56 protein-coding genes, 1 tRNA gene and 3 pseudogenes (2 of these 60 only partly in view) are annotated in these 55,509 nt (G+C 68.5%); 32 read left to right on the forward strand and 28 right to left on the reverse strand.

The window, feature by feature from the left end; genetic code table 11:
• On the reverse strand, positions 1-600 hold the 5' portion of the coding sequence (locus ABZ915_RS22525) for a pentapeptide repeat-containing protein (protein WP_361805797.1). 78 nt of this gene lie to the left of the window's left edge; the window shows 600 of its 678 coding nt (coding positions 1-600); the start codon lies at positions 598-600; the stop codon falls past the left edge of the window.
• 138 nt (positions 601-738) lie between these two features.
• On the opposite strand from ABZ915_RS22525, the gene ABZ915_RS22530 reads away from it, so the two are divergent.
• Genes ABZ915_RS22530 through ABZ915_RS22540 form a run of 3 tightly spaced genes read left to right on the forward strand, consistent with a single transcriptional unit; the run spans position 739 to position 4,451 of the window.
• Entirely contained in the window at positions 739-1,899 is a 1,161-nt protein-coding gene (locus tag ABZ915_RS22530; protein WP_361805800.1) for an FAD-dependent oxidoreductase, read from the forward strand.
• A gap of 18 nt (positions 1,900-1,917) precedes the next feature.
• On the forward strand, positions 1,918-2,898 hold the full coding sequence (locus tag ABZ915_RS22535; protein WP_361805803.1) for a zinc-binding dehydrogenase: 981 nt from the start codon (positions 1,918-1,920) through the stop codon (positions 2,896-2,898).
• Positions 2,899-2,954: 56 nt separating this feature from the next.
• A complete protein-coding gene (locus tag ABZ915_RS22540; protein ID WP_361805806.1) occupies positions 2,955-4,451 on the forward strand; it encodes an MFS transporter in 1,497 nt (498 codons plus the stop codon).
• Here the strand turns inward: ABZ915_RS22540 and ABZ915_RS22545 are convergent.
• Together ABZ915_RS22545 and ABZ915_RS22550 are read right to left on the reverse strand one after the other, a co-directional pair.
• A complete protein-coding gene (locus ABZ915_RS22545; protein WP_361805809.1) occupies positions 4,440-4,928 on the reverse strand; it encodes a GNAT family N-acetyltransferase in 489 nt (162 codons plus the stop codon). The genes ABZ915_RS22540 and ABZ915_RS22545 overlap by 12 nt on opposite strands.
• Positions 4,929-4,937: 9 nt before the next feature.
• Positions 4,938-5,864, reverse strand: coding sequence for an aminoglycoside phosphotransferase family protein (locus ABZ915_RS22550; RefSeq protein WP_361805812.1), 927 nt, complete (start codon positions 5,862-5,864; stop codon positions 4,938-4,940).
• Here ABZ915_RS22550 and ABZ915_RS22555 point away from each other — a divergent pair.
• Together ABZ915_RS22555 and ABZ915_RS22560 are read left to right on the forward strand one after the other, a co-directional pair.
• Entirely contained in the window at positions 5,863-6,516 is a 654-nt protein-coding gene (locus ABZ915_RS22555) for a rhomboid-like protein (RefSeq protein WP_361805815.1), read from the forward strand. The two genes, ABZ915_RS22550 and ABZ915_RS22555, sit on opposite strands and share 2 nt — an antisense overlap.
• Positions 6,517-6,525: 9 nt before the next feature.
• Positions 6,526-7,932, forward strand: a complete 1,407-nt coding sequence (locus ABZ915_RS22560) for an FAD-binding oxidoreductase (protein ID WP_361805818.1) — start codon at positions 6,526-6,528, stop codon at positions 7,930-7,932.
• 70 nt (positions 7,933-8,002) lie between these two features.
• Here the strand turns inward: ABZ915_RS22560 and ABZ915_RS22565 are convergent.
• Positions 8,003-8,076: transfer RNA gene (locus ABZ915_RS22565), tRNA-Thr, on the reverse strand.
• A gap of 219 nt (positions 8,077-8,295) precedes the next feature.
• Here ABZ915_RS22565 and ugpC point away from each other — a divergent pair.
• The 3 genes from ugpC to ABZ915_RS22580 all read left to right on the forward strand — a co-directional run bounded on the left by ugpC (position 8,296) and on the right by ABZ915_RS22580 (position 10,954).
• Positions 8,296-9,432 (forward strand): sn-glycerol-3-phosphate ABC transporter ATP-binding protein UgpC, encoded by a 1,137-nt coding sequence (ugpC, locus tag ABZ915_RS22570; protein ID WP_361805821.1) that lies wholly within the window; start codon positions 8,296-8,298, stop codon positions 9,430-9,432.
• Between the two features lie 221 nt (positions 9,433-9,653).
• The gene (locus tag ABZ915_RS22575) at positions 9,654-10,118 is read left to right on the forward strand and encodes a hypothetical protein (protein ID WP_361805824.1); all 465 of its coding nucleotides are present in this window, start codon (positions 9,654-9,656) and stop codon (positions 10,116-10,118) included.
• A 104-nt stretch (positions 10,119-10,222) separates the two neighbouring features.
• Positions 10,223-10,954: a nucleotidyltransferase family protein gene (locus ABZ915_RS22580; RefSeq protein WP_361805826.1), complete on the forward strand. Its 732-nt coding sequence runs from the start codon at positions 10,223-10,225 to the stop codon at positions 10,952-10,954.
• 86 nt (positions 10,955-11,040) lie between these two features.
• Here ABZ915_RS22580 and ABZ915_RS22585 read toward each other — a convergent pair whose 3' ends face one another.
• The 7 genes from ABZ915_RS22585 to ABZ915_RS22615 all read right to left on the reverse strand — a co-directional run bounded on the left by ABZ915_RS22585 (position 11,041) and on the right by ABZ915_RS22615 (position 17,994).
• Positions 11,041-12,705, reverse strand: a complete 1,665-nt coding sequence (locus ABZ915_RS22585; RefSeq protein WP_361805829.1) for a DoxX family membrane protein — start codon at positions 12,703-12,705, stop codon at positions 11,041-11,043.
• Between the two features lie 117 nt (positions 12,706-12,822).
• Positions 12,823-13,764, reverse strand: a complete 942-nt coding sequence (gene rlmB, locus ABZ915_RS22590) for a 23S rRNA (guanosine(2251)-2'-O)-methyltransferase RlmB (RefSeq protein ID WP_361805832.1) — start codon at positions 13,762-13,764, stop codon at positions 12,823-12,825.
• A 134-nt stretch (positions 13,765-13,898) separates the two neighbouring features.
• The gene (gene cysS / locus ABZ915_RS22595; RefSeq protein WP_361805835.1) at positions 13,899-15,302 is read right to left on the reverse strand and encodes a cysteine--tRNA ligase; all 1,404 of its coding nucleotides are present in this window, start codon (positions 15,300-15,302) and stop codon (positions 13,899-13,901) included.
• 92 nt (positions 15,303-15,394) lie between these two features.
• Positions 15,395-15,799 (reverse strand): PPOX class F420-dependent oxidoreductase, encoded by a 405-nt coding sequence (locus tag ABZ915_RS22600; RefSeq protein ID WP_361805838.1) that lies wholly within the window; start codon positions 15,797-15,799, stop codon positions 15,395-15,397.
• Between the two features lie 55 nt (positions 15,800-15,854).
• Positions 15,855-16,382 carry a 2-C-methyl-D-erythritol 2,4-cyclodiphosphate synthase gene (gene ispF, locus ABZ915_RS22605; RefSeq protein ID WP_361805841.1) on the reverse strand — a complete coding sequence of 176 codons (528 nt, stop codon included), beginning with the start codon at positions 16,380-16,382 and terminating at the stop codon, positions 15,855-15,857.
• Entirely contained in the window at positions 16,372-17,124 is a 753-nt protein-coding gene (gene ispD, locus ABZ915_RS22610; protein ID WP_361805844.1) for a 2-C-methyl-D-erythritol 4-phosphate cytidylyltransferase, read from the reverse strand. Before ispD ends, ispF begins: the two co-directional genes overlap by 11 nt.
• A 387-nt stretch (positions 17,125-17,511) precedes the next feature.
• Entirely contained in the window at positions 17,512-17,994 is a 483-nt protein-coding gene (locus ABZ915_RS22615; protein ID WP_003953493.1) for a CarD family transcriptional regulator, read from the reverse strand.
• Positions 17,995-18,620: 626 nt separating this feature from the next.
• Between ABZ915_RS22615 and ABZ915_RS22620 the strand changes: the two genes are divergently transcribed.
• Positions 18,621-19,310, forward strand: a complete 690-nt coding sequence (locus ABZ915_RS22620) for a DUF461 domain-containing protein (protein ID WP_361805847.1) — start codon at positions 18,621-18,623, stop codon at positions 19,308-19,310.
• A 94-nt stretch (positions 19,311-19,404) separates the two neighbouring features.
• Here the strand turns inward: ABZ915_RS22620 and ABZ915_RS22625 are convergent.
• The 4 genes and pseudogenes from ABZ915_RS22625 to ABZ915_RS22640 all read right to left on the reverse strand — a co-directional run.
• Positions 19,405-19,476: pseudogene (locus ABZ915_RS22625) on the reverse strand (DNA-binding response regulator); the annotation flags it as partial.
• A 114-nt stretch (positions 19,477-19,590) separates the two neighbouring features.
• A pseudogene (locus ABZ915_RS22630) lies at positions 19,591-19,662 on the reverse strand (DNA-binding response regulator); the annotation flags it as partial.
• Positions 19,663-19,776: 114 nt separating this feature from the next.
• Positions 19,777-20,457, reverse strand: a complete 681-nt coding sequence (locus ABZ915_RS22635) for a response regulator transcription factor (protein ID WP_010358452.1) — start codon at positions 20,455-20,457, stop codon at positions 19,777-19,779.
• Complete coding sequence (locus ABZ915_RS22640) at positions 20,454-21,770, reverse strand: ATP-binding protein (protein ID WP_361805850.1); 1,317 nt, start codon at positions 21,768-21,770, stop codon at positions 20,454-20,456. Before ABZ915_RS22640 ends, ABZ915_RS22635 begins: the two co-directional genes overlap by 4 nt.
• Positions 21,771-21,961: 191 nt before the next feature.
• Here ABZ915_RS22640 and phoU point away from each other — a divergent pair, with 191 nt between their 5' ends.
• Complete coding sequence (gene phoU / locus ABZ915_RS22645; RefSeq protein ID WP_361805853.1) at positions 21,962-22,651, forward strand: phosphate signaling complex protein PhoU; 690 nt, start codon at positions 21,962-21,964, stop codon at positions 22,649-22,651.
• A gap of 842 nt (positions 22,652-23,493) precedes the next feature.
• On the forward strand, positions 23,494-23,742 hold the full coding sequence (locus ABZ915_RS22650) for an SCO4226 family nickel-binding protein (RefSeq protein WP_361805856.1): 249 nt from the start codon (positions 23,494-23,496) through the stop codon (positions 23,740-23,742).
• Positions 23,743-23,865: 123 nt separating this feature from the next.
• Here ABZ915_RS22650 and ABZ915_RS22655 read toward each other — a convergent pair whose 3' ends face one another.
• Positions 23,866-24,222: a carboxymuconolactone decarboxylase family protein gene (locus ABZ915_RS22655; protein ID WP_361805859.1), complete on the reverse strand. Its 357-nt coding sequence runs from the start codon at positions 24,220-24,222 to the stop codon at positions 23,866-23,868.
• 502 nt (positions 24,223-24,724) lie between these two features.
• Positions 24,725-24,928 (reverse strand): hypothetical protein, encoded by a 204-nt coding sequence (locus ABZ915_RS22660; RefSeq protein ID WP_361805862.1) that lies wholly within the window; start codon positions 24,926-24,928, stop codon positions 24,725-24,727.
• Between the two features lie 403 nt (positions 24,929-25,331).
• Here ABZ915_RS22660 and ABZ915_RS22665 point away from each other — a divergent pair, with 403 nt between their 5' ends.
• The 10 genes from ABZ915_RS22665 to ABZ915_RS22710 all read left to right on the forward strand — a co-directional run bounded on the left by ABZ915_RS22665 (position 25,332) and on the right by ABZ915_RS22710 (position 35,584).
• On the forward strand, positions 25,332-26,624 hold the full coding sequence (locus ABZ915_RS22665) for a glycosyltransferase family 2 protein (RefSeq protein WP_361805865.1): 1,293 nt from the start codon (positions 25,332-25,334) through the stop codon (positions 26,622-26,624).
• Positions 26,621-28,531 (forward strand): right-handed parallel beta-helix repeat-containing protein, encoded by a 1,911-nt coding sequence (locus ABZ915_RS22670; protein WP_361805868.1) that lies wholly within the window; start codon positions 26,621-26,623, stop codon positions 28,529-28,531. The genes ABZ915_RS22665 and ABZ915_RS22670 overlap by 4 nt, the downstream gene beginning before the upstream one ends.
• Positions 28,528-29,676: a right-handed parallel beta-helix repeat-containing protein gene (locus ABZ915_RS22675; protein ID WP_361805871.1), complete on the forward strand. Its 1,149-nt coding sequence runs from the start codon at positions 28,528-28,530 to the stop codon at positions 29,674-29,676. The genes ABZ915_RS22670 and ABZ915_RS22675 overlap by 4 nt, the downstream gene beginning before the upstream one ends.
• Positions 29,677-29,837: 161 nt before the next feature.
• Complete coding sequence (locus ABZ915_RS22680) at positions 29,838-31,178, forward strand: UDP-glucose/GDP-mannose dehydrogenase family protein (RefSeq protein WP_361805874.1); 1,341 nt, start codon at positions 29,838-29,840, stop codon at positions 31,176-31,178.
• Between the two features lie 24 nt (positions 31,179-31,202).
• On the forward strand, positions 31,203-31,916 hold the full coding sequence (locus ABZ915_RS22685; protein ID WP_361805877.1) for a hypothetical protein: 714 nt from the start codon (positions 31,203-31,205) through the stop codon (positions 31,914-31,916).
• A gap of 100 nt (positions 31,917-32,016) precedes the next feature.
• Positions 32,017-32,430 carry a hypothetical protein gene (locus ABZ915_RS22690; protein ID WP_361805880.1) on the forward strand — a complete coding sequence of 138 codons (414 nt, stop codon included), beginning with the start codon at positions 32,017-32,019 and terminating at the stop codon, positions 32,428-32,430.
• A 109-nt stretch (positions 32,431-32,539) separates the two neighbouring features.
• Positions 32,540-33,019: a hypothetical protein gene (locus ABZ915_RS22695; protein ID WP_361805883.1), complete on the forward strand. Its 480-nt coding sequence runs from the start codon at positions 32,540-32,542 to the stop codon at positions 33,017-33,019.
• 65 nt (positions 33,020-33,084) lie between these two features.
• Positions 33,085-33,399, forward strand: coding sequence for a hypothetical protein (locus tag ABZ915_RS22700; RefSeq protein WP_361805886.1), 315 nt, complete (start codon positions 33,085-33,087; stop codon positions 33,397-33,399).
• A gap of 171 nt (positions 33,400-33,570) precedes the next feature.
• Positions 33,571-33,774, forward strand: a complete 204-nt coding sequence (locus tag ABZ915_RS22705; RefSeq protein ID WP_016578941.1) for a cold-shock protein — start codon at positions 33,571-33,573, stop codon at positions 33,772-33,774.
• A gap of 88 nt (positions 33,775-33,862) precedes the next feature.
• Positions 33,863-35,584, forward strand: a complete 1,722-nt coding sequence (locus tag ABZ915_RS22710; protein WP_361805889.1) for a DEAD/DEAH box helicase — start codon at positions 33,863-33,865, stop codon at positions 35,582-35,584.
• Positions 35,585-35,622: 38 nt separating this feature from the next.
• Here ABZ915_RS22710 and ABZ915_RS22715 read toward each other — a convergent pair whose 3' ends face one another.
• From ABZ915_RS22715 to ABZ915_RS22730, 4 genes are all read right to left on the reverse strand, one after another.
• Positions 35,623-36,429 (reverse strand): ribonuclease BN, encoded by an 807-nt coding sequence (locus ABZ915_RS22715; protein WP_361805892.1) that lies wholly within the window; start codon positions 36,427-36,429, stop codon positions 35,623-35,625.
• Positions 36,430-36,527: 98 nt separating this feature from the next.
• Positions 36,528-37,073 (reverse strand): GIY-YIG nuclease family protein, encoded by a 546-nt coding sequence (locus ABZ915_RS22720; protein WP_361805895.1) that lies wholly within the window; start codon positions 37,071-37,073, stop codon positions 36,528-36,530.
• Positions 37,074-37,173: 100 nt separating this feature from the next.
• Positions 37,174-37,581: an NUDIX domain-containing protein gene (locus tag ABZ915_RS22725; protein ID WP_361805898.1), complete on the reverse strand. Its 408-nt coding sequence runs from the start codon at positions 37,579-37,581 to the stop codon at positions 37,174-37,176.
• A 1,334-nt stretch (positions 37,582-38,915) separates the two neighbouring features.
• Positions 38,916-39,401 (reverse strand): restriction endonuclease, encoded by a 486-nt coding sequence (locus tag ABZ915_RS22730; protein WP_361805901.1) that lies wholly within the window; start codon positions 39,399-39,401, stop codon positions 38,916-38,918.
• On the opposite strand from ABZ915_RS22730, the gene ABZ915_RS22735 reads away from it, so the two are divergent.
• Positions 39,296-39,709, forward strand: a complete 414-nt coding sequence (locus tag ABZ915_RS22735) for a hypothetical protein (RefSeq protein WP_361806328.1) — start codon at positions 39,296-39,298, stop codon at positions 39,707-39,709. The genes ABZ915_RS22730 and ABZ915_RS22735 overlap by 106 nt on opposite strands.
• A 336-nt stretch (positions 39,710-40,045) precedes the next feature.
• On the opposite strand, the gene ABZ915_RS22740 is transcribed toward ABZ915_RS22735, so the two are convergent.
• Both ABZ915_RS22740 and ABZ915_RS22745 read right to left on the reverse strand, forming a co-directional pair.
• A complete protein-coding gene (locus tag ABZ915_RS22740; RefSeq protein ID WP_361806308.1) occupies positions 40,046-40,432 on the reverse strand; it encodes a hypothetical protein in 387 nt (128 codons plus the stop codon).
• Between the two features lie 138 nt (positions 40,433-40,570).
• Positions 40,571-41,038 (reverse strand): annotated as a pseudogene (locus ABZ915_RS22745) (ATP-binding protein); the annotation flags it as partial.
• Positions 41,039-41,110: 72 nt separating this feature from the next.
• Here ABZ915_RS22745 and ABZ915_RS22750 point away from each other — a divergent pair.
• From ABZ915_RS22750 to ABZ915_RS22765, 4 genes are all read left to right on the forward strand, one after another.
• Positions 41,111-42,385, forward strand: coding sequence for a helix-turn-helix transcriptional regulator (locus ABZ915_RS22750; RefSeq protein ID WP_361805904.1), 1,275 nt, complete (start codon positions 41,111-41,113; stop codon positions 42,383-42,385).
• Positions 42,382-42,939 carry a flavoprotein gene (locus tag ABZ915_RS22755; protein WP_361805907.1) on the forward strand — a complete coding sequence of 186 codons (558 nt, stop codon included), beginning with the start codon at positions 42,382-42,384 and terminating at the stop codon, positions 42,937-42,939. Before ABZ915_RS22750 ends, ABZ915_RS22755 begins: the two co-directional genes overlap by 4 nt.
• 38 nt (positions 42,940-42,977) lie before the next feature.
• Complete coding sequence (locus ABZ915_RS22760; RefSeq protein ID WP_361805909.1) at positions 42,978-44,063, forward strand: hypothetical protein; 1,086 nt, start codon at positions 42,978-42,980, stop codon at positions 44,061-44,063.
• Positions 44,064-44,632: 569 nt separating this feature from the next.
• Positions 44,633-45,190, forward strand: coding sequence for an EF-hand domain-containing protein (locus tag ABZ915_RS22765; RefSeq protein WP_361805912.1), 558 nt, complete (start codon positions 44,633-44,635; stop codon positions 45,188-45,190).
• A gap of 903 nt (positions 45,191-46,093) precedes the next feature.
• On the opposite strand, the gene ABZ915_RS22770 is transcribed toward ABZ915_RS22765, so the two are convergent.
• Positions 46,094-46,720 carry an SHOCT domain-containing protein gene (locus ABZ915_RS22770; RefSeq protein WP_361805915.1) on the reverse strand — a complete coding sequence of 209 codons (627 nt, stop codon included), beginning with the start codon at positions 46,718-46,720 and terminating at the stop codon, positions 46,094-46,096.
• A 1,028-nt stretch (positions 46,721-47,748) separates the two neighbouring features.
• On the opposite strand from ABZ915_RS22770, the gene ABZ915_RS22775 reads away from it, so the two are divergent.
• The 3 genes from ABZ915_RS22775 to ABZ915_RS22785 all read left to right on the forward strand — a co-directional run bounded on the left by ABZ915_RS22775 (position 47,749) and on the right by ABZ915_RS22785 (position 51,239).
• Positions 47,749-48,684 carry a hypothetical protein gene (locus ABZ915_RS22775; RefSeq protein ID WP_361805918.1) on the forward strand — a complete coding sequence of 312 codons (936 nt, stop codon included), beginning with the start codon at positions 47,749-47,751 and terminating at the stop codon, positions 48,682-48,684.
• A 217-nt stretch (positions 48,685-48,901) separates the two neighbouring features.
• Positions 48,902-49,168: a hypothetical protein gene (locus ABZ915_RS22780; RefSeq protein WP_361805921.1), complete on the forward strand. Its 267-nt coding sequence runs from the start codon at positions 48,902-48,904 to the stop codon at positions 49,166-49,168.
• Between the two features lie 97 nt (positions 49,169-49,265).
• Positions 49,266-51,239: a hypothetical protein gene (locus tag ABZ915_RS22785; RefSeq protein WP_361805924.1), complete on the forward strand. Its 1,974-nt coding sequence runs from the start codon at positions 49,266-49,268 to the stop codon at positions 51,237-51,239.
• Positions 51,240-51,580: 341 nt separating this feature from the next.
• Here the strand turns inward: ABZ915_RS22785 and ABZ915_RS22790 are convergent, their stop codons facing one another.
• The 3 genes from ABZ915_RS22790 to ABZ915_RS22800 are packed head-to-tail and all read right to left on the reverse strand — an operon-like array spanning position 51,581 to position 52,864.
• Positions 51,581-51,964, reverse strand: a complete 384-nt coding sequence (locus tag ABZ915_RS22790) for a hypothetical protein (RefSeq protein ID WP_361805927.1) — start codon at positions 51,962-51,964, stop codon at positions 51,581-51,583.
• The gene (locus ABZ915_RS22795) at positions 51,958-52,386 is read right to left on the reverse strand and encodes an ATP-binding protein (RefSeq protein ID WP_361805930.1); all 429 of its coding nucleotides are present in this window, start codon (positions 52,384-52,386) and stop codon (positions 51,958-51,960) included. The genes ABZ915_RS22790 and ABZ915_RS22795 overlap by 7 nt, the downstream gene beginning before the upstream one ends.
• 46 nt (positions 52,387-52,432) lie before the next feature.
• Entirely contained in the window at positions 52,433-52,864 is a 432-nt protein-coding gene (locus ABZ915_RS22800; protein ID WP_361805933.1) for an NUDIX hydrolase, read from the reverse strand.
• A gap of 83 nt (positions 52,865-52,947) precedes the next feature.
• Here ABZ915_RS22800 and ABZ915_RS22805 point away from each other — a divergent pair, with 83 nt between their 5' ends.
• Complete coding sequence (locus ABZ915_RS22805) at positions 52,948-53,736, forward strand: GntR family transcriptional regulator (protein ID WP_361805936.1); 789 nt, start codon at positions 52,948-52,950, stop codon at positions 53,734-53,736.
• Between the two features lie 25 nt (positions 53,737-53,761).
• Here the strand turns inward: ABZ915_RS22805 and ABZ915_RS22810 are convergent, their stop codons facing one another.
• The gene (locus ABZ915_RS22810; RefSeq protein WP_361805939.1) at positions 53,762-54,127 is read right to left on the reverse strand and encodes a hypothetical protein; all 366 of its coding nucleotides are present in this window, start codon (positions 54,125-54,127) and stop codon (positions 53,762-53,764) included.
• A gap of 181 nt (positions 54,128-54,308) precedes the next feature.
• Here ABZ915_RS22810 and ABZ915_RS22815 point away from each other — a divergent pair, with 181 nt between their 5' ends.
• Positions 54,309-54,665 (forward strand): hypothetical protein, encoded by a 357-nt coding sequence (locus ABZ915_RS22815; RefSeq protein WP_361805941.1) that lies wholly within the window; start codon positions 54,309-54,311, stop codon positions 54,663-54,665.
• Positions 54,665-55,509, forward strand: the 5' portion of a protein-coding gene (locus ABZ915_RS22820) for an FtsK/SpoIIIE domain-containing protein (RefSeq protein WP_361805944.1). It continues 532 nt past the right edge of the window; 845 of the gene's 1,377 nt are visible here — the first part of the coding sequence; its start codon is at positions 54,665-54,667; its stop codon lies off the right edge, out of view. The genes ABZ915_RS22815 and ABZ915_RS22820 overlap by 1 nt, the downstream gene beginning before the upstream one ends.

Consider the following 55,509-nt stretch of genomic DNA (forward strand, 5'->3'; position numbering starts at 1 on the left):
CGCCAGCCGCCCCACCCCGCGCGCGATCTCCAGCGAAGCGGCCCCGCGCAGGTCCACGTCCGTGAGGGTCGCCCCGCCCAGGTCGACGCCTCTGAGGACACAGTCGACGAACTCCACCCGCTCCAGGCGGGCTTCACCGAAGTCGGGCTCGACGAGGACGCACCCCTCGAAGACGACGTCTCTCAGCCTGGCCTTGCGGAGATTGAGATAGTCGATCTTGCCGCCACGGATCAGGACACGCTCCAGCACGGCACCGTGCAGCTGCGTACCGCCGAGACGGGCCTCGTGGAGTTCGACGTCACGCAGCGTGCACTCGGCCAGGTCGGTGCCGACACCCCGTATCCCGGACAGGACCGTGTCCAGGAACCGGGCGTGACGCAACCGCGTCTCGTCGACGGCGCATCCCGTCAGCGCGCAGTCCATGAAACGCGCGCCCGCGCCGTCCTGCCCCGCGAAGTCCGCCTCGCGGAACTCCAGCCCGTCGTAGTCCCCGTCCGGCTCCAGCCCGCCGCCGTCCCAGGGCTCCAGCGGCGGCAGCCGAAGCTCCGGACGCCGCGCCGCCTTCGTCCCACCGGCCCCGCCGGTCACCTTCCTCGCCATGCCCCCATGGTGCACCCCGCCACTGACAACCCGTCCGGCCTGCGAAAACGCCGCCCATGTCACATTCCGGCGCCCTGATCAGTCGTATCCGTGGAAGGCAGCGCACCAGCAGCACACCATGTACGGAGGACTCGGCCCATGCACCGCATCACCGTCATCGGCGGCGGCTTCGCCGGACTCACCGCCGCCATCACCGCCGCCGAGGCAGGCGCCAGGGTCACCGTGTACGAGGCGCACCACACCCTCGGTGGCAGGGCCCGCACCGCCGACGCCCCCTACCGGACCAACGAGGGCCCGCACGCCCTCTACAACGGCGGCCCCCACTGGACCTGGCTCAAGCAGCGCGACCTCATCGGCGCCCTCGCCCCCCTCCCACCCCTGGAAACCGCCCGGTTCAGGCTCCGCCACCACGGCGCCCTCCGCCGCACCCCGCCGTTCGCCATGCTCAAGCTGCTGCGCCGCACCTCCCGGCAGGCCCCCGTCGACACCGACTTCCTGAGCTGGGCGACGGACCTCGCGGGCGAGGAAGCCGCCCGCGCCGCCGCCAACTACTCCGCCGTCGCCCTCTTCCACCACGACCCCGGCGCCCTGTCCGCCGCCTTCGTGCAGGAACGCCTGCGCCGGGCCACCAAGTTGCCGCCCGAGGCGCACTACCCGCGCGGCGGCTGGGCGAGCCTCATCGACCGGATGGCCTGCCGGGCCTGGAACCTCGGCGTGCGGATCGAGACCCTCTCCCGCGTCGACACCCTCCCCGGCGACACACCCGTCATCGTCGCCACCTCCCTCCCCGCCGCCCGCCGCCTCCTCCAGGACGACTCGCTGACCTGGCCCAGCGGCCGCACCGTCCTCATCGACCTCGCCCTGCGCACCCGGCGCGGCGACGCCTTCGCCGTGTCCGACCTCGACGCACCCGGCTGGCTCGAACGGTTCACCGCCCAGGACCCCACCCTCGCCCCGGCCGGCGAACAGCTCCTCCAGGGGCAGATCCCCATCGGCCCCGGCCAGTCCCGGGCCGACGGCACCGCCCGCGCCGAACAACTCCTCGACCTCGCCTTCGACGGCTGGCGGGACCGGGTCACCTGGCGGCGGGAGGCCGTGGCGGACGGCCGTACCGGAGCCGTCGACCTGCCCGGCACCAGCTGGCGCGACCGGCCCGCCGTCGACCGCGGGAACGGCGTCTACCTCACGGGCGACCAGGTCGCCGCCCCCGGCGTCCTGTCCGAGGTGGCCTTCAACAGCGCCCTCACCGCCGTCTCACTCGCCCTCGGCCGGACCTCCCTTGACCTCAAGCACGCTTGAGGTTGAAGGGTGAAGCCCATGTTCGCCATACGTCTGCACGCCTTCGGACCGGCCGAGAACCTCACCCACGAAGAGATCGACGACCCCGTTCCGGGCCCCGGCCAGGTCCAGATCGCCGTCGCCGCCGCCGGGGTGCACCTGCTCGACACGGCCCTCCGCGAGGGCATCCAGGGCCCCCTGCCCGAACCGCCCGCCCTGCCCACCGTCCCCGGCCGCGAAGTGGCCGGAGTCGTCGACGCCCTCGGCACCGGAACCGGCCCGCACTGGCTCGGCAGGCGCGTGGTCGCCCACCTCGGCTTCGCCCCCGGAGGCTACGCCGAACTCGCCGTCACCGACGCCGGACGGCTCCACGACATCCCGGCCGGGCTGGACTTCGCCCAGGCCGTCGCCATGATCGGCACCGGGCGCACCGCGATGGGAATCCTCCAGTTCACCGAGCTCGGCCCGGACTCCGTCGTCGTGATCCCGGCCGCCGCCGGCGGCATCGGCACCCTCCTCACCCAGCACGCCGTACACAGCGGCGCCACCGTGATCGGACTCGCCGGCGGACCGGAGAAGACGGCACGGGTGAAGACGTACGGCGCCGGCCTCGCCCTCGACTACACCGACCCGGCCTGGCCCGCGAAGGTCCGCGCCCACCTGGGCGGACGCCACGCCACCGTCGTCCTCGACGGCGTCGGCGGCGACATCGCCCGCGAAGCCGTCGCCCTGCTGGGGCCTGGCGGCCGGCACCTCGTCTTCGGCTGGTCCGCCGAAGGCATCCGCGACGGACGCGCCTACCTCGTCGAAGGCGTCTCCGAGCAGGTCCTCGGCCCGGCGATGCTGCGCCGGGCCGGCGGCCCCGACCCCCTCCGCACCCTCGAACTGCGCGCCCTCACCGAAGCCGCCGAGGGCCGCCTCGAACCCGCCGTGACCCGCTTCCCCCTCGCCGAGGCGGCAGCGGCACACCGGGCCCTGCAAACCCGCAAAACAGTCGGAAAGGTGGTATTGGAGCCATGAACAAGCGCCCCACCTCCATGGATGCGACAGATCCCGATAAGTGGTCTCCTGGGCGGGTGAGTGCCACCCAAACGGAGCAAGCCACCCAGAACACCGACCCCCGCCGCTGGTGGGGCCTAGTGATCATCGCACTGGCGCAGCTGATGGTGGTCCTCGACGCCACCATCGTGAACATCGCCCTTCCCTCCGCACAGCACGACCTCGGCATGTCCGACGGCAACCGCCAATGGGTCATCACCGCCTACACGCTGGCCTTCGGCGGTCTCCTGCTGCTCGGCGGCCGGATCGCCGACCTCGTCGGCCGCAAACGCACCTTCGTCACCGGGCTCATCGGCTTCGCCGCCGCCTCCGCACTCGGCGGCGCCGCCACCAGCTCCGGCATGCTCTTCGGCGCCCGCGCCCTCCAGGGCGTCTTCGCCGCCGTACTCGCCCCCTCCGCGCTCAGCCTGCTCACCACCACCTTCACCGACCCCAAGGAACGCGGAAAGGCCTTCGGCATCTACGGCGCCCTCGCCGGCAGTGGCTCCGCGATCGGCTTCATCGTCGGCGGCCTGCTCACCGAGTACCTCAACTGGCGCTGGTGCCTGTACGTCAACGTCCCCATCGCCGTCGTCGCCGTCCTCGGCGCCCTCGCGCTCCTGCACGACCGGCCCGGCCACGCCGGCGCCCGCCTCGACGTACCCGGCGCCCTGCTCGGCTGCGGCGGACTCGTCGCCGTCGTCTACGGATTCAGCGAGGCCGAACCCCGCGGCTGGACCGACCCGCTCGTCCTCGCCCTGTTCGCCGGCGGCCTGCTCCTGCTCATCGCCTTCGTGTGGTGGCAGTCCCGGGCCCCGATGCCCCTGCTCCCCCTGCACATCGTCAAGGACCGCAACCGCGCCGGCTGCTTCCTCACCATGGCCCTCGCCACCATCGGCATGTTCGGCCTGTTCCTGTTCATGACCTACTACCTCCAGGTCATCCTCGGCTACTCGCCGGTCAAGACAGGCCTGGGTTTCCTCCCCCTGACCGCCGCCATCATCATCGGCTCGACCCAGATATCCGCCCGGCTCCTCCAGCGCGTGGCACCCCGCGCCCTCATGGTCCCCGGCATGATCCTCGCCTCCGGCGGCATGCTCGTCCTCACCCGCATGACCGTCCACTCCGACTACACCACCGAGATCCTCCCCGCCCTCCTCCTCATGGGCCTCGGCATGGGCCTGACCTTCATGCCCGTCTTCGCCACCGCGACCGCGGGCGTCGCCCCCCAGGACTCCGGCGTCACCTCCGCCACCGTCAACACCTCCCAGCAGGTCGGCGGCTCCATAGGCACGGCCCTGCTCAACACCGTCGCCACCACCAGCAGCACCGCCTACATCACCGCCCACCTGCACAGCCCCGCCCAGAAGGCCGCGGTGAACGCCGCCGGCATCGTCCACGGCTACACCGTCGCCATCGGCTGGGCCGCCGGCATCATGCTCCTCGCCGGCCTCGTCGCGGGCCTGATGGTGACCGCCAAGGCCCCCGGACACGGAGCCCGGACGGCCAGTCCCGTACCCGAGTCAGTGACCTGACGGCACCCCGCCCAGCGCCGCCAACGCCCCGTCCGTCAACCGGTACACGGTCCACTCGTCCTGCGGACGCGCACCCAGCGACTCGTAGAACCCGATCGCGGGCCGGTTCCAGTCCAGCACCGACCACTCCAGCCGCTCGTAACCCCGCTCCACACAGATACGGGCCAACTCCGTGAGCAGCGCCCTGCCGTGGCCGCCGCCCCGGGCCTCCGGACGGACGTACAGGTCCTCCAGGTAGATGCCGTGCACCCCCCGCCACGTCGAGAAGTTCAGGAACCACAACGCGAACCCGACCGGCTCACCGGTCGAGTCGTCCACGGCCACGTGCGCGTAGGCGGCGGGCCGCGCACCGAACAGCGCCTCCCGCAGCTGCTCGGGGCTCGCCTTCGCCTCGTGCGGGGCCTTCTCGTACTCGGCCAGCTCACGGACCAGGGCGTGGATGACGGGAACATCGGCGGGGGTCGCGGTACGAATCATGGGGCGAGGCTAACCCCCCGGTTCCAGCAGCCGGCGGCCGATCTCCAGCTGCCGCCCCTGAAGCTCCCGCCCGCTCTCCACGTCCCACAGACAGTTCTGAAGCAACCGGCCCAGCGTCCACGCCCGCGCCCGCGCCCGGTCCAGCCCCAGCACCTCCGTCAGCGCGTCGAACCGCCACCGCACCTCGCCCGCGTCGAACCGGTTGACCAGGGCCGGCCACAGCTCGAAACCCGGATCGCCGGACAGCGGCTTGGGATCGATGGCCAGCCAGGGAGCGCGTCCGGCGGCGAGGACGTTCTCGTAGTGCAGGTCCCAGTGGAGAAGACGGTCGCCGGGCTCACCGGCGACCTCACGTACGGCGGCCGCGCAATCGGCGACCAGACGGCGGGCCGCGGAGTCCCGGACGCGGTCCAGCACCGGCGGGGTCCGCTCCAGCATCGCCTGCGCGATGCCGCCGAGGCCGCGCAGGCCCTCCGGCGCCGGGAACGAGGACAGGTGGGCCAGCAGACGGGCGACGACCAGCACGGCCTCACGCGCGTCCGGAAGACGGGACAGCATCCGGGCCGGATCCAGACGCTCCAGCAGCATCGTGCCGGTCGCCGGGTCGTGGGAGAGGAGCCGTACGGCGCCGTCACCGTCCCAGACCCGCAGCGCCACCGGCTCCCCCACGCTCTCCTCATCCGTCAGCTGCAGTTTCAGCACGGCCGGAGTGCCGTCGGCGCGGACCACGACCGGCAGGACCAGGGCACTGACGCCGTACATCGACGGCCCGTCGAGACGAAGCCCCCAACGGTCGAGGAACGCCGCCGCCAGATCCGGCAGCCCCGCCACGAAGGCCCGACCGGCCGCCCCGTTGCACTTCTCCTGCGCCGCCGCCAGCCCGCCCGGAATGTCGATCACCCCTCGGACGTTACTCGTCTGCGTGAATCGGCTCATGCGAAAGAACCGGGGCCCGAGCAGGGTGTGGGCATACGTCCGCAGCGCTCCCGGCACCTATGTATGGCTGCTGATCCTGTTCTCCACGACGTTCGCGCTGCACCACATGTCACCGGAGTTCGAACAGCACTTCCTGCTCCAACGATCGACGAACATCCATGAGCTGTCACAGAACCCGGTACGGGTACTGATCTCCAGCGCGATGTGGATCGACGACGGACACTGGCTGCCGTACCTCATCCTCTTCACCGCCTTCCACGCCCCCGCCGAACGCTGGCTGGGCACCGTCCGCTGGCTCGTGGTGTGCGCGGCCGCACACGTGCTGGCCACACTGATCAGCGAAGGCGCGCTGCTGAAGGCGATCCAGGACGGAATGGCACCGCACTCCGCCGTCAACACCCTCGACGTGGGCGTGAGTTACGCGCTGGCCGGAGTGGCGGGCGTGCTCACGTACAGGATCGCGACACCCTGGCGGTACGCGTACCTGGCGACCGTCCTCGTCCTCTTCGCCATGCCCCTGACCACCGGACCGACGTTCACCGACCTCGGACATTTCGTCTCCGTACTGATCGGGCTGGCCTGCTATCCGCTGGTCAGAGGGCGCGGAAAAGCATGGAATCCGAAGGAGACACTGGCCACCCTCAGGGGTTAACGTCCGCGCATGAGCAGCTCGGCAAGCAATGTCGTGAACGGCGGCGTCTCCTTCTGGTACACGGACGACGGCCTCCCGGCGGTCCGCGAACCGCTGGCCGGCGACGCGACCGCGGACGTCGTGATCGTCGGCGGCGGATACACAGGGCTGTGGACCGCCTACTACCTGAAGAAGGCCGCCCCCTTCCTCCGCATCACCGTCCTCGAACAGAAGTTCTGCGGATACGGCGCCTCCGGACGCAACGGCGGCTGGCTCTACAACGGCATCGCCGGCCGCGACCGCTACGCGAAACTGCACGGCCACGAGGCAGCCGTACGCCTCCAGAAGGCCATGAACGACACCGTCGACGAAGTCATCACCGTCACCGAGACCGAAGACATCGACGCCGACATCCACAAGGGCGGGGTCCTCGAAGTCGCGACCACACCCGCCCAGCTCGCCCGGCTGAAGGCCTTCCACCAGCACGAACTGTCGTACGGCGAGAAGGACCGCGAACTGTACGGCGCCCGCCAGACCGCCGAACGCATCCGCGTCGCCGACGCCGTCGGCTCCACCTGGACACCCCACGGAGCACGACTGCACCCGGTGAAGCTGCTGAAAGGCCTGGCGGCGGCCGTGGAAACGCTCGGCGTGACCATCCACGAGTGCACACCCGTGACGGAGATCCGGCCCAAGCACGCGGTCACCCCGTACGGCACCGTCCGCGCCCCCTACATCCTCCGCTGCACCGAAGGCTTCACCGCCTCCCTCAGAGGCCAGCGGCGCACCTGGCTGCCCATGAACTCCTCGATGATCGCCACCGAACCGCTCACCGGCGAACAGTGGACGGCCATCGGCTGGGACGGCCGCGAAACCCTGGGCGACATGGCACACGCCTACATGTACGCCCAGCGCACCGCCGACGACCGGATCGCCCTCGGCGGACGCGGAGTTCCCTACCGCTTCGGCTCCCGCACCGACAACGACGGCCGCACCCAGGACACCACCATCGAAGCCCTGCGCGACATCCTGGTCCGCTTCTTCCCGGCACTGGCCGGGGTGCACATCGAGCACGCCTGGTCCGGCGTCCTCGGCGTACCACGCGACTGGTGCGCGACCGTCACCCTCGACCGCGCGACCGGGATCGGCTGGGCGGGCGGCTACGTCGGCTCAGGCGTCGCCACCACCAACCTCGCCGCCCGCACCCTCCGGGACCTCGTCCAACAGGACTCGGGCCAGAGCGGCCCGACAGAACTGACGGACCTGCCCTGGGTCAACCACAAGGTCCGCAAATGGGAACCGGAGCCGTTCCGGTGGCTCGGCGTCCAGGGCATGTACGCGACCTACCGCGCCGCGGACCGCCGGGAACAGCTGCGACCGGGGGCCGAGTCGTCGCGGCTGGCGCGGGTGGCTGATCGGGTGGCGGGGCGACACTGAGGCATTCGCGAAAGCGAACCCCATGAATGATGAAGCCCAGGTCGGATGTGCTCCGACCTGGGCTTTCTTGAGCCCCCTGTCGGATTCGAACCGACGACCTACGCATTACAAGTGCGTTGCTCTGGCCAACTGAGCTAAGGAGGCCTGCACGCGCGCCAAGAGCGTGCCCGTGCAGTGTACCCAGGTCCCGACGGCGCCCGGTCGAAAATTTCCGCGAAGTTCACGGGCCCCGAAGTACTGACAGACCAGGTGAACGCCAGGTACCGTCCTGACCCAGTTCACCCTGGTGGACTACACCAGCAACCACCTTCCTACAACGGATCGTCCGGCACGTTCCTGCCGGTAGAAGGGGGCCCATTCACCATGGCCACTGTCTCGTTCGACAAGGCGACCCGGATCTACCCGGGCACCGAGAAGCCCGCCGTCGACCAGCTCGACATCCACATCGAGGACGGTGAGTTCCTCGTTCTGGTCGGCCCGTCGGGTTGCGGGAAGTCCACCTCGCTCCGGATGCTCGCGGGGCTGGAGGACGTCAACGGCGGCGCCATCCGCATCGGTGACCGCGACGTCACGCACCTGCCGCCGAAGGACCGGGACATCGCCATGGTGTTCCAGAACTACGCGCTCTACCCGCACATGACGGTCGCCGACAACATGGGCTTCGCGCTCAAGATCGCGGGCGTCAACAAGGCGGAGATCCGGCAGAAGGTCGAGGAGGCCGCGAAGATCCTCGACCTCACGGACTACCTGGACCGCAAGCCGAAGGCCCTCTCCGGTGGTCAGCGGCAGCGTGTCGCGATGGGCCGCGCGATCGTGCGTGAGCCGCAGGTGTTCCTCATGGACGAGCCGCTGTCCAACCTGGACGCCAAGCTCCGTGTGTCGACGCGTACGCAGATCGCCTCGCTTCAGCGCCGGCTCGGCATCACCACCGTCTACGTCACCCACGACCAGGTCGAGGCCATGACGATGGGCGACCGGGTGGCCGTGCTCAAGGACGGTCTGCTCCAGCAGGTCGACTCGCCGCGCAACATGTACGACCGGCCCGCCAACCTCTTCGTCGCCGGCTTCATCGGCTCCCCGGCGATGAACCTGGTCGAGGTGCCGATCACCGACGGCGGCGTGAAGTTCGGCAACAGCGTCGTCCCCGTCAACCGGGACGCGCTGAAGGCCGCCTCCGACAAGGGGGACCGTACGGTGACGGTCGGTGTCCGTCCCGAGCACTTCGACGTGGTCGAGCACAACGGTGGTGCGGCCTCCGCCCTGTCGAAGGACAGCGACGACGCCCCGGCCGGTCTCGCGGTCTCCGTGAACGTCGTGGAGGAGCTGGGCGCCGACGGTTACGTCTACGGCTCCGCCAAGGTCGGCGACGACCTCAAGGACCTGGTCGTCCGCGTCAGCGGCCGCTCGGTCCCGGAGAAGGGCGCCACGCTGCACGTCGTGCCGCGGCCGGGCGAGATCCACGTGTTCTCGACCTCGACGGGTGAGCGTCTCTCCGACTGAGCAGTCCCCGTCCCGGGTGAACTTCGCCCGGGTTGAGCATGAGGGCCCCGCAGCCTGCTGCGGGGCCCTTTTCGCTGTCGACAGTTGTCGACAAATACCCCGGCAAGAGGGTCATTTCGAGCAGTGTGCGTCAACGCACTACCCGGAAAAGGGGGTTTTACCGTCCCCCGTACCGGTGACTGAATGTCTCCAAAACATTACGGCGCGCTACCCTCACACGCGTGAAGCACTCCACCAACCAACAGATGCGACGCGGCCACCGGGGCGGCCCTGCCCGCCGGATCGGCCGCACCCTCGCCCTCGTCCTGCCCGTCGTCCTGGTGCTCTCCGGGACCCTCGCGGTCACCCGGGTCAACTGGTCGGGGAACCCCTCGAACTCGGTGCTGACCGCCTCGGACGTCTCCGGGACCGGCCGGGCCTCCCGGAATGTCACGCGCGCTCCGCAGGACGTGCTGCGCGACCAGTTGATGGACGAGTTGCAGGAGAGGAACCCGGGCGTCGTCCTGACCCATCTCCAGCAGGCCGTCAACGGGCATCCGTCGCTGGCGAAGCACTGCACCTCGATCGCCCGCGCCCTGGGCCGGGCCGCGGTGCGTGTCTACGGCGCCTCGCGCGCGCAGTCGTACGCCCGTCCGGTGTGCGATACGTCCTTCGCCTCCGGTGTGCTGGCCGCGTCCCGCGGCTGACCCTTCCCGAAGACGCCGCCTGAAAGGTGAGCGGCAGGTAACGGCTGATTGAGGAGCCGGTTGCGTCCGTAAGCCGCGAGTGGGGCGCCGCGTACAGTTCGGGCATGACCGATCCGAACGCCGCGTCGCGCCCCACTCAAGCCGTTGTCCTGGCCGGTGGCCAGGGTTCCCGGCTGCGTCCGTACACCGACGACCGGCCCAAGCCGATGGTCGAGATTCCCGGCACGGGTACTCCGATCATCGGCCATCAGCTGTCCTGGCTCGCCGAGGAGGGCGTGACGGACGTGGTGGTCTCCTGTGGCCACCTCGCCGAGGTTCTGGAGAAGTGGCTGGAGACGGCCGATCTGCCCGTCAACGTCACGACCGTGGTGGAGTCGGAGCCCCTCGGCCGCGGTGGCGGCCTGAAGTACGCGGCCGCCCGTCTCCCGCACCCGGACCGTCCCTGGTACGCCACCAACGGCGACATCTGGACCCGTTTCTCGCTCCGCGACATGGCGGACTTCCACACCGAGCGCGACGCGGTCGCGACCCTCGCGCTGGCCCGGCCGCGCATTCCGTGGGGTGCGGTGAAGACGGACGGCTTTGGACACATCACGGACTTCATCGAGGCTCCGCCGTCGACCTTCGAGATCAACGCGGGTGTCTATGTGTTCTCGCCGGAGTTCGCCGGTCTGCTTCCCGCGCGCGGTGACCATGAGCGCACCACGTTCCCGCATCTGGCGCGTGAGCGCCGGCTGGCGGGTTTCCCGATTCCGCAGGGTGCCTATTGGCGTGCCATCGACACGGCGAAGGACCTGACGGAGGCGGCGAAGGAGCTGGCCGCGCTGGGGCGCTGACCCCGGACCGAGTACGTGCGTGAGTGCGTGACAGGGCCCCGCACCCGGGAGGGTGCGGGGCCCTGTCACTCGTACGCGGCGTGCCGCTAGCCGAGGAGGCCGCCCACCAGGCCCGGCTGGCCCGAGGAGGAGCCGCCGCTGCCGGTGCCGCCCGTGGAGCCGCCGCCGGTCGCGGTGCCGCCGGAGGTCGGTCCCGAGGTGGTGCTGGGGGCCTGCTGGGCCGGGGAGGTGCGCTGCGGTGGTGCCTGGCCCGCGGTGCCCTGGGTCTGGCTGGGGGTGCCGCCGGTGGCGGTGCCGGTGGAGCGGGTGGCGCCGGGGGTGGTGGCGGCGCCGGAGGGGCTGGCGTCGGTGCCGCCGGTGGACGGGGTGGAGGCCGGGGCCTTCCGGTGGGTCCTGCCGGGCTGTTCGGGGAGCGGGGAGCCGGGGAGGTTGTTGCGGGGGGCCTCGCCGGGGCCGGGGACGACCACGCGGTCGGCGTCGCGTACGGCGCCGCCGAGGAGTGAGCCGACGAGGAGGGTGACGCCGACGGTGAGGGCGGTGACGAGGGCGCCGCGGCGCAGGACGTAGCGGCGCAGTTCCCAGATGTCGGAGCGGGGTCCGAGGGTGCGCCAGGCGTTGCCGGCGAGGCGGCCGTCGACGGAGTAGACGGGGGCGCCGGCGATGATCAGGGGTGACCAGGCGGCGAGGTAGATGATGTCGGGGGCGTCGTAGGCGGGGACGGTCTTCCAGGTGACGGTGACGATCAGGGCGGCGGAGAGCATCGCGCCGAGGACGGCGGCCACGCGCTGCCAGCAGCCGAGGATGGTCAGGACACCGACGACGACCTGGAGGAAGGCGATGACGAGGCCGGCGCCGACAGGGTGCTGGAGGGCGAACTGGCGTAGGGGTTCGGCGGCTTCCCAGGGGTGGAGGGTGTTGAGCCACTTGACCATGGAGCCGCGTTTGCCGCCGTCGAAGTAGAGCGGGTCGCAGAGCTTGCCCATGCCGGCGTAGATGGAGATGAAGCCGAGGAAGAGGCGCAGGGGGAGCAGGACGACGCCGAGGTTCATGCGGCGGCCGGGGTAGTAGGCGTGCCGGGCCGGGTCGTCGCTGTGGCGTTTGGCGTGGGGGTCGGCCGGGTCGTCGTCGTAATCGCCGTCGTATTCGGCGTCGTACGCGGCGTCGTCCCGGTCCGTGTAGAGGTCGTAGGGGTGGGCGGGCGGGTCGTAGGCGCTGCCGGCGGTGCGCATGGGGGGCAGGAGGCGGGTCTCTCCTGCGGCGGGGGCGCGCTGGTGGCCGACGACGGGGGTTTCGACGGTCTGCTCGAGCCCGTCGTACACGTCGTCGTATCCGGCGGGGTAGCCGGCGGGATAGCCGTCGTGGTCGCCGACCCGGGGGATGACCTGGGTGGCTCCGGCGTCGGCGACGGCTTCGTCGGCGTGGCGGACGCTGCCGCCCCGCACGGCCTGGAGCAGCCGGTGGGCGCCGGTGTCGTCGGGGGCGGAGCGGCCGCTCCAGACGACGGGGCGGCGGCGGGCGGCACCCGCGGCGGGGATGCGGGCGCTGTCCGCGGTGGCGCTCGGGTACCGGGCGATCCGTTGGGATTGGGTTCGCCGGGTCGAGGCGCCCAGCTGCACGCGGAAGCTCGCGTGATTGACGATGACCTGCGCCGGATCGCTCGGCACCTTCACCATGCTCAGCGCGGGAGCGTCGTCGTATCCCGACGAGCGGTCCCCCGTGGGTGTGCGGGGTGTTCTGGTGTCCACACTCATCTAACCGAGTGACGTGGTGTTAGGACACTGCTTTGACCGCCCGGATGTGTCCGGACCCCGTCAATCTCGTGCGTGTCGCCGGGTTTGACCCGCACGAGTGACCCCGGGTACGTCTGTTCAGCCGCGTCGGCGTGCCGCCTCGTACAGCACGATGCCCGCCGCGACGCCCGCGTTGAGCGATTCGGCGCCGCCCGGCATCGGGATGCGGACGCGGAAGTCGCAGGTTTCGCCGACCAGCCGGGACAGGCCCTTGCCCTCGCTGCCGACGACGATGGCGACCGGTCCGCCGAGGGCTTCGAGCTCACCGAGTTCGACGTCGCCGTCGGCGGCGAGGCCGACGACCACGATGCCGGCCTTCTTGTAGGCCTCCAGGGCGCGGGTGAGGTTGGTGGCGCGGGCCACGGGCGTACGGGCCGCGGTGCCGGCGGAGGTCTTCCAGGCGCCGGCGGTCATGCCGGCGGCGCGCCGTTCGGGTACGACGACGCCGTGGCCGCCGAAGGCGGAGACGGAGCGGACGACGGCGCCGAGGTTGCGCGGGTCGGTGACCCCGTCGAGGGCGACGATGAGGGGGTCCTCGCCCTCGTCGTAGGCGGCGGCGGCGAGGTCCTCCGGGTGGGCGTACTCGTAGGGCGGGACCTGGAGGACGAGGCCCTGGTGGTTGAGCCCGTTCGTCATCCGGTCGAGCTCGGGGCGGGGGGCCTCCATGAGGTTGATGCCGCCGCGCTCGGCCACGAGTTGCAGTGCCTCGCGCACCCGCTCGTCGTTGTCGATGAACTGCTGGACGTAGAGGGTGGAGGCGGGTACGCCCTCGCGCAGGGCCTCGACGACGGGGTTGCGGCCCACGACCAGTTCGGAGGTGGACTTGCCGCCGCGACCGCGGGCGGTGGGGCGGCGGACGGCCTGCTTCGCCTTGGCGTTGGCGACGCGGTTCTTCTTGTGGCCCTTGCGCATCTCGGCGGGCGGCGTCGGGCCCTTGCCTTCGAGGCCCTTGCGCCGCTGGCCGCCACTGCCGACCTGCGCGCCCTTCTTGCCGGACATGCGGCGGTTGTTAGCGGCCATGACCTACCTGTCTGTGTGAAGCGTGCGTATGTACGTATAGGCAGTGTGCCGCCCGGGGAGCCGGGCGGCACAATCGATCAAGAAACCGATCCGGAAATCGATCGGCAGCTCGATCGGAAATTCGATCGTCGGGATCAACGCGGGCCGAGGCTCCAGCGGGGGCCCTGGGGGCTGTCCTCGATGGTGAGGCCGGACTGGTTGAGCTGGTCGCGGATGGCGTCCGCGGTGGCCCAGTCCTTGCGGGAACGGGCGGCCTCGCGCTGGTCGAGGACCATGCGGACGAGGCTGTCGACGACTCCGTGGAGGTCTTCGCCGCGGTCGCCGTCGTCACCGGCCCAGTGCTCGTCGAGCGGGTCGAGGCCGAGGACGCCGAGCATGGCGCGTACTTCGGCGAGCCGGGCGACGGCGGCATCCTTGTCGTCGGCGGCGAGGGCGGAGTTGCCCTGCCGGACGGTGGTGTGCACGACGGCGAGGGCCTGGGGGACACCGAGGTCGTCGTCCATGGCCTCGGCGAAGGCGGGCGGTACCTCGGCGGAGGGCTCGACGACTCCCCCGGCCTTCTCCACCACGCGCTGTACGAAGCCCTCGATCCGCGCGAACGCGGACTCGGCATCGCGCAGGGCCTCCTTGCTGTACTCGATCATCGACCGGTAGTGCGGGGTGCCGAGGTAGTAGCGCAGGACGATGGGGCGCCACTGCTTGACCATCTCGGAGACCAGCACCGAGTTGCCGAGCGACTTCGACATCTTGTCGCCGGCCATGGTCACCCAGGCGTTGTGCACCCAGTACTTGGCGAAGTCGTCGCCGATGGCCTTGGCCTGGGCGATCTCGTTCTCGTGGTGCGGGAAGATCAGGTCGAGGCCGCCGCCGTGGATGTCGAAGGCGCTGCCCAGGTACTTGTGGGCCATGGCCGAGCATTCCAGGTGCCAGCCGGGGCGGCCGGGGCCCCACGGCGTCGGCCAGGTGGGCTCGCCGGGCTTGGCGGTCTTCCACATGGCGAAGTCGCGGGGGTCGCGCTTGCCGGTCTCGCCCTCGCCCGAGGGCTGGAGCAGGTTGTCCAGCTCCTGCCGGGACAGCTCCAGGTAGCCGGGGAAGGAGCGCACGTCGAAGTAGACGTTGCCGTCGGCCTCGTAGGCGTGTCCGCGCTCGATGAGCGTCCGCATCATCTCGACCATCTCGGTGACATGGCCGGTGGCGCGCGGTTCGTACGTCGGCGGGAGGCAGCCGAGGGCGGTGTAACCGTCGTTGAAGGCGCGCTCGTTCTCGTACCCGATCGCCCACCAGGGCCGGTTCTGCTCGTGGGCCTTGGTGATGATCTTGTCGTCGATGTCGGTGACGTTGCGGATGAACGTGACCTCGTAGCCGCGGTACTCGAACCAGCGGCGCATGATGTCGAAGTTCAGGCCGGACCGGATGTGCCCGATGTGCGGCGGGGCCTGCACGGTGGCGCCGCACAGGTAGATCGAGACGCAGCCCGGCTTGAGCGGGGTGAAGTCACGGATCTGCCGGGCGCTGGTGTCGTACAGGCGAATCGTCACGCGTCCAGGGTAGTGGGCGCGGGGCAGTGCCTTGCGACCCTTCTACCGAAGGGCCATGTATTCGTGACACAGCGGGCGCCGGCTCGGCCGGCTCACAGACTCCCCACGACCTTCCGCGGGCGGATCCGTACGACCAGCCGTTCCGCGTCCTGCGCCGACGCCGGGTTGAACTCCGCGTACGGCTTTCCGGTGTACTTCAGGCTCAGCTCGTCGATGAGTGCCTGGCCACCCTGGGTGGTCGTCTCGGCGGTGCCGCGGATCTCGGCGTACTCGTACGGGGACTCGGGGTCCTGGACGACGACGTCGGCCCGGGGGTCGCGGCCGAGGTTCTTCGCCTTGCGGCGGTCGACGGTGGTGGAGATCAGGATGTCGTCGCCGTCCCGCTTGGCCCATACAGGGGAGAGCTGGGGGCTGCCGTCGGGCTGGACGGTGCCGAGGACGACGAAGACCGGGCCGTCGAGCAGGGCTTTGAGGCGGTCGGACAGAGCGGTGGGCATGGGGTACCTCCGGGACCTGGGTCACTGGTCGCTTCGCGGGTACCCTCACACGCTCTCAGCTCACCCGCACCACGAGCGCCGTCGCCACGGCCATCAGACCCTCGTCGCGACCGGGGAAACCGAGCCCGTCGGTGGTGGCCCCGGAGACGGAGACGGGGGCTCCGGCTGCCTCGGAGAGGATCTTCTGGGCCTCGTCGCGACGCTTGCCGATCTTCGGGCGGGGTCCGACCACCTGTACGGCGATGTTGCCGATCCGGAAGCCGGCCTCGCGGACGATACGGGCGGCCTCGGCCAGCAGGGTGGTGCCGGAGGCGCCGGACCACTCGGGGCGGCCGGTGCCGAAGTGCTGCCCGAGGTCACCGAGGCCGGCGGCCGAGAAGAGGGCGTTGCAGGCGGCGTGCGCGACGACGTCGGCGTCGGAGTGTCCGGCGAGGCCGGGTCCTTCGCCCTCCCACCTCAGTCCGGCGCACCACAGTTCGCGGCCGTCCTCGAAGGCGTGGATGTCGGTGCCGATGCCGACCTGGGGCAGCACCGGCGGCGTCTCGGAAGCCGGCGTCTCGGAAGCAGGCGTCTCAGAAGCCATCGTTGAGCCTCCTGCGGGCGAGGACCGCCTCGGCGAGGACGAGGTCGAGCGGGCGGGTGACCTTGAAGGCCTCCTCGTGGCCGGGGACGGTCACGACCCGCAGGCCGAGCTGTTCCACCATGCTCGCGTCGTCGGTGACGTCGTCGGTGACGCTCTCGTGGGCGCGTACGAGGGTGTCGCGGTCGAATCCCTGGGGGGTCTGCACGGCGCGCAGCCGGGCCCGCTCGGGCGTGGCGACGACCGGCTCCGGCTCACCGGGGACGGCGGCCGGTTCGACCTCCTTGACGGTGTCGGCGAGGGGCAGCGCGGGGACGACGGCCGGCGCGCCGTCGCGTACCGCCTCGATGACGGCGTCGACGGTGTCCACCGGGACGAGGGGGCGGGCGGCGTCGTGCACCAGCACGACGCCGTGCTCGGGCGGGAGCGCCTCCAGGCCGAGCCTGACCGATTCCTGGCGGGTCTCACCGCCGGGGACGACCAGGAAGTCCGTCCGCTCGGGCAGCGCGTGCGCGTCGAGGAGGGACTTGACCTCGGCGGTGCCGTCGGGCGGCGCCACGACGATCACCAGGGTGACGGCGCGGGAGGCGGCCATCGCGCGGACCGCGTGGATGAGCATGGGTGTGCCGCCCAGCGCGCGGAGCGCCTTGGGGGCGCCCGGACCAAGTCGTACGCCCCGGCCGGCGGCCGGAATGACGGCGGCGACGGGCGCCGGCGCGGGCGAAGGGCGCGAATCGTCAGACATCGGTTCCTGTCAGGTTTGTGTGCGCGGCCTGCGTGGGTATGGCCTCAGCGTGCCACTGGGCGCGCGTCTTGACCGGACCCTTCCGTGACACCGGTCGAGTCGGCTGCCCGGGCGCGGCACGATGAGTATCGGGGCTTCCCCGGTGACAACGGCATCAGTGATCGCAGCAGTCGTGTACGAGTCCGTGCGGTCCTGCACGAGTCGCGTAGCCGCGTAGGGCGAGTCGTACGGGTTGTACGAGTCGTGTACGGCGGCGGTACGACGGCTGCGTTCGCATGCACATGAACATGCCGCAGCGCCCGGCGACAGGTGGTGTGTCATCGGGCACCGCGGCATTTCACTGCGATGAACGTGCCGAACGGGGAGGGCCTGTCGGAGGCCGGACCGTCAGGACGCGAGGACTTCGTCGAGCAGCGCCTCGGCCTTGTCCTCGTTGGTGTTCTCCGCGAGGGCGAGCTCGCTCACCAGAATCTGGCGGGCCTTGGCGAGCATGCGCTTCTCACCGGCGGAGAGTCCACGCTCGCGCTCGCGACGCCACAGGTCACGCACTACCTCCGCGACCTTGATGACATCGCCGGAGGCGAGCTTCTCCAGATTTGCCTTGTAACGACGAGACCAGTTCGTGGGCTCCTCGGCATACGGTGCGCGCAGCACCTCGAAGACCCGGTCCAGCCCGTCCTGACCGACCACATCACGCACGCCGACGAACTCCGCATTGTCCGCTGGCACACGCACTGTCAGGTCACCCTGGGCGACCTTCAGCACCAAGTAGGTCTTGTCCACGCCTTTGATCTGACGAGTTTCGATGGCCTCGATCAGCGCGGCCCCGTGATGGGGATAGACCACGGTGTCGCCAACCTTGAACGTCATGTGACAGGTACCCCTTCCGTGGCTATCCAGGGTAACACGGATACGGCGTCTTCTGAATGGCGTTTTCGCAGGTCAGGGCATATCTCAGGGCTTGACAACAGCGACAGGAACGTGCTTCGGGAGGTGTGCGGAAGCAGGTATTCGCAGGTCGGAGCGGCTGTCCGGGCGAGGCGAAACGCGTACGTTACACACATCCGGAGGCCTCCCCAAGGGGTTGAACATCCCCATTTGTCCGGTTCCAAGTGTGCGACTTACGCTACTCCGTTCGGTGTCCGGAGCCGGATACGAGACGAATCCGGAATTGATCACGAAGGGGTTGCGATCAGTCGGCCGATCGGCGTACTCATCAGTACGTGATCAATGCGTGATCAATTTCCGGGTGGCCGTGCATTCCTTCACCGAAGATTTGCTACCCGCGTTATGTGAATGCCGGACGAGGACCCGGCCAATGCGGATCGGGAGTCACTCGAGGGGCGCGGGGTACCCCCTGCTGGAGGGAAGCACGGGCGTTGGGGGAGGGTCGGGTGCGGCCGGTCGGGAACGGCTCGGTAACCTGAGGCCGCTGACAGACACTTAGGGCGGCTTTATAAGGAGGTCGCCCCTGCGTTCAAGGAGTTGCCGCCGCCGTGAGCAGCAGCATTCGACGCGGCGCCCTCGCCGCCTCCGCCATCGTCTTCTCGATCGCCTCGCTCGCCGCCTGTGGCGCCGGCAACGACCCCCAGACCCTGGAGATCAAGCCGGACAACGCGGCCACCTCCGTGGGCTCCATCAAGATCCAGAACGTCACGGTCATCACCCAGCCCGACATGCAGTCGACGGGCCCCGCCGTGGTCTCCGCCACCATCTTCAACGGCGACACCCTGCACTCCCAGACCCTCGACTCGATCACCGTCCCCGGCACCGGCAAGACCGCCAAACTCAGCCCCGCCAAGGGCAAGGACCTGACCGTCCCGGCCGGCGGCTCGCTGATCCTCGGCGGCAAGGGCAACGCCTCCGCCGTGCTGGACAACACCAGCGAGGCGCTCCAGGACGGCAACGCCCAGAAGATCACCTTCACCTTCAGCAAGACCGGTGACGTGAGCCTGCGCGCCTTCGTCTTCCCGGCCAGGAGCTACTTCAGCTCGTGGGGCCCGAGCGAGATCCCGACGGCGGCGGCCTCCGGCTCGCCCGCCGCCGGTGCGACGGCGAGCGACAACTCCAAGCCGTCGAAGCCCGCGAAGTCGTCGAAGGGCAAGACCTCCCCCTCCCCGACCGACACCGCGACCGGCGGCGCCACCCCGAGCGACTCCGCGTCGGCATCGGCCACGGCCCACTGAGCGACACGCCCGAAGGGCGGCACCCCTCCCGGGGTGCCGCCCTTCAGTCATCTCGCATGTCGCGGGACGGCTCTTCACACGCCGACCGGTCCGATCAGGGCTCGAACTTGTAGCCGAGTCCGCGCACCGTCACCAGATAGCGCAGCGCACCCGGGTCCGGCTCGAGCACCATCCCCCACGCACCCCTCGCACCGCTCCGCGGGCTTCGGGCCGCTGCGCCGGACGCCGTCCGGCGGACAGGGCCGACGCCCATCCACCGAACGGACGCCGACCGGTCCGATCAGGGCTCGAACTTGTAGCCGAGTCCGCGCACCGTCACCAGATAGCGCGGCGCACCCGGGTCCGGCTCGAGCACCATCCCCCACGCACCCCTCGCACCGCTCCGCGGGCTTCGGGCCGCTGCGCCGGACGCCGTCCGGCGGACAGGGCCGACGCCCATCCACCGAACGGACGCCGACCGGTCCGATCAGGGCTCGAACTTGTAGCCGAGTCCGCGCACCGTCACCAGATAGCGCGGCGCTCCCGGGTCCGGCTCGATCTTTGCGCGCAGGCGCTTGACGTGGACGTCCAGGGTCTTGGTGTCGCCGACGTAGTCGGCGCCCCAGACGCGGTCGATGAGCTGCATGCGGGTGAGGACGCGGCCGGCGTTGCGCAGGAGCATCTCGAGCAGGTCGAACTCCTTCAGCGGAAGGTCGACCTTGGAACCGGACACCGTCACCACGTGGCGGTCGACGTCCATCCGGACCGGGCCGGCCTCCAGCGCGGCCGGGGTGACCTCCTCCGGCTCGCCGCGCCGGCGCAGCACCGCGCGGATGCGGGCGACCAGCTCCCGCGAGGAGAAGGGCTTGGTGACGTAGTCGTCGGCTCCTATTTCCAGGCCGACGACCTTGTCGATCTCGCTGTCCTTGGCGGTCACCATGATCACCGGGACGTTGGAGCGGCCGCGCAGCTGGCGGCACACCTCCGTACCGGGCAGCCCCGGCAGCATCAGGTCGAGGAGGACGAGGTCGGCGCCGTTGCGCTCGAACTCGTCGAGTCCGTCGGGGCCGGTGGCCGCCACGGCCACCTCGAAGCCCTCCTTGCGGAGCATGTACGACAGGGCGTCGGAGAAGGACTCCTCGTCCTCGACGACGAGCACTCGGGTCACGGAAGGACCTCCGGGGCGGGAAGCGTTTCGTACGCAGCGGTTGAGTCGGGCGATGTGGGGGACGGCCCGGCCTCTTCGTCGAGGTCGGGGTGCTGCTGGGCGCGGTCGCGGGCCACACCGGCCTCCGGCAGCCGCAGGGTGAAGGTGGAGCCCTGGCCTTCGGCGCTCCACACCGTGACCTCCCCGCCGTGCGAGGCGACCACGTGCTTGACGATGGCCAGACCCAGGCCGGTGCCGCCGGTGGCCCGGGAGCGGGCCGGGTCGACCCGGTAGAAGCGCTCGAAGATGCGCTCCTTGTCCTTGTCCGTGATGCCGATGCCCTGGTCGGTGACGGCGAGCTCGATCATGTCGCCACCGGGCGCGCTGATCCGGCGGGCGGCTATGCCCACGCGGGTGCGGGCCGGGGAGTAGTTGACGGCGTTCTCGACGAGGTTGCCCAGGGCGGCGGCGAGCTGCCCCCGGTTCCCCCAGACATGCAGGTCGGCCGCGCCGCCCGCCCGTCGGCCGCCACCACCCTGATCGAGCCCTTCGGGCGCCCATACATTCGAGGCCATCGTGATCTGTTTGGTGCCGGCCTGGTGGCGGCAGCGGTCGACGGCCTCGGCGACGAGTTCGTCGACGCGGACGGGTTCGGCGTCCTCCAGGGGGTCGTCGTTCTGGACCCGCGAGAGGTCGATGAGTTCCTGGACCAGGTTGGTCAGGCGGGTGGCCTCGATCTGCATGCGGCCGGCGAAGCGCTCTACCGCCTCCGGGTCGTCGGAGGCGTCCATGACGGCCTCGGACAGGAGGGACAGCGCGCCCACCGGGGTCTTGAGCTCGTGGCTGACGTTGGCGACGAAGTCGCGTCGTACGGCCTCGATGCGGCGGGCCTCGGTGAGGTCCTCGACGAGCAGCAGCACCAGCCGGGAGCCCAGCGGCGCGACCCGTGCGGAGACGGCCAGGGCCTCCCCGCGTCCGGTGCCACGCCGCGGCAGGTCGAGCTCGACCTGCCGTATCTCGCCGTCGCGTCTGGTGTCCCGGGTCATCTGGAGCATGGGCTCGACGGCGAGCTTGCCGCCGCGCACCAGCCCGAGGGCGTACGCGGCGGAGCTGGCCTTGACGACGGCGTCGGCCTCGTCGAGCACGACGGCCGACGAGCGGAGCACGGAGAGGACCGTGTCCACTCCGGGCGGGAGTACGGGATCGGTGTGCAAGGAAGTCCTGGTCGGTCGCTTTTGGTCGCGTTCGCTCCAGCGGAACGCCAGCATGGCGATGACACCGGTGAGCACCCCGGCGATCGCTGCCGCTGCGGCGACCGCCGCGTTCACGTCCATGCTTCAAGGTTAGGCATGGGATACCTCCTGGCCACAGCCGTGGGCGTGCGACCTCGAACACTCGTCGCCCAGAGTTCACCTTGGAGCCAGTATTGGTTCATTTGGGGTGGCAGAAACGGACGCGTACGAGCCAGAACGTGGGAGCGTGGGGTTCGCACCGCCCCGAAGCACACGTACGAGAGGGAACCCTGATGCGGGACGCGTACCACGAGGAACTTGACTCGATCGGCGACGGTCTGGTGGAGATGGCCCGGCTGGTCGGGTCGGCGATCGGACGCGCCACGACGGCCATCCTCGACGCCGATCTCAAGCTGGCCGAAAGTGTCATCGAGGCCGACCAGAAGGTCGACGAGCTCCAGCACGACCTGGAGGCCCGGGCCATAGCCCTGCTGGCCCGCCAGCAGCCGGTGGCGACGGATCTGCGGATCGTCGTCACGTCCCTGCGCATGTCGGCGGACCTGGAGCGTTCCGGCGACCTCGCCCAGCACGTGGCGAAGCTCGCGCGCCTGCGCTTCCCCGAGCGGGCGGTCCCCCAGGACCTGCACGCCACCATCCTGGAGATGGGCCAGCTCGCCCAGCGCCTGATGGCGAAGGCGGCCGAGGTCATCGTGACGAAGGACGTCGACCTCGCCCTCCAGCTGGAGCAGGACGACGACGAGATGGACCTGCTGCACCGCACCCTCTTCCAGCACCTGATCGACGAGCGCTGGAAGCACGGCATCGAGACGGCCGTGGACGTCACCCTCCTCGGCCGCTACTACGAGCGCTACGCCGACCACGCGGTCGCGGTCGCCAAGCGCGTCGTCTACCTGGTGACCGGCGAACACGCCGACGACCTCCAGACGGACATCCAGCCGGTGACGGGGGTGGAGGGAGCGTAGCCCTGCGGGGCGCGGGCGGGGGGTCGTGGCCGGCGCCCGGGGCTTCGGGGCTGGCGCCCTCCTCTTCCTCTTCAGGGCTGGCGCCCTGGGGCCGGATGGGCTGGCACCCCGGGAGTGGACGGGCTGGCGCCCTGGGCTTCAGGGCCGGCACCCCGGGACCTCGGCGGGCTTACGCCCTGGGCCTCAGGGTTGGTACCCCGGGAGCGGACGGGCTGGCGCCCCGGGGCTAGATGGCTCGCGCCATGCGGCTCCAGGGCTTGCGGCCTGCGGCCCCCGTGCTTGCGACTGTGGCTCCAGGTTCACGACCTGGCTCACGGCCTGCGGCCCCGGCCCGAAGCCCCACAGGCCCGCACCCCACCGCCCCACCGACCGACCACCCGACGCCCCACAGGCTCAAGGGTCGCCGACCGGGGGGCTCGAAGGCTGGTGGTCGGGGCGTGGGGGCGCCACTGTGCGCCGTTGATGCGCCTGCCGGGGTGGGCATGAAATGGGCAAAGGCACCAGGCCCTATCCACTGGGAGGAACCATGGCCGAATCCCCCAGCACCACGCCCGACCCCACACAGCAGCACGACACCGAGCAGCCCGCCGACCTCAGGAGCCTCCCGCTCATCGCTTCCTGCGGCTGCGGCTCGGGGTGTGGCTGCGGGTGCCAGTCTGGCGGCCCGTGCCAGTGTGGTTGACGGCACCTTCCGACAGAGACCTCGAGGGCCCCGGTGATCAGTCGATGATCGCCGGGGCCCTCGAACGTGCACCGCGGCAAGGCTTCCCGGAGTCGCCCCCGCCCGGTCGCGGGCGCAGCATGGAAGGCGGAGCGGAAAGGACGCGAGGAGGTGTGAGGCCATGCCCCAGTTCATGGACGTCCACCACGGGATGAACGGCATCACCGCCGATCAGCTGCGGCAGGCGCACAGGGCCGACCTGGCCATCGAGGGCGAGGAGAACGTCCACTTCGAGAAGGCCTGGGCGGACCCGGAGTCCGGCACCGTCTACTGCCTCTCCGAGGCGCCCTCGGCCGAAGCGATCCAGCGCGTTCACGAACGGGCGGGGCATCGGGCGGACGAGGTGCATCCCGTGCCGTTGACGGCCTGACGATCACACCGGAAGGGGACTGTACGGAGCCCTGGCCGCCGTGCCTGAGCGCGGCGGCCAGGGCTCCGGTGGCTCGCAGCGGCATGCTTGCGGCAGCATGCTCGCGGCAGCAAGGGTTCCTCCTCAGGCCTTGCCCATGCTCTGCGCCTCCGCCTCGGCGATCGTCTCGGCCTCGGCCTCGGCGAGCGCGAGGGCGAGACCGAACGCCTCGGCCATGTGGCCGGCGGCGGACATGACGCGGGCCGTGCCCACCACGGGGGCGATGGCGACGAGGACGTCCTGCAACTGTTCGGCGGTCAGGTTCGCGTCGGCCGCGGCACCGGCGTGAGCGAGGTAGGAGATCGGCGGCGCGTCCACGGCGACGAGCGCGGCGATACGGGTCAGGATGAGCGTGCCCTCGTCCAGGCCACACCGTTCGATCGAGTCGATCGTCATGGCGGTGAGCGTGTCCAGGACAGGAGCGTCCGATGCGGTGGCCATTTCTCGACCGCCTTTCCCTCGGGTGGAGCCGATACTTCGGAAGGTACGAGCCCGCGGAGCGTCCGGGCTCACCCTCCCCGGGTGACCCGCACACCGCAGGCATCCGTGAAGATCAGACGAGGCGTGCGAAACGGTCATGGTGTGGCTCCGCCCACGCGTACCGGCGGGGGTCGGCCGATGACCTTCAACCGGTCTGACCTGGGGGCAGAGCCGACTCATAGGTTTAGGATCAGTAAAGAGGCTTCCTCTTGGCGACCCCTTGTTGAATCCTTAAGGTTCACAAATGAGGATAGCTTGTGAAGATCGGCGATTCTCTGACGCGCACTCAGACAGCGGGTGCCCACCGTTCGTCGAACGTGCGGTGGACGAGGCAGAGCGCCGGCTGCGACCCGACGGGGTTTCAGCAACACCGCCCGGCAACGCCGTCCATGTGGCACTCGACGCCGTGACCGTCTGATTCAGGAACAGGCGGCCGCACTTCAGGGGCGTCGAGGCGCAGGGATCAGGTGGAACGTTTCTTCACGACGACCTCACCAAGCGCAGCAACCGGCACCGCGGCCGCCTGCTTCAGGACGGGCGGCCGCACTTCAGGGGTGCCGTTCGCCGGTCCGGCATGCCCGCGAACCGGTTCGAAGAGGGGGATCACCATGCGCATCCGCGCACTCAGGCAGAGCCGCGTCGGCTCGCCGATCGCTTTCGACGCCACTGAGGCCGCGTCAGGCCGTAGGCGGTTAGAGCGCGTTCACCAGCGGTGATGCGCCGGTGTGGCGTTCGACACACCGAGGATCCGGACGCCTGCCGGTGCCACGCCCCGCGCCGGCCGCGCAGCCGGCTTCCGCCGCCGCGTCCCCGATGTGGTCCTGGCCTGCTGAGAGCTGATGGCGTGTCATCGGAACCCGTTGCGCATGGCGGTCGAATCCGCTCCCCGTACGCACGGTTCCGGCCACCCCGCAGCCCTCTCGCAACCAGAGGAGCGTTTGCACATGCAGCGCAACTTGTGCTTTCTGTGTGAAGGAATCGTGTTCGATGCCTTAGATTCCTTCACATTTCGCGCCACATATGGCGCATCTCAGTTGATTCCGGTCGCTCGTTGGGTGGGGGCCCTCTCTATGTCGAGCTTCTTCGACGCATTCTGGTCATGGCTGGTACAGGCCGTCGGTGAGACATCCTGGCGGGACGTGATGCCCCTCGGCATCGCCGGCGTCTTCGTGTGGGGACTGTGGCTGTACCGAGCGGTGCTGTCCCGGTTCGCCAGACCCGTGGTGAACGACTTCCGCACCACCACCTCGGTCGTGGTGCCCGCCTACCGGGAGGACCCGGAGATCCTCCTGGACTGCCTGGAGACCTGGCTGGCGCAGGATCCCACGGAGGTGATCATCGTCCCGGACGTGGAGGACCACGAGGTCCTCCAGCGGCTGTCCCAGGTGACCGACCCGCGGGTGCGGGTGCTGGCCTTCGAGCACCGCGGCAAGCGCTCGGCCCTGGGAGTGGGCATCCGGGCGGCGACCGGTGAGGTGGTCGTCCTGGTCGACTCCGACACCCGCTGGGAGGACGGGCTGCTCGACGCGGTGCAGATGCCCTTCGTCGACCCCGCGGTCGGCGGCGTCGGCACCCAGCAGAACGTCTACCAGCGCCGCTCCAGCGTCTGGCGGCGCATAGCCGACTGGCTGGTCAACCTGCGCTACTACGACTACGTCCCGGCCATGGGCCGCGCCGGCGCCGTCGCCTGCCTCTCCGGCCGGACCGCGGCCTACCGGCGAGCCGCCATCACCCCCGTGCTGACCAACCTCGAGGACGAGTTCTTCCTCGGCCGCCGGTGCGTCGCGGGCGACGACGGCCGGCTGACCTGGCTGGTGCTGGCCTCCGGCTACAAGACGGTCCATCAGTCCTCCGCGCGTGCCATGTCGATGTTCCCCTCCTCCTTCCGGGCCTTCGTCAAGCAGCGCGTGCGCTGGAGCCGCAACTCCTACCGCTGCTACCTGACCGCCCTGTACAAGGGCTGGCTCTGGCGCGTGCCGCTGGTCACCAAGATCACCGTGCTTCAGATCCTGCTCACCCCGGTCACCATGGGCATGGCCGTCGGCTATCTCCTCTTCAGCCGTCTCGAACTGACGGGACGGGGCATCGCGCTGGCCCTGATCTGGCTGCTCGTCGGACGTGGCGTACGCGGCTACTCGCACCTGCGCAGGCACCCGCAGGAGGTGCTGCTGCTGCCGCTGCTCGCACTCGTGGTCGTCATGATCTCGCTCCCGATCAAGCTGTTCGCCTTCGTCACCATGAACAAGCAGGGCTGGCTCACCCGCAACAGCACCACCGTCGGCGGCGAGGGCCAGGACTCCGCCTCGCTGGGCGGCACGACGCCGAACAAGGCCGCATCCGGTATGGGGGCTCTCCAGTCATGAACCACAAGGACCACCAGAGCCACCAGGACCACCAGGCCCACCCGACACGCCCCCGGCGGCTCACCCCCGCCCTGCGTACCGCCGCCGCCCTCCCGGTAGCCGCCGCGCTCCTGCTGCTCACCCAGGCCGTGCCTGCCTCAGCCGACGGCAAAAACGATTCTTCAGAGCAGCAGTTCACCGCCGAGGAGTCCGAGACCCAGGCGGCACTGGTCGCCGCCGAGGACCATCGGCTCGACCAGGTCCGCGCGGTGTCCGCGGTCGCCCCGCTGAAGGACCTGCGGTACACCAAGCCGTACCGGACCGAGACCACCGGCGGCTACACCCTCGTACTGACCCGGCGCAGCAAGCCGTACGCCATCGCCGACCTGCTCCAGCTCGCGCCGCAGACCTTCGTGCAGAAGCGGGACGGGTCGTACCTGCTGACGGAGAACATCTACCTGAACTCCGGGGCCAAGCTGCGGCTGTCCAACCCCGGTGGGCTGAACCTGCACATGGCCAGCAACCGCCAGGGCTTCGTCTCCATCGTCTCCTTCGGCGGCCGGATCATGATCGACGGCGCCGCTCAGGCACACGTCAAGGTCAGCAGCTGGGACCCCCAGAAGAACAAGCCGGACACCGACGTCCGGGACGGGCGGGCCTACATCCGCGCCATCGGCGGCCAGTTCTCGATGAGTTACGCCGACGTCTCCGACCTGGGTTTCTGGAGCGGCCGCACCGGCGGGCTCAGCCTCACCGGGACCGACCGGCCCAACACCGGCAGCCTCAGCGGCCCCGACACCCCCACCGACGACGACGGCCAGCTCAGCAGCAGCGGCGTGCTGACCGGGCCGTCGGGCAAGCTGACCACCCCGGACAGCCGCTTCACCACTCCCCAACTGTCCTACGTGTCGGCGGACATCAGCCATTCCACCGTGTCCGGCAACGTGTACGGGCTGTTCGCCTCCGGCGCCACCGGCGTCACCATCGAGTCCACCACCATCGAGAAGAGCCGGCAGGACGGCCTCGTACTGCACCGCTTCGTGACCAACGCGATCGTCGAGAAGGCCACGTCGCGGGAGAACGGCGGCGACGGTTTCGTGATGGCCCGCGCCACCCAGCAGGTCCGCGTGACCGGTTCCAAGTCGCTCGGCAACGGCGGCAACGGCTTCACCATCAGCGGCCAGCCGCTGGCCCACGGCCCCTCCGCCTCCGGCCAGTCCGTCAGCAGCTACGGCTCGAACTCGGTCTCCAGCAGCACCGCCGAGGACAACGGCCACTACGGCATCGAGGTCGTCGGCGGCACGGACGTCGGCGTGCAGGACAACACCGTGGTCGGCGGCGACATGGGCATCGTCGCCCGCAAGGACGCCGAGAAGGTCGCCGTCACCGGCAACCACCTGATCGGCCAGTCCCGGCAGGGCATCTCGGTGCGCGACGGCGTGACGGGCGCCAAGGTCACCGGCAACATCGTCGAGAAGGCCGACACCGCCGTCTACGTCCGCGACTCGGTCGCCGAGGTGCGGGGCAACACCGTCGAGGCCGCCGGCAACCACGGTGTCTCCCTGGTCGGCGGCATCGACGGCTCCACGGTCTCGTACAACGTCATCGCCGGTGTCGGCCCCAGCGCCGTCGACAACTCCCGTGCCCACGGCGGCGTCACCATCCGGGAGAACCAGACCTTCGCCTGGTATGACACCAGTTCGTTCTGGGTGAAGTTCCGGCACTACGCCAGCCCGATGACCCTGCTGTGGACGGGTATTCTGCTGCTCATCCTGTTCTCCGCGGCCCTGGGCCGGCGCGGCCGTCGCAGGCGCGGGCAGCTCGGCATCCACCCGTACCTGGACAAGGCGCCGCTGCCCAAGGACAACGTGCGCGAGGTAGCCCGGACGGAAACGGAAGAGGAACGGGTCCCGGTGATGTCCGAATGAACGCGGCGAACCGTGCGGTGTGGCTGGCGGGAGCGGCCCTCGCGGTCGCGGTCGTGGCCCTGATCGTGGCCCTGTCCGCCGGCGGCGACACGGACTCCCCACGTACGAAGGCGAGTTCGGCGGGCAGGGTCCCGACCGCCCGGAGCAGCGCCACCGAGGTGGTGCCGTCCGAGCCCGCCACCGGGCCGATCGCCACCGCGGCCCCGGCCACTCCGCAGGCCACCGGTTCGGCCAAGGCCCCCGCCGACGCGCTGACCTGCCCCGCGGCCACCGTGGACGTCGGCGACACCCGATCGCTGGAGGACGCTCTCGACAGCGCCATGCCGGGCGACGTCATCCACCTCGCCGACGGCCGCTACGAGGGCAAGTTCACCGCCAAGGCCGCGGGCACCGCCGACAAACCGGTGTGGGTCTGCGGTGGCCCCGGCGCGGTGATCGACGCCGGCGGCCCCAAGGGCGGCTACGCCTTCCACCTCGACGGCGCCGACTACTGGCGGCTGATCGGCTTCACCGTGCGCAACGGCCAGAAGGGAGTGATGGCGGACAAGGTCCAACACGCCGTCATCCAGGGCCTGACGGTGGAGCAGATCGGCGACGAGGCCATCCATCTGCGCGACTTCAGCTCGGACAACGTCGTCCGCGACAACACCATCCGCGACACCGGGCTGCGCAAGCCGAAGTTCGGCGAAGGCGTGTACATCGGCTCCGCCGACTCCAACTGGTGCACGGTCACCCACTGCAAGCCGGACAACAGCGACCGCAACGTCGTGAGCGGCAACCACATCAGCGCCACCACGGCCGAAGCGGTCGACATCAAGGAAGGCACCACCGGCGGCATCGTCACCCGCAACACCTTCGACGGTTCCGAGCTGTCCGGGTCGCACGACGACTCATGGGTCGACGTGAAGGGCAACCGCTGGACGATCTCCTTCAACACCGGCAGTCACAGCAACGAGGACGGATTCCAGACCCACGAGATCCGTGACGGCTGGGGCAAGGACAACACCTTCAAGGGCAACGTCGCCCACGTGGACGGACCTGGCTACGGCTTCCACTTCACCCCCGTCAACGGCAACAAACTGACCTGCGACAACAAGGCCACGGGCGCGGCGGAGGGCCTCGCGAACGTCGACTGCGCCTCCTGACCACCCGCGCCCGACCTCTTTCCGCTCCCTCCCCCTTCCCCTTTCCGTCCCCTTCCGCCTTTCCGTCCCCTTCCTTTCCTCTCCCGTCCGTCACGCAGGGCCCGCCGCACGGTGGGCCGCTGCGGCGGCCCGCCACACCCGAAAACACCCTGGAGATGATCATGGCAGCCACCACCGACGCGGCCCCTCCCCGGCTCACCGTCATAGGCACCGGCTACCTCGGGGCCACGCACGCCATCTGCATGGCCGTCCTCGGCTTCGACGTCCTGGGCGTGGAGATCGACCAGAGCAAGGTCGACAGACTCAACTCCGGAACGGTCCCCTTCTTCGAACCCGGGCTGCCCGAACTGCTCGTCAAGGCACTGGACTCGGGCCGACTGCGCTTCACCACGAGCTTCGCGGAGGCCGCCGAGTTCGGTGACGTCCACTTCCTGTGCGTGGGCACGCCCCAGCAGCAGGGATCGGAAGCGGCCGACCTCCGGTACGTGGACGCCGCCGCCACCGAACTCGCCCGGCACCTGCACCGCCGCACGCTGGTGGTCGGCAAGTCCACGGTGCCCGTCGGTACGGCCGCGCGCCTCACGGAACTCGTCCAGCGCATCGCGCCCGCCGGGGACCAGGTGGAACTCGCCTGGAACCCCGAGTTCCTGCGCGAGGGCTATGCCGTGGACGACACCCTGCGCCCCGACCGGCTGGTCTTCGGCGTCACCTCCGCCTGGGCCGAGGCGCAGCTGCGCGCCGCCTTCGCCCCGGTCATCGCCCGGGACACCCCGGTGGTCGTCACCGACCTGACCACGGCCGAACTGGTCAAGGTCGCCGCCAACTCCTTCCTGGCCACCAAGATCTCGTACATCAACGCCATGGCCGAGGTCTGCGAGGCCACCGGCGGCGATGTGACCGGCCTCGCCGAGGCGCTGGCGTACGACGACCGGATCGGCGGCCGCTTCCTGCGGCCCGGTCTCGGCTTCGGCGGCGGCTGCCTGCCCAAGGACATCCGGGCGTTCGCCCACCGTGCCGAGGAACTCGGGGTCGGCCAGGCCGTCGCCTTCCTGCGCGAGGTGGACGGCATCAACCAGCGCCGCCGCGCCCGTACCGCCGACCTCGTCCGCGAGCTCGCCGGCGGCGACCTCACCGGGGTCCGGGTGACCGCCCTCGGCGCGGCCTTCAAGCCCAACTCCGACGACATCCGCGACGCCCCCGCCCTGGACGTGGCCACCACGCTGCACCGCCTGGGCGCCCACGTCACCGTCGTCGACCCGGCCGCGACGGACAATGCCCGGCGCAGCTTCCCGGAGCTGGCGTACGGCACCGACGCGCTTTCGGCCGCGGCCGGGAGCGACGTGGTCGTGCTGCTCACCGAGTGGAACGAGTTCCGGCTCATCGACCCGGAGGCGATGGGCGCGGTGGTCGGCCGCCGCCGCATCGTGGACGGCCGGCATGCGCTGGATCCGGTGAAGTGGCGCGCGGCGGGCTGGGAGTACCGGGCGCTGGGACGGCCGTAGCCGACTCGGGGGATGATCTGCCGCATGACCAAGAAGGCGGCAGACCTCGTCCTCGACGACGACGGGTGGACGGAGCGTCTGGGTTGGGCGTACGGCTTGATATCGCCGAGGCCGGCCGAACGCTCCGCCGCCCTCGACCGCCTGGATCGCGCCCGCGAGGAGGCCGGCGCGGCTCTCGCCCGCTACCACGAGACCTGGCGCCGTCCGACGGTCCTACTGCTGCTCACGGCGCGGGGCCGGGCAGCCGCGGAGAGGGCCTACGACGAGGCCGCGAGCCGCTGCCTCCCGGAAGCGCTGTGGAAGGGGCACCGCCACGACGGGGACCTCGGCACCTGGCCGGGCCTGCCCTACGCGCTGCTCTTCCTGGAGTGGGAGGCCCGGTATCCACAGGAGTGGACAGAGCACGCCAAGGCGTGGGGCACGAAGCAGTCCCTGATCCGGGAGCTGGCGAAAATCGGCCATGACCCGCGAGTGCGGGCGAAGCTCATCGACCTCCTCGACGTCATCGTCCAGCGGCCCTACCGCTGCAAGGACCGTGAGTACGTACGGGTGGCCCGCGCGGTGGACGGGGACGAGCTGCGCACCAGACTGACCAGGGCCCGCGACTCCGAACAGCCCTGGGCACGGCTGCACGCCGGTTACGTGCTCCGGCTCCTCGACCACCCCGAGATTCCGAACACCCGGCAGGTGTGGACCACATGGCTGGCCGGCGAGCCAAATCCGCTTCCCCTCAGGTGAGTTACGCCCGTTCCGTCGGGTAGGCGCCGCCTCGCAGATCCAGATCACAGATCACAGATCACAGATCACAGATCACAGGGAAAATCGGGGAAGGCACTACATGTTCCACAAGTTCCGCACCGTGACCGCCGCCGGCGTGTCCGCCGTCGCCCTCGTCTCGCTCGGCGGGGGCACGGCACAGGCGAAGACCTCGTCCGCGACCGCCGCCGCCGCCGACAAGTGGATCTACCTGTCCACGCTCAAGTGCAACGACACCGAGGACTGGGGCCAGGACGAGCTCAAGATCGAGGTGAACGGCAGGGAGGTGCTCACCGAGTTCATGGACCCGGGCGACAAGATCACCATCCACCAGTACGTCCACTTCAGCGGCTCCGCGACCGTCAAGCTCGTCGATATCGACTCCCCCGACCCGGACGACGTCCTCGGCAAGCACACCGTCAGGAGGGGCAGCGGCACGATGAAGTTCACCAACGGCGCCGACTACGAACTCAAGTACAAGGTCGGCCACCCCTGACCCGGCCGTCCTCGGCTCGCTGACAAGCCCCCTGCTCACGGATTTCCCCTGAGCAGGGGGCTCGCTCGCACACGCATGCACGCCCGCCCCGGCCAGTACCTTGATCGCCATGGCCACCCAGATAGTCACCCTGGTCGGCGTCCTCATCGGCGCTCTGACGTCCTACCTGGCAACCGCGACGGCCGAGCGGGCGAAGTTCCGGCGCACGATGGCCACCCGCTGGGACGAGCGGAAGCTCGACACCTACATCGAGTACATCTCGTGCGTCAAAGAACTCATGCGAGCCTCCCGGGAAGCCCTGCGGGCCAGGGACCAGGGCCAGGACACCACCGAGGCCCTGGCCGAGATGGACGCGGTCGAGGCCAGGCGGTCGGTCCTCTTCGAGAGCTTCGTCCTCCTGAGCGACGAAGCCGCCGCCGACGCCGCCCACACCGTCAACCAGCGAGCCTGGGACCTGCTGCGCGTCGCCCGCGACCCCACCAACGGCGAGTCCGCCCTCGCCGACGTCCCCCTGGTCACCGCCCTCAACACCCTCCACGACGCGGCCCGAGCGGATCTGGCGATAGGGAGCCGGGGCTCGGGCCGGTAGGTACCAGCCGCTTCCGAGTAGGCGTACTCATGTGCGGCACAGCCCGTGGCGGAACCGTGGTCGGCATGAAGCCCCTCACGAAGCCCCCGACCGGTCAGCGGGTCGGACTCGGCATGGCACTGCTCCTCGTCGACCTGCTGATCATCGCCTGGTTGCCGTACGGCTACGGGATGACCGGCTGGGCCGACAGCTACGACGGCGTCAACGCACCGGAGGCCCCGAAGGTCGCACGGCAGGCGATGTGGCTGCTGCTCGGCGGCGCGGCCGTCACGGGCGGCGGCCTGCTCGCCCTGCGCCGGCGCGTCTCCGGCCTCATACAGCTGACGGTCCTGGTCGGCGCAGCGGGGCTGTTCGCCTGCCTGGCCACCTCCCGCCCGTAGCGTGTGACCAGCTTCCTCGTCCTCTCGGCACCGAGCTGTGCTAGGGTCTCAGGGTTGCAGTTGTGGTACCCATGAACCTATGTGCGCCTGACGGGAATGTTTATCCATCAGGCGCATTATTTGTTTTCCGGGATCTCCGGATGGGGCCTCTGCCTACAGAAGGAGAAGGTCATGGCACAGGGAACCGTGAAGTGGTTCAACGCCGAAAAGGGTTTCGGCTTCATCCAGCAGGACGGCGGCGGCCCCGACGTCTTCGCTCACTACTCGAACATCCAGTCCCAGGGCTTCCGTGAGCTCCAGGAGGGCCAGCGGGTGTCCTTCGACGTCACGCAGGGCCAGAAGGGCCCGCAGGCGGAGAACATCGTCCCCGCCTGATCGCCCGGACGCGTATCCGCTCACCGGGGTCCGCACCGTCACGGTGCGGACCCCGGTTTGTGCTGTTTCCAGGAAGGCAGACCACCGCATGTCCCGTAGGCCCCAGAAGTCGAACCGGCGCGCCTCGTCACCCCCGCCGTCCGCGTCGTCGCCGAGGGAGTTCCGGCTGCCGGAAAACACGACGCCCGCACTTCCCGCCGTCGAGGACTTCGCCGGTATGGACATGCCCGCGGGGCTGCTGAAGACCCTCACCGCGCAGGGAGTGACCACGCCCTTCCCCATCCAGGCCGCCACCCTGCCCAACTCGCTCGCCGGCCGTGACCTGCTGGGACGCGGACGCACGGGTTCCGGCAAGACCCTCGCGTTCGGGCTGGCGCTTCTGGCCCGCACGGCCGGGCTGCGGGCGGAGCCCAAGGCTCCGCTGGCCCTCGTGCTGGTGCCCACCCGCGAACTCGCCCTCCAGGTGACGGACGCCCTGACCCCCTACGCGACGGCGGTGAACCTCCGGCTGGCCACCGTGGTCGGCGGGCTGTCCATCACCAAGCAGGCCGCTACGCTCCGGCGCGGCGCGGAAGTGGTCGTGGCGAGCCCCGGCAGGCTCAACGATCTCGTGGAGCGCGGGGACTGCGTGCTCGACGAGGTACGCATCACGGTGCTGGACGAAGCCGACCAGATGACCGACATGGGCTTCCTGCCGCAGATCACCAAGCTGATCCAGCAGGTCCGGCCCGACGGTCAGCGCATGCTCTTCTCGGCCACCCTGGACCGCAACATCGACCGGCTGGTGCAGCGGTTCCTGACCGATCCCGTGGTGCACTCCGTGGACCCGTCCGCCGGGGCGGTGACGACCATGGAGCACCACGTGCTCCACCTCCAGGACGAGACCGACAAGAAGGCCGTCACCACGCGCATCGCGGCCCGTGACGGCCGGGTCATCCTCTTCCTCGACACCAAGAGGTCCGCCGACCGGCTCGCCAAGCGGCTCCTGGCCGTCGGTGTCCGCGCGGCGGCACTGCACGGAGGCCGCTCCCAGCCGCAGCGCAATCGCACCCTGGAACAGTTCAAGACCGGTCAGGTCACCGCCCTGGTGGCGACGAACGTCGCGGCCCGCGGCATACACATCGACGACCTCGACCTCGTCGTGAACGTCGATCCCCCGGCCGACCACAAGGACTACCTCCACCGGGGCGGCCGCACGGCCCGCGCCGGCGGCTCCGGCAGCGTCGTCACGCTGGTCCTGCCCGACCAGAAGCGGGACGTCACCCGCCTCATGTCGGACGCGGGCATCCGCCCCCGCACCGCCCGCGTCACGTCGAGCGACGCGGAACTGGCCACCATCACCGGCGCCCGCGAGCCGTCCGGTGTGGCCGTCACCATCGAGATCCCCCAGCCGACGACACCGCCCCCGACAACGTCCCGCCCGAACGGGACCACCGGCACCAAGCCCGGCCGACGCTCCGGCCCCCGGCGCCGAAACGGCGGCGGAACCGAAGCGGACGCAGGCGCTCCCGCCAGGACCAGGACGGGGAGCCGGGGCTCCGGCAGCCGGCCCGCGGCCGGGACGACGGCGTCCGGTGGCACCTCCGCGACCGGCGGGCGCGGCTCTGCCCGCCGGGCGGGCTCCGGCGGGGCCACGAGCGGCGCCGCCAAAGCGGTCGGCCGCGGTTCCGGCCGCCAATCCGCGTCCGGCACGGCAACCGGCCCGGCGACCGGCGCCACCTCCGGCAAGGCCGCCCGCGGATCCGGCCGCCGAGGCGGCCCGGCACGGTCCTCGGACACCGGGCGCTCCGGCCGGGATTCCGGACGCTGAGGGCCAAGAGCGCGAGGACCCGACACCGGATCAATCGCTCAGTGAATCGCGCGGCCCACGATCGCCCCCAGGTGGATGACCACGCCGACTGCCACCAGCCATGACAAGATCACCATGACGACGCCGATAGGGCCGTATTTCTGTTCGTTCGCCACGATCGCCCCGGAGAAGTAGTGGGCGGAGAACACCCCGAGGCCGGTCCAGCACACGCTGGTGACCAGGGCTGGAGGGAAGAGGCTGCGCCACGGCACCGCCCCGGCGAGCAGTACGTACATGCTGCCCCACCAGAAGACGACCGCCCAGAGGAAGCCGACCAGGCCGTGCAGGAGCCATCCCTCGATGGCCCTGGCGAACGTGGCCTGTGCGGCGCTGTAGGCGAACAGCCCGGCAAGCCAGGCGAGCCGGGCCCCGGTCTTCCGCCATCCCCCTACAGGGACGTCGAACAGCATCTGGTACCAGCTCTGGAGGGTGCCGGCCACCGCCATGGCTCCGAGCACGAGCAGGACGACGCTCGTCGCGGTGAGCGTGTAGGAGCTTGTCTCGGGGGCGAACAGGGACGCCACGGCCTGCGCCGCCTGCTGGTCCAGCCCCAGCCAGCTGGCGAGGACCGCGGCCGCGTCATGGCCCGCCGCGGTCGTGATGATGATCAGGAACGGAAAGAAGCACAGGAGCGCGAGCGCGGCCAGCTGGAACGAGTGCCCGAAGAAGTCGACCGCCGACAGACGCCCCCACAGCCGCCCCACCCCGCTCTCCTCGAAACGGCGCACCACGGCCCGCCACCGCTCCTCCGCCTGCCACCAGAGGGCAGGCGCGTGCGGGCGGAACGTTTTCCTGCCGTCACTCATGTACTGAAGTGAACCCCCGTCCACCGGCTCTGTCGCAGCCAAAACCCCCTGCCGGCGGAGAACCCGGGAGCAGGGGGCTTGATCAGTCAGGGTGTGGACTACGAGCTGATGGGCAACTCCCGCGCTTGCCGGCGTGCTTGGGCCCGTAGCTCCTTCAGGCGACCGTGGAACGCGTTGTGGCGGTTCTGGTCGAGGTTCAGCGGCAAGTCGAGCTGAGAGATGAGCTGCGACTCCAGGTCCCACGGTTCGCTCTGCTCGACCCAGCACACCCGCGCGTTGTCCGCCATCCACTGGCTCAGGGTGGCTTCGCCGGCCTTGCCGAAGGTCATCCGCTTGCCGCTGCCCACGCGGCGCAACCCAAGTCCAAGCAGACATCCGAGGGTGAGCCGCAGCGTAGAACCGGCCGCGTTGCCCCGGTAGTGGTAGCGCACCCGCTTGCGCAGGTTCTGCGTGCTGGTCCGGTTCGCCATGTACCGCGGGGCTATCCCGACGTAGAGCAGACGCCCATCGTCCAGGTCCGGGTGGGGCGACTGCTTGAAGTGCCACCCGTAGACCCCTGCCGCCGCCGGAACAGGACTCGGACGCACCAAGACCTCCGGCGCCGACCACAACCGGTCGGGACTGACGAGAACGGTAGCTTCCACGAACCCTCCAGGCGTGCCACGGGTGATCGTCGCAGGCTACTGCCCGACGCTGACAGAACGCCCCTGGCCTGCATAGCTGCGGCCTTCGGCTGCCACGGGATCAGGGAAGCCGCCCAGCCTCGTGAAGCGCGTCGAAAGCTAGCTCGTCGACGGCCGAGACTCGGTCCCGATCGGCATAGCGGAACCACGCCTTCTCGGCAATCTCCCTCGACGGGGTCAGCTCACCGCGGTGATCGGCGGTGTAACAGATCATCCGGAAAGGGCCGTGATCAGGATGGCCCTCGCCGATCTCGAAAGTGCCGAAGCGCACCATGGAGCCGGGGTCGATCGCCGCCTGCAGTTCCTCGTCGATCTCCCGCACCAGGGTCTCGCCATCGGACTCGCCCGGCTCACGATGACCGCCCGGGAAGTAGAAGCGATCTCTGCCGTGACTACGCGTTACCAAAACCCGGTCGTCCCGAACCAGGATCCACGCCACTTTCTCCGGCACATCGCTGCCATTCGCCATGGCTCGGGACCGTATCGGAGGGCATCGTCCGCGTCAGCACCATCCAGCCTCAGCCACTCTGCCGGCGACGTCCGTACGAGGAAGCCGTGCCAGCGAAAGCGTAGCGGTGAGCCTGGGGAACGACCGCTTCGTCCCGAAGCAACTTGGGTGGGCGCCGCGCCTTGAGCTGATGGGCCCTTCACCTGCACAGATGGTCCGCAGACGTTCGTGGGTGTCCGCCGTTGCGCGTCTGCGTTGTCACGCAGTTGGACACTCACCGCTCAACTGTCGATCGCCGGGAGGCCGGTTGTCAGTGCTTGCGTCTATGGTCTCAAACGCGCGGTCGGCTTCCGGGGGTTCCAGCTCTGAAGGAAAAGGTTTCATCCCCGGCCTGTCTGGGGGCGGCCCGGAGACTCGTCCGGGACCTAACCGACGGCCGGGCTTCGTCGATGGCCATGAGATGACCTGCCAGCGCCGGCCGCGCACCTCCTCCCGCGTGCGCGTGGGCGGACGCGCGCTTCGCAACTGGGCGCATGACCGCCCGGGGGTGCCAGCATCGCTCGTGCCCTTCATTTTGCCTGTTCAGGCGTGATGCGGAGGATACGAGATTCGAACTCGTGAGGGGTTGCCCCCAACACGCTTTCCAACTGTGTTGGTGGGGCGGTGAGCCGTGTGCAAGGGCGTTCACCTGCGTTCACGCGAGGCTGTCCTCCGGGAGACAGCTGGCGTCCAGTCCTGTCTGAACGGCCGTGAACGGGACTGACTGAGACGGAAACTGAGACGGTGGCGCGGGGCGGCTGCTTCACTCCTCCCCAGGTGGGATGAGGCGATCGGCGCTCTCAGCGTCGTCCACGTGTCCGTGGGCATCGACGGTGATCGGGGTGGCTCGTCCCTTGGCCGTAACCAGCCACGCGAGCACCTGCTCAGTCAGTGGCCCGTTGTCGGGCCCCTCATCCTTCCAATACGCACGCCAGCCGCCTCCCGGTATGGCCGCCACCACCTGGCCCGCCTGTTCCAGGTGGGTCCGGGTAGTCCGTCACCGGGTGGCGTGTCCTGTTGAAGTAACGCATGCGGTCATCGTCTACGACGGTGGCCGGCCTCGTCATAGGAGCGACCAACTTATAAGAGGCCCCCTCCCCACGGCAGAGCAGCAGGTAGGGGGCCTCTTCGGGCTCTGCTTACTTCTTCTTGCCCTGGGTCTTGCAGGGGATCTTGGTGCCCTGCGTTTTCGCTGCTCAGGGGCGGTGGCCTCGCGCACGTGGTGGTCGTCGTTGGTCGTCATTGGCCACTGTCGAGCGACCTCGGACGGCCCAGGGACGGCCCAGCTCCTCGGCCTGAGCGGCGGCAGTCCGGCCTCAGCGCGAGGGGCGCCTCTTCGGGGGAACCGGGCCAGGGATCACATCCTTGCCAAGGTGCTCCTTGATCAGGTATTTGAGTTCCGGCCCTTCGATGAGCTGGAGCCGACCGTGCTGACGGGCAAAGTCATGGCTGGCCCTTCCAAACCACGAAGTGGTGATCAAGACTCCCTTGGCAGCACGCTTGTGCTCCACCACTCCGGCGAGCGCCTGGACGGACTCAACAATCTGGTGAACGCCTACACTCTCGCTGCGCTGATCGGTACAAGCCTTGACGTGGCGGACTCGTTGACCAGGCCGAGCGGTGGGTGACGCACGGACAAGGAGTAGCAGTGGCAGCGACTTGCAGGACGGCGAACCGAACCTGGCGTTGGTACGGCGTGACCGCCCTCGCCTCAGCTGTGTTCTCTGCCGTGTTCGTGCAGGCGACGCTCCTTGCGAAGTGGTATGTGGAACACCCGGTGATCGACCCCGGCGACGATTCACCTGGCGGCGGAAACATGGGGAACGTGCTCGCCTTGCCGTTTTTCGCTGTCGCTGCGATCGCTTGCCTGCTGTTCCCTCTGCTCTGGGGGATCGCGGCGTTTCGCACGCGGAAGGGCGCGGCGGTGAAGGTTCTTTCGGAGATTTCCACCGTCCTGCAGGGGGTCACCTCGCTGGTGGCACTTCCGGTCGCCAAGGCCCTGCCATACAACTGGGCCAACCTCACAATCCTTGTCGCCGCAGACCTGGTCGCACTCAGCATCGTCGTGAGACCGCTCTGGTCGCGTCGGACAGATCCTAGGTCGGCGTAGCGGCTTTGGGGTGGCGCTGCTTTGGCGCGAGTGATCATGGCCCCGTAAGCTTCCGGCGCGTCGGGCAGTCTGTGGACCTGCCCGGTAAAGCACGACGTTGGGGCCATGATCTTCGAGGCTCGCGCCAAAGTGGCTCCGTAAAGCCGTGGAGCCGACCGCCCCAGCCACGACGTGTTCTGACCTCATGCACTGTGTGCCTGCCTCTTGGGCGGGAGCGGGCGGCCGGCGGTGCCGAGCGGGGCGGAGACATGAGCGCGGGCGGCGCCGGCCGCCCGCTCCCGTCCGGAGGAGCGAAGCGACGACGGGTGCTTGAAAACCGGTAGAGAAAGTTGTAACTCAGTCGGTCGGGTGGGGCTTGAAGACGTGTGCGCAGGCTGGGAGTTCAGCCCTCTGGCGGTGTGCGAGCGGCAGGAAGAGCACTGGGCGGATGGTCCACGTGATGCGGGTGCGGTTGTGGGTGACGGTGACCGTGGAGGGTTCGGAGCGCAGCAGGGCATGCCGGGTTGCTACGCGGCCTTGGTACAGCCAGGCCCAGGCCTGATCCGAAGCGTCGGGGTCCAGGGCGGGTGAGATCGTGCGGAGCGCGACCGCGACCCATCTGTCTGCCTGGGGTGCCGAGTAGGCGTCGAAGGATGCTTGGTGGCATGCCGGCTGTTCGTGTTCGGTGAGGTCTTGGGTCCAGCACTCGCACCAGTAGCCCCGTCGCGGTTTGTGGGTGTCGATCGGGGCGGTGCTCAGATGCGTCGACTGAACCGAAGTGGCAGGTCCCTGCTGTACGGCTTCCTTTGAGGCGTCGACGGTGAGAGTGCCAGTAGTCGAAAACGTGGGTCGCTCGGGAGCGGGTAGGGCGATTTCGGCCCAGCAGTGCTTGCCTTTGGCCGTCGGTTCGGCGCCGTAGCGGTTGGACAGGGCGGCGACGAGGAGCAGGCCGCGGCCGTTCTCGCTGAATTCCTCCGGGAGGCGGGGCCGGGGAAGCGACTTGTCGGAGTCGTGAACCTCGATGCGCAGGGCGGTATCGGTGAGTCGTACCGTCAGGCGCACTTGGCCGGTGCCGGCGTATCGGACCGCGTTGGTGAGCAACTCGCTGATCACCAGCGCGGCGGTGTGCACTACCTCGTCGTCCAGCTCGACTGCCCATCCCTGTATCGCGGACACGGCTTGGTGCCGGGCGGCGGTGACCGCGGTTGGCGTGGCGGGTACGGAGAGAGCGAGCTGGTGCGTTGCCATGGGCGGCCTTTCGGGTGGGGGTGGCCTCGTCACGCAATCAGGTGCTCGCGGTTGTCGGTTGGTGTCGTCGTCCGCGCTGCATTGGCTATGCGGAAGCTGCATCACCTCGCAGAGCGGCTGATCTACGCTCGGTTGATCAGGCAGGATCAGCGGCGGCGGAAGGGGCCGTGGCAGATGGCCGAAGCACGCAGCGAAGCACTACGGATCGGTGAAGTCATTCGCCGGGCCAGGGTGTTACAGCGGCGCTCGCAGAAGGACGTTGCCGCCGCGCTCGGCTACCACCAGTCCAAGCTGAGTCGGCTGGAGAGCGGCCGTGGCACGGAGGACATCCGCGTCCTGCGCGCGGTCGCACAGGAACTCGACATCCGACCGGTGGAGTTGGGGCTCACCTCTGCGTTCGACGCTTCCTCCGCCGATCATCAGGCTGACGACATGCACCGCCGCACTTTCCTCGCCGCGAGCCTCGCCGCGCTCACGCCCCCGGTCGGTTCGGCGTCCGCCCACCACGACCTCGTCCAGGCACTCCTCCCCGGTCCGAGTCCGGCGGCTTCCGGCGCACCCTTGGACGCGGCAGTCCTCCGAGAACGGGTCGGCACGGCTCGCAGGCTCTTCTACACCTGCGATTACGCAGCACTGGAACGGACGCTCCCCGGTCTGATCGCCGACCTTCGGCACGCCGCCGCCGATGACCGAACAGCCACGGATGGGCTCGCCGGGCTGCTGGCCACGGCGTACCAGACCTCGACCAGCCTGCTGCTCAAGCAGCACGACCAGGGCAACGCCTGGCTCGCGGTCGGCCGGGCGATGGCCGAGGCCGAGCGCTCCGGCGATCCGGTGATCCTTGCGTCCAGTGTGCGTGTACAGGCTCATGTCCTGGCCCGTGAGAAGCACAGCGCCCAGGCCGTCACTCTCGTCCGCCATACCGCCGGCCGGCTCACCGGCTCCTACGACCGCCGTTCCCCGAAATACCTCGCGGCCGTGGGACTGTTGCTGCTGCGTGGCGTGACCGCGGCCAGCGCCGGAGGGGATCGTGCCGCCACGGGTGAATTCCTCACCGAGGCGAAGGAACTGGCCCGGTACGTCTGCCTCGACCGGCCCGACGCGTGGGCCAACTTCAGCCCGACCAACGTCGCCCTCCACGAGGTCAGCGCTCTGGTGGCTTTCGGCGATGCAGGGCACGCCATCCGAGCGGCGCGCCCGCTGATGCGCATGCCCATCCCCGTCCCCGAGCGTCGGGCCGCCCTGTGGGTGGAGGCCGCACGCGCCTACAGTCAGCAGGACCGGCTCTCCGACGCCTACCAGGCCCTGCGTATCGCCGAGGCGTCCGCCGCCCAGGACGTCCGCCGCCCGGCCGTGCGCGAGCTGGTCGCCGATCTGGTCGCCCGCGACCGCCGCCGTACCCTGCCGGAACTGCATCACTTCAGCCGCCGACTGGGAGTTCCCGCGTGACCGGGCTGGCCGTTCCGGAGCAGAGGCCGTTCCTGTACGTCGTCGTCTGCGCCTGCGGCATCGCCTCCGACGTCGGCAAGCTGATCACTGCGGCCCAGGGGCGGCACTGGGACGTCGGCGTCATCGCGACCCCGCAGGGTCTGGGCTTCCTCGACACCGACGCGATCGAGGCCCGGACCGGCTACCCGATCCGCTCCGCATGGCGCACACCCGGCGAGGCCCGCCCGTTGCCGCCCGCGGACGCCATCGCTGTTGCCCCGGCCACCTTCAACACGGTCAACAAATGGGCGGCCGGCATCTCCGACACCCTCGCCCTGGGCATCCTGTGCGAGGCGTACGGCATGGACATCCCCACCGCCGTCCTGCCCTATCTGAACGCCGCCCAGGCAGCTCACCCCGCCTACCGGCAGAGCCTCGAACGGCTCCGCGATGACATGGGCGTCCTGATCGGCTCCTACGAGCCCCACAGGCCGAAGGCCGGCGGCGGAGCGGACCGCTTCCGCTGGCAGGAGGCCCTGGACCTGCTGGAGCCACAGCTTCGTCGGCGGCCGTGATAAGGAGGACGGACGATCACCCCTGCTAGCGTTCCCGCGTGCCCGCGGATATACAGCGCCTGGTCGATGAACTCGTCGCACAGATGAAGTCCGGCTCCGCTCCCGCTTACCGCACCGCGATGGAGCGGCTTGCGGAGACTGCTCGGGCGGGAGGGCCCGAGAGCCTGACGGCCGCCGTAGAAGCTCTCGCGCCCTTGCTGCCAGGTCTGAGCGGGGACTTCGCCATGACGGCGGTTCTGGCGGGCGCCTGCGTCGAGTGGGGTGCGTCCCCCATGGCTCTCGTCGGCGTACTGCCGCAGCGCGCCTCGGAAGCCATGATGCTCAACGAGGTGGTGCCGGAATTCTGGGAAAAAGCAGCGCGCGGCCGAGCGCTGCCCGAACCGGTGAGCGCCAGCACCGATCAACTGGTGCGGAAGCTGACGGGACTGGCCCGGTGGCGCCGGGGCGTCGACAAGAACACCATGACCCGGATCGCCATGTCCTGGTTCGACATGGAGCACTGGCTCAAAGCCCTGATCACCGTCATGGCGGACGCAGAATTCCGCGCGGCCGTCCCCGGCGAGGTCAAAGCCGAGTTGCGCGAACACGCCGCAGCGGTCGCCCACCGGTCCCAGCGAGCTGCTTGGGTCGGCGCGCTGGCTGCCGTCCTCGACGACGAGCCGCTGGTCGTCATCGACCCTCGCACACACCAGGGATACGCCCTCACGATGAGTGGGGTCGGGGACAACGGCCAGTTGCACATCCTCCTGGCGGACCGCCTCGTCGGGGATCCCGGACAAGGCTTGGTCACTGGGGATCGCCCCGCGCGGTCCTGGGTCGAGGCGGCGAGCAGCGGCGACCCCCACCTCGTCCCCGACGACGCGGCGATCCGCTGCTTCCGCCTCTTCGACGGCCAGGGGACCTACATCAGCCCGGAAGGTGTGCCTGCCGACATAGGGACCATCGACGGCACCCGCGTCCTTGTGCTGCACCCGCCGAACGGCACCTACGCCCTGGGCGTGGGTCGAGTGTTCGAGCACATGGTGCCGGCCCTCCACCTCGACCGGATCCTGGAACCGGCCGAGACGCAGCGCTTGCTCGTCCGGCTGGCTCCCGCCGTTGAGAACGATCTGATGGCCGACTAGACGAAAAGGCCACCTCCCAGCGGCGAACCCGCAGGCAGGGGGCTTGATCAGTCAGGGTTACTTCTTCTTGCCCTGGGTCTGGCGGGCCCGTTCTTCGGCCCTGGTCAGCGCGGTGCGCACCCCAACTGACCTGCGTTCGGACGGTCGTTGGCGGTCGTTGCCTGTCATCGTCGGTCGTCCTCGGAGGGCCCCGAAGTTGCCTGCCCCAAGACCTCCCGGAAGGCCCCGTAAAGGAGCGGCCTACGGCCGCGTGTCTCTGGGCTCGCTACGCTCGCGCGCCGGCCGCAGTCCCTGGCGAACATTGCCCGCGACAGCGGCGCTCTCTGCGCGCGTGAGGACAGTCCTTGCCCCTTCGGGGCAGACAGGCCGACGCGGTAAGGGCCGTGGAGGGGCAAGGGGAGCTGAGCGCGTCGCCCCATGGCCAGCAGGGACGGCTATGAACGCGGCTTTTCCATGATGTGCGAGCACCGAGCCTTCAGATTACGCTCCGAAGTGGGGCAATAACAGAACGTGCTGTCGATCGAATGACAGCACGGCTGCACGCACGCCACCTCCGGAAGGACCCAGGCATGACCACTACGGCACGAGACGTCGTCCAGCTCAAGCTGGAACGAGCCTTCGACACCATGGACGCCAACAACGACAGCTACGTGGACTGGTCGGACTACCAGCAGCTCGTGGACCGCTACATCAGCGTCTTCAAGCTCGGCCAGAACGACCCCCGGGCCGGCGGAATCCACGCCTTCTACCAGATGTACTGGAACGAGCTCATCCGGCACGCGCGACCGAACGGGCAGCAGCAGCGGCTCTCCAAGGAACAGTTCGTCGAGGCCAACCGCCTTGCGAGCATCGACACCAGTCGGCTCAACATGGTCGAGGGCTGCGGCCACGCGATCTTCGACTGCATTGATGTCGACGGCGACAACGAGATCAGCAAGGAAGAGTTCGAGACCTTCCTGAGGAAGGTCTGGAAGGTCTCCCAGCCCGACGCGATCGAGACCTTCCACAAGCTCGATCTGGACGGGGACGGCCACATCTCGCGGCAGGAGTTCATCCGGGCAGCACACGAGTACTTCTACTCCAACGACCCGAACGCTCCGGGCAGCCTCCTCTTCGGACACGTCTGATCGTCCCGGGTCCGTCCCGCGCAGGTTCCCGGTAATCGGTCAGCACGCCGCCATGCGGCGTGCTGACCGATCCGGCAAGGTGTACGCGCACCTCATGCCCAGCAGCCAGGACCGCGCCCGGAAGGCCATCGGGCGCGCGCTCCGACCGCAGGACGCGGGGCGCTGAGGGCCCAGAGTGGGCCCAGGCCGTGAGAATGCCCCCGCACCGCGCCGTATGCTCAGGTCGGGGGCATGATCACCAAACCTACTTCTTCTTGCCCTGGGTCTTGCCCAAGAAGTTGGCGACCTGCGTTTTTGCTGGTCCGAGCGGTGCCTCGCTGCGCCTACGTAGGTGTCATTGGTCGTCGTTGGCCACTGTTGAGCAAGCTCGCACGGCCCAGAGACGGCCCAGGACGCCAGGCCATCCGCCGCACCGCACCTTCTGATCCGCGCCCCGACCGCGCCCTGCCGGGCGCACGCAACCAGCGGTTCAGCCGCCGAGTTGTCGACTTGACGCTGATCCAGAGGGGCGGTGCGAGGCGGGCGAGTGTGGGGGCGGCTCGCCCGGCGCGACGTGCTGCTCTACGCGAGGACGACGAGACCGCCCGCTGATCCGTGGAGGCCCGCGGCGGAGCCGTTGAGGGCAAGAGCTGCTGGTGGGATCTGGCATGCGAGCCCGACGCCACGCGCCTCGTTGCGATCTGATGGCGGACCCATACCCGGGCGAGGTGTGGCGCGAGCTGCCGCCCGTGAGTCATCCCAGGGCGTGGCCGAACCTGACGCTCACCTTGCGGCAGATCCGGTCGGTTGATCTTGCGGAGTAGAGTCGAACCACCTGCGCGAGAACCGGCGTCAGTACCACGCCAAGAGATTTGGATCATGTACGTCGCCCCGGGCCCGGGCGCCGACTGGCCGCCTCAAGTGTCAGAGACGCTTGAGCAGCTCAGCCTTCTTCTCCGCGAACTCCTCGTCCGTGAGGATGCCAGCGTCGTGGAGCGACGCGAGCTTCGTGATCTGCTCGACAACACCCGGCTGAGCTGCGGCCTCGGCCGGTGCCCCATGTTTGCCTCGCTGGACCATCGAAGAAGCGAGGTCCAAGATCTTCTCGGTCACGCCAGGCTGCGCCGGGAGGGGCTCCGAAGACTCGGCCTGCGCGGAGGTATCAGTTACGACCTGCTGGCCCTCGAGCAATACGGAGAAGATCACGAACAGCTTCTCCGGCAACTCAATGATGGACTGATTGCCGTCGGCCCAGTCCACGCGGACGGTGTGCCCGGATTTCATGGAAGCCCCGAGGCCGGCACCGACAGCCTTACCGATCATCCCAGGCAGAGCAGCCTTCGCGGCAGCCTGGCCCATGACGCCGGCGACACCTTCCCTGGTCGAGAGTTCCTCCCACTCGAGCACGGTCTCGGCGTTGAGCTTGTGCCGCTTGAATGGGTTGCGTGGGTGCTGGACGGTGAGCCCGCCGTGACCTGAGAGAACGCTGCCGCTCGCCAAGTGGCCACCCACTACGCGTCCCTGGTTTGTCAGCGTCTGCAGAATCGCCATTCGCGAAACGTAGAGCAAGACTTCGGCCCGAATCAAGCCCAGAAGATCAGCCGGACGTCGTCGACGGGTCGAGAGGCTCAGGCGGGTCGTCGTATGACATCTGAGCCTCCTTGAAGACGAAGAACTGGTACGCGAGGCACAAGTTGAAGATCCGCATCGTCGGCGTCGTGACCGGCACATCACCTCTGACCTGGCGTTGCCCGCTAGCCGAGCGCGAATCTTCGGCGCCTGCGACACGCATTCGACAGAGGGGGATACGCAGGCCCACCGGCTACGGCCAGTGCCGGGTATCCGGTTGAGCATGCTTGCCCTGGTCCACAGCTCGTACAACGTCGCAACCACGGTGTGGGCCTTCGTGATCTCCATCCTCATCGTGCTGGCAGTCGGTTGGTACTTCCGGCGTCGGAGGTAGGTCCGACACCCGCTTCAGGAGAGAGGCGGAGGAGTGGGGGCGCTGACCTGCAGCTTTGATACCTGATCAGGCTGCCGAGAACTCGACCGCGAGACGCTGCCGTTGGCCGTGGCTGACCTCTGCATCTGGCACGGCAGTGGCATGAACCTCAGCCGACGACAGTCAGCCACGACGGTGGGTGCGCCGCACGACCAGACACGCGTATGCCTCGCTGCACCCCCACCGGCCTCGCCACGCTATTGGGGTGTGCCGTCGACCAGAGCAAGCAGACACGGCCGACTCGTGACGACGGCCGAAGCCCTCAGCTTGGGAAGCTCGGGTCTTCTGCCGGTAGTTGCTCCGCTGAGCTGCGGTGGGTCAGTGTCGAGCCCTGGTTACAGTCACCGCCGTTCCCCGTGGTTCCCCGCGGGATCTGGCACGCCTATGGCACGACCCGTGCGCTCCGCCGTCCTCAGGGTCGAGACCCGGACTTGGGAGAATGAGCCTCAGTCCACGACACTTAGCCACGACGACGGGGCAAGAATTGTCCAATATTGGGTAGGTATGGTCGACGCGGAGACATCGGGTCGTAGCGTTCCCATTACGGACAGCCGCCCACCTCCCTATGATCTGATGCGTGACAGGGGCATCCGGTTGGATTTGGGATCCAGACTCCTGGCAAGAGTGGGCTATCCGCCTACTCCGCCAGCAGTACGGCGCTGACAATGTGATCAAGGTTCCGGATCAAGATCGCGGGGACCTTGGAATTGAGTGTTTCACGCGGAGCGGGATCGTCTACCAGTGTTACTGTCCGGAGAATCCGGACTTGGGTCCGCGCGCCCTCTACGACAACCATCGAGACAAGATCACTAAAGACATAAACAAGTTTGTTAAGAACGAGGTTGAACTCACGCGTCTCTTTGACAGCGTGAAGATCAGGTCATGGATCCTTTTCACGCCGCGACACGAGTCGCATAAAACTGTGCAGCACTGCAGCGAAAAAGCGACCCTAGTGCGTAGAGCTAACCTGCCGTACGTCACAACCGACTTCATCGTCGACGTTCATGAACTAGCAGACTATAGGGACTCTGCTGAAATCCTGAGGCGGGGCCCCGTGTTGCCTGCTCCCGTAGGAGTGCCGGCAACGATTCCTAAGACTACGGCCGATGGTATTGATTTTCGCCAAGTCCAGGGTTCGCTGATTTCTGTCATGGATGAGAAGCTGTCGCGCATTCCCAGACTCGCCAACTCCGATAAGCGCGCCACTTATCGTGCTCACCTGCTGGGTAGCCATCTGACGGGCGAGGGACTTCTAGACCGTTACATGGAAAGCATCCCTGAGGTATATCAGCAGATCATCGACTGCATTGCAAGTGTAGAAAGAGGACTTCTGCTCGCTTACGGGCCGGGAGATCTGCCCCATAAAGTCCTTGGTTCGGTGATCGGCGAAGTTTGCGAGCGCGTCGAGCAAGTCGTTCCAGGAATTGCCAAGAGTAACGCAGAGAGCATTGCACTGATGGCGGTCACAGATTGGCTTCAGCAGTGTCCGCTTGACTTCGAGGAGGCGGGCTGAAATGCCTCCTGGGTCAGGAATGGTAAATGATGAGATCGGTGCTCAGCCGGTCATCTTTCGGAACAGGCCGCGCCCGATTCCACCAACAAGTGACACAGCGTGGCGTTTGGGTGCCCTAGTTCTTGTCTTGAGCTACTTTCGTGGTTCAACTGCAGATGCCGACGATCTAAACGTTGTGACTCATGCACTAAGGACTCCAACCACGAGAGCTCGGTTCTTGAAATGGTGGGAGGGAGAATTTGTTGCTGGCGTTGGATCATTCAATCTTGAACCCTCACTCGACCTCACGATTCGTCTCGCGCACGCTGAAGGACTGATCTCAGTTTCTCAAAAGGGGCGCGTTTCGCTTCTAGATAAGGGCGGAAATTTCGCTGAAGTATTGAAGTTGAATCCAGAGATTTTCTCTGAGGAGAAAGAATTCTTGCTGCGGCTCGTTCCGATTTCGACGGCCAAGCTGAAGCGTGCCATCGCGCTGATTCGTTGAGGAGATAGCTTTGCTGCGTATTAGGGCTGTGACCATTAAGTCGCTCACGCCTGAGGGCGTCGCTGGCTTTGAGGCCCGCTTCGGGGACGGGCTCACAGTGATTCGCGCGAAGAACAGCTCAGGGAAGACCCTTCTTCTCAACTCGATTATGTATGCGCTCGGGCTTGAGGGAGCACTCAAGCCGGGCAAGCAAGGCATTCTTACCACAGCGCTTACGCGCAGCGTCAAAGTGCGAGGTGCAGAGCGGCCAGTTCGGCAATCATGGATTGACCTCGAAATTACCAACGGTCGGGACTCTATTACCATTCGCCGTTATCCGGTCCCTCCAGAGGGAATCAAGCCCGACTTGATTACAGTATGGGATGGCCCGCTCCTCACCGAATCACGCAACGAAGTAGTCTCCGAGCCTCGCTACTACTACGTAGGAAGGGGCGGGACTGCCCAGAACGAGGCTGGCTTCCATAACTACCTGGCACGATTTCTGGGCTGGGATCTGCCGGTAGTTCCGACTTATAGCGGTAGAGAGGTCCCGCTCTACTTGCAAGTTCTTGCTGCTCTCTTCTTCGTCGAACAGAAGCAGGGCTGGTCCGGCATCGTCCCCAAGATGCCGACTCAATATCAAATCAGGGAGCCGCTGAGGCGATCGATCGAGTTTTACTTGCGTCTCGACGTCATGGAGCGAGCGCGGCGACGATCTGAACTAGAGCAGGGGCTTGCTGTACTACGGGCTGAATATTCGGCACTTCGTGGAGCCTTGGATGCCGCCGCCCACGTGTCCAATGCTCGTGTGGTCAACACTAGCGAATTCGGATCGGCCGCTTTCTATCGCAGTGTACTTTTTGGGGCAGAATCAGGCGAGGCCGATGCAAGTCATGTGTTGACGGTCTTTCATCAAGATCAATGGATTAATCTCGAAGAAATGCTCAGCAATCTCCAAACTCGCATTTCCGAGATGGGAGAGGTGCAGAGATCACGACTTACGGAGGCAGAGGCATCTGCACTGAGCGCAGTTCTCTCAGAGGCCCGTGACAGGCTGCGGCAGATTACGTTGGATCTGCAATCGCTTGATGACTCGGCGAACATGACATATATGCAGCGAGGGATCCTAGAAAAGCGTCGTCGCTTGCTGGAGCAGGAACAACGGCGATATAAAGACATTGCTGCACTCGAAAATCTCGGTGCTCAATATTCTGCTCACGCTATTAGGCACCATGATTGCCCGACCTGTCAGCAATCTCTTGATGGAACGGAGAGCTTGTCGGGCGCACCAGTTCTAACCACAACAGAGAGCGCCGCTCTGGTGGGGCAGCAGTTGGAGACCATCTCGAACGTAATCAACGACGCAGAGGTGGGCGCCAGAGCTAATGAGGCAGCGCGCGGCTCACTTGAGCAAGAGGCCGGGGAGGTGCGCGCTCGCATCAGAGCAATTCAGGCAGATTTGGAGGCCGAGGCGCCTGACGTATCTGTTGCGCGGTTGCAAGCCCGCATCGCCGCTGAAACCCGGTACCAAGAATTGCTGCGCCTGCGGGATAATGCACAAGTTACTGTAAGCGATCTGCTGGATGTTCAGCAGCGATCCAAGCTTGTTAAGCAGGAACTTGATGAGCTAGGGGAGGAAGTCCTTACGGCGCAAGACGCTGCTAAGCTGAATAACTGGCAAAGGGAACTGCAGCGGTTGCTTTCGACTTTCGGATTCGTTGTTTTCGCTCCCGGTGAGATTACAATCGATTCTCAGGCTATGCGTCCAGCTCACGGGGACAGCGATCTCGGCTTCCAAGGTTCGGCGAGCGATGGGCTTAAATTGCGGTGGGCGTATCTTTTGAGCCTTGTCAGAGTCAGCGGCCGTATGGGCGGTTGCCACCCCAGCCTGCTCTTGCTGGATGGCCCAAGGATGTACGACGTTGAGCCGAGGGCTATGCAGGCCTTTCTGCGATCCTGCTCTCAACTTCAAAGCGACAGCGGAAAGGCGCAGATCTTTGTTACTCTGAGTGAGGAGCGTGCTGTCATCGAGGCGTGGCTGTCGGGCTGTGAATATGAGGTCGTGCACATCCCAGACAAGCTGTTGAACTAGGTCGGTGGAGCGGCTTTGGGGTGGCGCTGCTTTGGCGCGAGTGATCATGGCCCCGTAAGCTTCCGGCGCGTCGGGCAGTCTGTGGACCTGCCCGTTAAAGCACGACGTTGGGGCCATGATCTTCGAGGCTCGCGCCAAAGTGGCTCCGTAAAGCCGTGGAGCCGACCGCCCCAGCCACGACGTACCCCTTCTCTGGCATCAGGTGGCTGATTGCCATGAGCGCGGCACGGGCGCCGGTCGGGCTGGAGCGGGGCGGAGACAGGAGCGCAGGCCCGGCCGGGGGCCGGGCCGCGCGCGGGGAGCGGAGCGAGCCGCCTTGAACCAGTAGAGAAAGTTGTAACTCAGTCGGTCGCGTGGGGCTTGAAATCGTGTGCGCAGGCTGGGAGTTCGGCACCCTGACGGTGTGCGAGCGGCAGGAAGAGCACCGGTCGGATCGTCCATGTGATGCGGGTGCGGTCCTGGGTGACGGTGACTGAGCAGGACTCGGAGCGCAGGAGGGCATGGCGGGTTGCTACGCGGCCTTGGTACAGCCACGCCCATGCCTGGTCGGATGCGTCGGGGTCCAGGGCCGGTGAGATCGTGCGGAGTGCGACCGCGACCCACCTGTCTGCCTGGGGTGCCGAGTAGGCGTCGAAGGATCCTCGGAGTGCCGGCTGTTCCTGCTCGGTGACGTCTTGGGTCCAGCACTCGCACCAGTAGCCGGTGCGGGGCTTGTTGGTCAGCACGGGTGTTCTCCCCTGCGGGTGTCCGTGAAGAGTTCCGCGGTGACGGTGTGGCCGCCGTCGCTGTCGTGGACGACGACACGGTGAGCGATCACGCTGACCATGCCCAGGCCTCGGCCGTGCTCGGCGTCGTCGGCCTGGTCCTCGACCTTCGGGGCCGTCTCGGTGCCCCCGTCGTCGGTGACCGACAGGGCGATCACCCGCGGGGAGACCGCGAGGGCCAGGTGGAACCTGCCGGACTCCAGTCCGCTTGCCGTGTGGAGGATCGCGTTCGCGCTGAGCTCGCTGACGATCAGTTCGGCGTCTTCGGCTAAGGGGGATCCGCGCAGGATGTCGCGGGTCCAGCGGCGGGCTCTGCTGACCTCTTCGGGAAATCCTGGGCAAGTGAGCCCCCAGACCCGGACGCTACTCGTATACTCGTGCATACAAGTTCCTTCGTGCTGGTAGGCCGCCATGTGCAGCGGGTTCGGGCTAGACGAGTTTCACGCCGTCGTGGGCGCGGATGGCGGGCAGCGACGCTGCGTCCATGGCATCCAGGACGCGGATGGCGTACGCCTCGTCGGCAAGCTCGGTGACCTCTTCGCGGGTGGCCCAGCGCAGTGCGCGGGTCTCGTCACCGGTGGTGGGTATGCCGTCGGCCGCCTGGCAGCGGAAGACCAGCGAGACGATCAAGCCCTTCATGTTCTTGTAGACGCCGGTCAGGGTCGCGGAGGGTGCGATCTTGATGCCGGTTTCTTCGAGGACTTCGCGCTGGAGGGCCTCGGGGATGGTTTCCTCACGTTCGAGGACACCGCCCGGGGGTTCCCACTTGCTGTTGTCGCGGCGCTGGATCAAGAGGGCCCGGCCGTGGTCGTCGATGACGACTCCGGCGACGCTTACGGAGTGCGGGCGGTCTGTGCTCACGTTCCTCGGACCTCTCGGCTGGCTAGGCTCTCCACCGTAGCAACACCACTCACCCACTCGTCTAGATACCTAAAGGAGTACGCGTGAGCCCTCTTTCTTCCGGCCTGCTCGGTGATCTCGACCCCACGAGCGATCGTGCGGTCTTCCGGCAGATCGCCGACCAGCTGCGCGAAGCCATCGACCGCGGGCGATTCAGAGAGGGCGAAAAGCTGCCCTCGGAGGCCGAGCTTGTCGAGCGTTACGGGGTTTCCCGGATGACGGTTCGAAACTCCTTCTCCATCCTCCAGGGGGAAGGGCTCGTGCACGCCGAGCACGGCAAGGGCGTGTTCGTGCGGCCCCGGCCGCCCGTGCGGCGCCTGGCCTCCGACCGCTTCGCGCGCCGGCACCGGGAGCAGGGCAAGTCCGCGTTCATCGTCGAAGCGGACGCGGTGGGGAGTCACCCTCAGGTCGACAGCCTTGAGGTGAAGGAGGAGAAGGCGAGTCAGGATGTCTCCGCCCGGCTGGGGTCCGTGCGGCGTGTGCTGGCCCGGCGGCGTCGGTATCTCCTGGATGGGCGGCCGGTCGAGTTCGCCACCTCGTTCCTGCCCCTCGACATCGCGCGAGGCACGCCGATCGCCGAACCCAACCCCGGGCCCGGTGGCATCTACGCCCGGCTGGAGGAGCTGGGTCACCGGCTCGACCACTTCGAGGAGGAGATCCGGGCCCGGATGCCCTCGCCCGCTGAGGTCAAGACGCTCCGGCTCGCCTCCGGCGTGCCCGTCATCCACCTGATCCGGACCGCCTACGACACCGAGGGCCGGGCCGTGGAGGTCTGCGACACGGTCATGGCGGCGGACGCCTACGTCCTCTCCTACCAGCTCCCGGCGACCTGATCGCATGGGCGGCGGCGGTGCAGTTCTAGGAGGTCGATTCGTCCTCACCTTCAGGGGCTGGGGTGAACCAGTGGCCGATGTTGTTCCACATGAAGCCCTCCCGCCATGCTGGCTTGTCGGTCACCCAGCCGAGGAGAGCTTGCAGGACCTTGTCCTGCGACACCGTCTGTGTCTGGTAGTGCTCCGCAGGGACGCCTTCGCGGTATTCCAGCTGGTAGGTGTTGTTGTCGCGGAACCAGACCTGGATGTACCAGTCGCCCTCGACTTCCTCGTCCTGCCGCTCAAGGATCAAGTGCTCGTTGCCGCGCCGCAGGTTGGCGAGCATGGTCCCTATCGCCGGCTTCGAGGGTCGCTTCACCGTGTGGCCGCGGGCGTTGGTCGCTATCAGCATGGGTGGATTCTGGTGGGTGGGTCTGACAGCGGGGGCAGGACACTCCTTCGAACTCGTACACCCCAACACGCTTACTCGTATAGACGAGTGGGCAAGTGGTGTGACAACGTAGTCCGCGCGAACCCGGCCAGTCGGGTTCACATGGTGCTACACGTATAGACGAGTAGATAGGGGAAGTTCCTTGCGTACCATCCGTGTTGAGACTGCGGCCGCGACGATCCTGCTGACCGAGGCTCCTGAGCCGAAGGTTCGTGACCGGCAGACCGGTGAGATCGCCAAGGACGCGACCAGTGGCGAGGCGTTGATGACGCTCGGTGTCGTCTACATCGAGGACGGCGAGTCGTCGCTGTTCAAGGTCACCGTTCCGGAGAGCGGTATCTCTGAGGGGCTGGCCCTTGGGGCGCCGGTCTCGCTGCCGGGCCTGGTCGCCCGGCCGTGGGAGTCGGTGTTCAACGGCCAGCAGCGGCACGGCATCGCCTTCCGGGCCGCCGCCGTCACCCCGGCCGCCTTCCCGGCCGCTTCTGGGGCCGCTGCCTGATGGCCGATCTGACGACGCTCCTGGAGGTGGGTGGTCCCCTCGCCGCGCTCGGCGGCGGGGCCGCCTACACCCGGGCCAGGCACCCGGGGGTCTACTGGTCCACGGTCGGCCTGCCGATATCCACCGCCCGGCTGCTCGCCTCGTACGGCTCGGTCATGGAGGCGTGCGGCCTGACCGTCGCTCCGTCCCGGCTGCGGGTCCTCGCCCTCAAGGCGACCACTCGGCGGGAGGTGCGGCCCGTGCCGCCTCGTCGGGGCATCATCCGGCCCACCTCGACCGGGCTGCGGCTTCGGCTCCGGCTCGCCCCCGGGCAGGAACCTGCCGACGTCGCCGCCTCGGCGGAACGGCTGCGGCATGCCTGGGGCGTTCACGCCGTGTACGTCACGACCGTCAAGCCGGGCGTGGTCGAGTTGCGGCTCGTCGGCTTCGACGTGCTGCGGCGGGTGCGGATGCCCCGTAAGGCCGACGGCGGCTTTCTCAGGGTGCCGGTCGCGCTGCGGGAGGACACCACTTCCTTCGTGCGCGACTACCGCACCGTTCCGCACCAACTCACCCTCGGCGCCACGTTGTCCGGCAAGTCGATGTACCTGCGTCACCTCATCGCCGGGCTCGCTCCTCAGCCGGTCGCCCTGGTCGGCATCGACTGCAAGCGGGGCGTCGAGCTGGCGCCCTTCGCCGCCCGGCTCTCGGCGCTGGCCGCCGACCCGGAGCAGGCGGCCGAACTGCTGCCCGTGCTCGTCAAGGAAATGGAGGACCGATACGACCTGATCAAGGCCCGGCAGGGCATCGCCCCGGGCACCCCGGACGAGGAGCTCACCTCCGACATCTGGGGCCTGCCCGAGCA

The sequence above is a fragment of the Streptomyces sp. NPDC046915 genome, assembly GCF_040644935.1.
In the GTDB taxonomy this organism is placed as follows: domain Bacteria; phylum Actinomycetota; class Actinomycetes; order Streptomycetales; family Streptomycetaceae; genus Streptomyces.

Coding starts and splice junctions, on each gene's coding strand:
- ABZ915_RS22530 (WP_361805800.1), top strand. CDS start 739: ATGCACCGCATCACCGTCATCGGCGGCGGCTTCGCCGGACTCACCGCC.
- ABZ915_RS22535 (WP_361805803.1), top strand. CDS start 1,918: ATGTTCGCCATACGTCTGCACGCCTTCGGACCGGCCGAGAACCTCACC.
- ABZ915_RS22545 (WP_361805809.1), bottom strand. CDS start 4,928: ATGATTCGTACCGCGACCCCCGCCGATGTTCCCGTCATCCACGCCCTG.
- ABZ915_RS22555 (WP_361805815.1), top strand. CDS start 5,863: ATGCGAAAGAACCGGGGCCCGAGCAGGGTGTGGGCATACGTCCGCAGC.
- ABZ915_RS22550 (WP_361805812.1), bottom strand. CDS start 5,864: ATGAGCCGATTCACGCAGACGAGTAACGTCCGAGGGGTGATCGACATT.
- ABZ915_RS22560 (WP_361805818.1), top strand. CDS start 6,526: ATGAGCAGCTCGGCAAGCAATGTCGTGAACGGCGGCGTCTCCTTCTGG.
- ugpC (WP_361805821.1), top strand. CDS start 8,296: ATGGCCACTGTCTCGTTCGACAAGGCGACCCGGATCTACCCGGGCACC.
- ABZ915_RS22580 (WP_361805826.1), top strand. CDS start 10,223: ATGACCGATCCGAACGCCGCGTCGCGCCCCACTCAAGCCGTTGTCCTG.
- ABZ915_RS22585 (WP_361805829.1), bottom strand. CDS start 12,705: ATGAGTGTGGACACCAGAACACCCCGCACACCCACGGGGGACCGCTCG.
- rlmB (WP_361805832.1), bottom strand. CDS start 13,764: ATGGCCGCTAACAACCGCCGCATGTCCGGCAAGAAGGGCGCGCAGGTC.
- ABZ915_RS22600 (WP_361805838.1), bottom strand. CDS start 15,799: ATGCCCACCGCTCTGTCCGACCGCCTCAAAGCCCTGCTCGACGGCCCG.
- ispF (WP_361805841.1), bottom strand. CDS start 16,382: ATGGCTTCTGAGACGCCTGCTTCCGAGACGCCGGCTTCCGAGACGCCG.
- ispD (WP_361805844.1), bottom strand. CDS start 17,124: ATGTCTGACGATTCGCGCCCTTCGCCCGCGCCGGCGCCCGTCGCCGCC.
- ABZ915_RS22615 (WP_003953493.1), bottom strand. CDS start 17,994: ATGACGTTCAAGGTTGGCGACACCGTGGTCTATCCCCATCACGGGGCC.
- ABZ915_RS22640 (WP_361805850.1), bottom strand. CDS start 21,770: ATGGACGTGAACGCGGCGGTCGCCGCAGCGGCAGCGATCGCCGGGGTG.
- phoU (WP_361805853.1), top strand. CDS start 21,962: ATGCGGGACGCGTACCACGAGGAACTTGACTCGATCGGCGACGGTCTG.
- ABZ915_RS22650 (WP_361805856.1), top strand. CDS start 23,494: ATGCCCCAGTTCATGGACGTCCACCACGGGATGAACGGCATCACCGCC.
- ABZ915_RS22655 (WP_361805859.1), bottom strand. CDS start 24,222: ATGGCCACCGCATCGGACGCTCCTGTCCTGGACACGCTCACCGCCATG.
- ABZ915_RS22665 (WP_361805865.1), top strand. CDS start 25,332: ATGTCGAGCTTCTTCGACGCATTCTGGTCATGGCTGGTACAGGCCGTC.
- ABZ915_RS22670 (WP_361805868.1), top strand. CDS start 26,621: ATGAACCACAAGGACCACCAGAGCCACCAGGACCACCAGGCCCACCCG.
- ABZ915_RS22675 (WP_361805871.1), top strand. CDS start 28,528: ATGAACGCGGCGAACCGTGCGGTGTGGCTGGCGGGAGCGGCCCTCGCG.
- ABZ915_RS22680 (WP_361805874.1), top strand. CDS start 29,838: ATGGCAGCCACCACCGACGCGGCCCCTCCCCGGCTCACCGTCATAGGC.
- ABZ915_RS22685 (WP_361805877.1), top strand. CDS start 31,203: ATGACCAAGAAGGCGGCAGACCTCGTCCTCGACGACGACGGGTGGACG.
- ABZ915_RS22690 (WP_361805880.1), top strand. CDS start 32,017: ATGTTCCACAAGTTCCGCACCGTGACCGCCGCCGGCGTGTCCGCCGTC.
- ABZ915_RS22695 (WP_361805883.1), top strand. CDS start 32,540: ATGGCCACCCAGATAGTCACCCTGGTCGGCGTCCTCATCGGCGCTCTG.
- ABZ915_RS22700 (WP_361805886.1), top strand. CDS start 33,085: ATGAAGCCCCTCACGAAGCCCCCGACCGGTCAGCGGGTCGGACTCGGC.
- ABZ915_RS22705 (WP_016578941.1), top strand. CDS start 33,571: ATGGCACAGGGAACCGTGAAGTGGTTCAACGCCGAAAAGGGTTTCGGC.
- ABZ915_RS22710 (WP_361805889.1), top strand. CDS start 33,863: ATGTCCCGTAGGCCCCAGAAGTCGAACCGGCGCGCCTCGTCACCCCCG.
- ABZ915_RS22715 (WP_361805892.1), bottom strand. CDS start 36,429: ATGAGTGACGGCAGGAAAACGTTCCGCCCGCACGCGCCTGCCCTCTGG.
- ABZ915_RS22725 (WP_361805898.1), bottom strand. CDS start 37,581: ATGGCGAATGGCAGCGATGTGCCGGAGAAAGTGGCGTGGATCCTGGTT.
- ABZ915_RS22750 (WP_361805904.1), top strand. CDS start 41,111: ATGGCCGAAGCACGCAGCGAAGCACTACGGATCGGTGAAGTCATTCGC.
- ABZ915_RS22765 (WP_361805912.1), top strand. CDS start 44,633: ATGACCACTACGGCACGAGACGTCGTCCAGCTCAAGCTGGAACGAGCC.
- ABZ915_RS22770 (WP_361805915.1), bottom strand. CDS start 46,720: ATGGCGATTCTGCAGACGCTGACAAACCAGGGACGCGTAGTGGGTGGC.
- ABZ915_RS22795 (WP_361805930.1), bottom strand. CDS start 52,386: ATGCACGAGTATACGAGTAGCGTCCGGGTCTGGGGGCTCACTTGCCCA.
- ABZ915_RS22810 (WP_361805939.1), bottom strand. CDS start 54,127: ATGCTGATAGCGACCAACGCCCGCGGCCACACGGTGAAGCGACCCTCG.